This is a genomic window from Vogesella facilis (assembly GCF_042648525.1).
GTDB classification, from domain to species: domain Bacteria; phylum Pseudomonadota; class Gammaproteobacteria; order Burkholderiales; family Chromobacteriaceae; genus Vogesella; species Vogesella facilis.
In genome coordinates, this window is record NZ_JBHRXN010000010.1 from 76,253 (window position 1) to 129,664 (window position 53,412).

60 protein-coding genes and 1 riboswitch (1 of these 61 running past the window's edge) are annotated in these 53,412 nt (G+C 66.5%); of the genes, 40 read left to right on the top strand and 20 right to left on the bottom strand.

The features are described 5' to 3' along the window. From ACFOLG_RS04475 to thiC, 5 genes are all read right to left on the bottom strand, one after another. Window positions 1-902 (bottom strand): substrate-binding domain-containing protein (locus ACFOLG_RS04475; RefSeq protein WP_386088849.1); only part of this gene is annotated, 902 nt, incomplete at its 3' end. 396 nt (window positions 903-1,298) lie between these two features. Next, window positions 1,299-2,039: a sporulation protein gene (locus ACFOLG_RS04480; RefSeq protein ID WP_386088852.1), complete on the bottom strand. Its 741-nt coding sequence runs from the start codon at window positions 2,037-2,039 to the stop codon at window positions 1,299-1,301. A 108-nt stretch (window positions 2,040-2,147) separates the two neighbouring features. Further along, window positions 2,148-2,942, bottom strand: a complete 795-nt coding sequence (locus ACFOLG_RS04485; protein WP_386089318.1) for a tetratricopeptide repeat protein — start codon at window positions 2,940-2,942, stop codon at window positions 2,148-2,150. A gap of 267 nt (window positions 2,943-3,209) precedes the next feature. Then, window positions 3,210-4,241 (bottom strand): tetratricopeptide repeat protein, encoded by a 1,032-nt coding sequence (locus ACFOLG_RS04490; RefSeq protein WP_386088855.1) that lies wholly within the window; start codon window positions 4,239-4,241, stop codon window positions 3,210-3,212. Window positions 4,242-4,416: 175 nt separating this feature from the next. Beyond that, window positions 4,417-6,321, bottom strand: a complete 1,905-nt coding sequence (gene thiC, locus ACFOLG_RS04495) for a phosphomethylpyrimidine synthase ThiC (protein ID WP_386088858.1) — start codon at window positions 6,319-6,321, stop codon at window positions 4,417-4,419. Window positions 6,322-6,425: 104 nt separating this feature from the next. Then, a riboswitch (TPP riboswitch) is annotated at window positions 6,426-6,566 on the bottom strand. 146 nt (window positions 6,567-6,712) lie between these two features. Here thiC and ACFOLG_RS04500 point away from each other — a divergent pair. From ACFOLG_RS04500 to ACFOLG_RS04550, 11 genes are all read left to right on the top strand, one after another. Further along, window positions 6,713-7,372 carry a protein-L-isoaspartate O-methyltransferase family protein gene (locus tag ACFOLG_RS04500; protein WP_386088861.1) on the top strand — a complete coding sequence of 220 codons (660 nt, stop codon included), beginning with the start codon at window positions 6,713-6,715 and terminating at the stop codon, window positions 7,370-7,372. A gap of 2 nt (window positions 7,373-7,374) precedes the next feature. Next, on the top strand, window positions 7,375-7,701 hold the full coding sequence (locus ACFOLG_RS04505) for a rhodanese-like domain-containing protein (protein ID WP_386088864.1): 327 nt from the start codon (window positions 7,375-7,377) through the stop codon (window positions 7,699-7,701). 81 nt (window positions 7,702-7,782) lie between these two features. Next, complete coding sequence (gene ung / locus ACFOLG_RS04510; RefSeq protein ID WP_386088867.1) at window positions 7,783-8,496, top strand: uracil-DNA glycosylase; 714 nt, start codon at window positions 7,783-7,785, stop codon at window positions 8,494-8,496. A 249-nt stretch (window positions 8,497-8,745) separates the two neighbouring features. Next, window positions 8,746-9,492, top strand: coding sequence for a sulfite exporter TauE/SafE family protein (locus tag ACFOLG_RS04515; protein WP_386088870.1), 747 nt, complete (start codon window positions 8,746-8,748; stop codon window positions 9,490-9,492). A 90-nt stretch (window positions 9,493-9,582) separates the two neighbouring features. After that, entirely contained in the window at window positions 9,583-10,488 is a 906-nt protein-coding gene (locus ACFOLG_RS04520) for a LysR family transcriptional regulator (protein WP_386088873.1), read from the top strand. A 279-nt stretch (window positions 10,489-10,767) separates the two neighbouring features. Continuing rightward, the gene (locus ACFOLG_RS04525; protein WP_386088876.1) at window positions 10,768-11,925 is read left to right on the top strand and encodes an ABC transporter substrate-binding protein; all 1,158 of its coding nucleotides are present in this window, start codon (window positions 10,768-10,770) and stop codon (window positions 11,923-11,925) included. Window positions 11,926-12,116: 191 nt separating this feature from the next. After that, entirely contained in the window at window positions 12,117-13,133 is a 1,017-nt protein-coding gene (locus ACFOLG_RS04530; RefSeq protein ID WP_386088879.1) for an ABC transporter ATP-binding protein, read from the top strand. A gap of 10 nt (window positions 13,134-13,143) precedes the next feature. Beyond that, window positions 13,144-14,097 (top strand): ABC transporter permease, encoded by a 954-nt coding sequence (locus ACFOLG_RS04535; RefSeq protein WP_386088882.1) that lies wholly within the window; start codon window positions 13,144-13,146, stop codon window positions 14,095-14,097. After that, on the top strand, window positions 14,087-14,899 hold the full coding sequence (locus tag ACFOLG_RS04540; RefSeq protein WP_386088885.1) for an ABC transporter permease: 813 nt from the start codon (window positions 14,087-14,089) through the stop codon (window positions 14,897-14,899). The genes ACFOLG_RS04535 and ACFOLG_RS04540 overlap by 11 nt, the downstream gene beginning before the upstream one ends. After that, entirely contained in the window at window positions 14,896-16,347 is a 1,452-nt protein-coding gene (locus ACFOLG_RS04545) for a gamma-aminobutyraldehyde dehydrogenase (RefSeq protein ID WP_386088888.1), read from the top strand. Before ACFOLG_RS04540 ends, ACFOLG_RS04545 begins: the two co-directional genes overlap by 4 nt. Window positions 16,348-16,440: 93 nt before the next feature. Next, window positions 16,441-16,944, top strand: coding sequence for an ester cyclase (locus ACFOLG_RS04550; protein ID WP_386088890.1), 504 nt, complete (start codon window positions 16,441-16,443; stop codon window positions 16,942-16,944). Window positions 16,945-17,026: 82 nt separating this feature from the next. Here the strand turns inward: ACFOLG_RS04550 and ACFOLG_RS04555 are convergent, their stop codons facing one another. Continuing rightward, window positions 17,027-17,791: a response regulator gene (locus tag ACFOLG_RS04555; protein ID WP_386088893.1), complete on the bottom strand. Its 765-nt coding sequence runs from the start codon at window positions 17,789-17,791 to the stop codon at window positions 17,027-17,029. Between the two features lie 191 nt (window positions 17,792-17,982). On the opposite strand from ACFOLG_RS04555, the gene ACFOLG_RS04560 reads away from it, so the two are divergent. Continuing rightward, window positions 17,983-18,501, top strand: a complete 519-nt coding sequence (locus tag ACFOLG_RS04560) for a hypothetical protein (RefSeq protein WP_386088896.1) — start codon at window positions 17,983-17,985, stop codon at window positions 18,499-18,501. Window positions 18,502-18,511: 10 nt separating this feature from the next. On the opposite strand, the gene ACFOLG_RS04565 is transcribed toward ACFOLG_RS04560, so the two are convergent. Further along, window positions 18,512-19,180 (bottom strand): flagellar basal body L-ring protein FlgH, encoded by a 669-nt coding sequence (locus ACFOLG_RS04565; RefSeq protein WP_386088898.1) that lies wholly within the window; start codon window positions 19,178-19,180, stop codon window positions 18,512-18,514. Window positions 19,181-19,378: 198 nt separating this feature from the next. On the opposite strand from ACFOLG_RS04565, the gene ACFOLG_RS04570 reads away from it, so the two are divergent. Next, the gene (locus ACFOLG_RS04570) at window positions 19,379-20,149 is read left to right on the top strand and encodes an EAL domain-containing protein (protein WP_386088900.1); all 771 of its coding nucleotides are present in this window, start codon (window positions 19,379-19,381) and stop codon (window positions 20,147-20,149) included. Between the two features lie 174 nt (window positions 20,150-20,323). On the opposite strand, the gene ACFOLG_RS04575 is transcribed toward ACFOLG_RS04570, so the two are convergent. The 3 genes from ACFOLG_RS04575 to thiD all read right to left on the bottom strand — a co-directional run bounded on the left by ACFOLG_RS04575 (window position 20,324) and on the right by thiD (window position 22,671). Further along, window positions 20,324-21,115 carry a DinB family protein gene (locus ACFOLG_RS04575; RefSeq protein ID WP_386088902.1) on the bottom strand — a complete coding sequence of 264 codons (792 nt, stop codon included), beginning with the start codon at window positions 21,113-21,115 and terminating at the stop codon, window positions 20,324-20,326. A gap of 97 nt (window positions 21,116-21,212) precedes the next feature. After that, window positions 21,213-21,827: a thiamine phosphate synthase gene (gene thiE, locus ACFOLG_RS04580; RefSeq protein WP_386088904.1), complete on the bottom strand. Its 615-nt coding sequence runs from the start codon at window positions 21,825-21,827 to the stop codon at window positions 21,213-21,215. Beyond that, window positions 21,814-22,671: a bifunctional hydroxymethylpyrimidine kinase/phosphomethylpyrimidine kinase gene (gene thiD / locus ACFOLG_RS04585; protein ID WP_386088906.1), complete on the bottom strand. Its 858-nt coding sequence runs from the start codon at window positions 22,669-22,671 to the stop codon at window positions 21,814-21,816. Before thiD ends, thiE begins: the two co-directional genes overlap by 14 nt. Before the next feature lie 63 nt (window positions 22,672-22,734). Here thiD and ACFOLG_RS04590 point away from each other — a divergent pair, with 63 nt between their 5' ends. From ACFOLG_RS04590 to ACFOLG_RS04640, 11 genes are all read left to right on the top strand, one after another. Then, the gene (locus ACFOLG_RS04590; RefSeq protein WP_349584755.1) at window positions 22,735-22,899 is read left to right on the top strand and encodes a rubredoxin; all 165 of its coding nucleotides are present in this window, start codon (window positions 22,735-22,737) and stop codon (window positions 22,897-22,899) included. 26 nt (window positions 22,900-22,925) lie between these two features. Further along, entirely contained in the window at window positions 22,926-23,735 is an 810-nt protein-coding gene (locus ACFOLG_RS04595; RefSeq protein ID WP_386088911.1) for a M48 family metallopeptidase, read from the top strand. 10 nt (window positions 23,736-23,745) lie between these two features. After that, window positions 23,746-24,096, top strand: coding sequence for an MmcQ/YjbR family DNA-binding protein (locus ACFOLG_RS04600; RefSeq protein WP_386088913.1), 351 nt, complete (start codon window positions 23,746-23,748; stop codon window positions 24,094-24,096). A 1-nt stretch (window position 24,097) separates the two neighbouring features. After that, window positions 24,098-24,514, top strand: coding sequence for a CopD family protein (locus tag ACFOLG_RS04605; protein WP_386088914.1), 417 nt, complete (start codon window positions 24,098-24,100; stop codon window positions 24,512-24,514). Then, window positions 24,514-24,927 (top strand): DVU_2496 family lipoprotein, encoded by a 414-nt coding sequence (locus tag ACFOLG_RS04610; protein ID WP_386088916.1) that lies wholly within the window; start codon window positions 24,514-24,516, stop codon window positions 24,925-24,927. Before ACFOLG_RS04605 ends, ACFOLG_RS04610 begins: the two co-directional genes overlap by 1 nt. Continuing rightward, on the top strand, window positions 24,911-25,372 hold the full coding sequence (locus ACFOLG_RS04615; protein WP_386088918.1) for a CYTH domain-containing protein: 462 nt from the start codon (window positions 24,911-24,913) through the stop codon (window positions 25,370-25,372). The genes ACFOLG_RS04610 and ACFOLG_RS04615 overlap by 17 nt, the downstream gene beginning before the upstream one ends. A gap of 185 nt (window positions 25,373-25,557) precedes the next feature. Continuing rightward, window positions 25,558-25,974: a flagellar protein FlhE gene (locus ACFOLG_RS04620; RefSeq protein WP_386088920.1), complete on the top strand. Its 417-nt coding sequence runs from the start codon at window positions 25,558-25,560 to the stop codon at window positions 25,972-25,974. A gap of 51 nt (window positions 25,975-26,025) precedes the next feature. Further along, window positions 26,026-26,358, top strand: coding sequence for a thioredoxin family protein (locus tag ACFOLG_RS04625; protein WP_386088922.1), 333 nt, complete (start codon window positions 26,026-26,028; stop codon window positions 26,356-26,358). Window positions 26,359-26,745: 387 nt separating this feature from the next. Continuing rightward, window positions 26,746-28,023, top strand: a complete 1,278-nt coding sequence (gene hemL / locus ACFOLG_RS04630) for a glutamate-1-semialdehyde 2,1-aminomutase (protein WP_386088923.1) — start codon at window positions 26,746-26,748, stop codon at window positions 28,021-28,023. Between the two features lie 175 nt (window positions 28,024-28,198). After that, window positions 28,199-32,389, top strand: coding sequence for a DEAD/DEAH box helicase (locus tag ACFOLG_RS04635; protein WP_386088925.1), 4,191 nt, complete (start codon window positions 28,199-28,201; stop codon window positions 32,387-32,389). Between the two features lie 218 nt (window positions 32,390-32,607). Next, a complete protein-coding gene (locus ACFOLG_RS04640) occupies window positions 32,608-33,447 on the top strand; it encodes a GNAT family N-acetyltransferase (protein ID WP_386088927.1) in 840 nt (279 codons plus the stop codon). Between the two features lie 101 nt (window positions 33,448-33,548). Here ACFOLG_RS04640 and ACFOLG_RS04645 read toward each other — a convergent pair whose 3' ends face one another. From ACFOLG_RS04645 to ACFOLG_RS04660, 4 genes are all read right to left on the bottom strand, one after another. Then, the gene (locus tag ACFOLG_RS04645) at window positions 33,549-33,956 is read right to left on the bottom strand and encodes a VOC family protein (protein ID WP_386088929.1); all 408 of its coding nucleotides are present in this window, start codon (window positions 33,954-33,956) and stop codon (window positions 33,549-33,551) included. A 114-nt stretch (window positions 33,957-34,070) separates the two neighbouring features. Continuing rightward, on the bottom strand, window positions 34,071-34,784 hold the full coding sequence (locus ACFOLG_RS04650) for a helix-turn-helix transcriptional regulator (RefSeq protein ID WP_386088931.1): 714 nt from the start codon (window positions 34,782-34,784) through the stop codon (window positions 34,071-34,073). Between the two features lie 4 nt (window positions 34,785-34,788). After that, window positions 34,789-35,235 (bottom strand): EVE domain-containing protein, encoded by a 447-nt coding sequence (locus ACFOLG_RS04655; protein WP_386088932.1) that lies wholly within the window; start codon window positions 35,233-35,235, stop codon window positions 34,789-34,791. Continuing rightward, window positions 35,232-35,600 carry a VOC family protein gene (locus ACFOLG_RS04660; RefSeq protein ID WP_386088933.1) on the bottom strand — a complete coding sequence of 123 codons (369 nt, stop codon included), beginning with the start codon at window positions 35,598-35,600 and terminating at the stop codon, window positions 35,232-35,234. Before ACFOLG_RS04660 ends, ACFOLG_RS04655 begins: the two co-directional genes overlap by 4 nt. Before the next feature lie 375 nt (window positions 35,601-35,975). Between ACFOLG_RS04660 and ACFOLG_RS04665 the strand changes: the two genes are divergently transcribed. Then, the gene (locus ACFOLG_RS04665; protein WP_386088935.1) at window positions 35,976-37,691 is read left to right on the top strand and encodes a diguanylate cyclase; all 1,716 of its coding nucleotides are present in this window, start codon (window positions 35,976-35,978) and stop codon (window positions 37,689-37,691) included. A gap of 175 nt (window positions 37,692-37,866) precedes the next feature. Here ACFOLG_RS04665 and lptM read toward each other — a convergent pair whose 3' ends face one another. Continuing rightward, the gene (gene lptM / locus ACFOLG_RS04670) at window positions 37,867-37,983 is read right to left on the bottom strand and encodes an LPS translocon maturation chaperone LptM (RefSeq protein ID WP_386088937.1); all 117 of its coding nucleotides are present in this window, start codon (window positions 37,981-37,983) and stop codon (window positions 37,867-37,869) included. 97 nt (window positions 37,984-38,080) lie between these two features. Here lptM and cyaY point away from each other — a divergent pair, with 97 nt between their 5' ends. The 8 genes from cyaY (at window position 38,081) to ACFOLG_RS04710 (ending at window position 43,897) form a co-directional block, all read left to right on the top strand. Next, window positions 38,081-38,398 carry an iron donor protein CyaY gene (gene cyaY, locus ACFOLG_RS04675; RefSeq protein WP_386088939.1) on the top strand — a complete coding sequence of 106 codons (318 nt, stop codon included), beginning with the start codon at window positions 38,081-38,083 and terminating at the stop codon, window positions 38,396-38,398. A gap of 5 nt (window positions 38,399-38,403) precedes the next feature. Then, complete coding sequence (locus ACFOLG_RS04680) at window positions 38,404-38,820, top strand: YqaA family protein (RefSeq protein WP_386088941.1); 417 nt, start codon at window positions 38,404-38,406, stop codon at window positions 38,818-38,820. A 202-nt stretch (window positions 38,821-39,022) separates the two neighbouring features. Beyond that, window positions 39,023-39,796 carry a 16S rRNA (adenine(1518)-N(6)/adenine(1519)-N(6))-dimethyltransferase RsmA gene (gene rsmA / locus ACFOLG_RS04685; protein ID WP_386088942.1) on the top strand — a complete coding sequence of 258 codons (774 nt, stop codon included), beginning with the start codon at window positions 39,023-39,025 and terminating at the stop codon, window positions 39,794-39,796. 120 nt (window positions 39,797-39,916) lie between these two features. Next, complete coding sequence (locus tag ACFOLG_RS04690) at window positions 39,917-40,651, top strand: amino acid ABC transporter ATP-binding protein (protein WP_386088944.1); 735 nt, start codon at window positions 39,917-39,919, stop codon at window positions 40,649-40,651. An 82-nt stretch (window positions 40,652-40,733) separates the two neighbouring features. After that, complete coding sequence (locus tag ACFOLG_RS04695) at window positions 40,734-41,630, top strand: glutamate/aspartate ABC transporter substrate-binding protein (protein WP_386088946.1); 897 nt, start codon at window positions 40,734-40,736, stop codon at window positions 41,628-41,630. A gap of 121 nt (window positions 41,631-41,751) precedes the next feature. After that, window positions 41,752-42,495, top strand: coding sequence for an amino acid ABC transporter permease (locus ACFOLG_RS04700; protein ID WP_386088949.1), 744 nt, complete (start codon window positions 41,752-41,754; stop codon window positions 42,493-42,495). Next, entirely contained in the window at window positions 42,495-43,160 is a 666-nt protein-coding gene (locus tag ACFOLG_RS04705) for an ABC transporter permease subunit (RefSeq protein WP_386088951.1), read from the top strand. The genes ACFOLG_RS04700 and ACFOLG_RS04705 overlap by 1 nt, the downstream gene beginning before the upstream one ends. Window positions 43,161-43,162: 2 nt before the next feature. Beyond that, on the top strand, window positions 43,163-43,897 hold the full coding sequence (locus ACFOLG_RS04710; RefSeq protein ID WP_386089320.1) for an amino acid ABC transporter ATP-binding protein: 735 nt from the start codon (window positions 43,163-43,165) through the stop codon (window positions 43,895-43,897). A gap of 295 nt (window positions 43,898-44,192) precedes the next feature. Here the strand turns inward: ACFOLG_RS04710 and ACFOLG_RS04715 are convergent, their stop codons facing one another. The 3 genes from ACFOLG_RS04715 to ACFOLG_RS04725 form a co-directional block, all read right to left on the bottom strand. Next, a complete protein-coding gene (locus ACFOLG_RS04715; protein WP_386088953.1) occupies window positions 44,193-45,332 on the bottom strand; it encodes a PilT/PilU family type 4a pilus ATPase in 1,140 nt (379 codons plus the stop codon). A gap of 12 nt (window positions 45,333-45,344) precedes the next feature. Further along, window positions 45,345-46,382 (bottom strand): type IV pilus twitching motility protein PilT, encoded by a 1,038-nt coding sequence (locus tag ACFOLG_RS04720; protein WP_386088955.1) that lies wholly within the window; start codon window positions 46,380-46,382, stop codon window positions 45,345-45,347. Window positions 46,383-46,660: 278 nt separating this feature from the next. Continuing rightward, window positions 46,661-47,368: a hypothetical protein gene (locus ACFOLG_RS04725; RefSeq protein ID WP_386088957.1), complete on the bottom strand. Its 708-nt coding sequence runs from the start codon at window positions 47,366-47,368 to the stop codon at window positions 46,661-46,663. Between the two features lie 387 nt (window positions 47,369-47,755). On the opposite strand from ACFOLG_RS04725, the gene ACFOLG_RS04730 reads away from it, so the two are divergent. From ACFOLG_RS04730 to aroG, 6 genes are all read left to right on the top strand, one after another. Then, window positions 47,756-48,448 carry a YggS family pyridoxal phosphate-dependent enzyme gene (locus tag ACFOLG_RS04730; RefSeq protein WP_386088958.1) on the top strand — a complete coding sequence of 231 codons (693 nt, stop codon included), beginning with the start codon at window positions 47,756-47,758 and terminating at the stop codon, window positions 48,446-48,448. 50 nt (window positions 48,449-48,498) lie between these two features. Further along, window positions 48,499-49,302 carry a pyrroline-5-carboxylate reductase gene (gene proC, locus ACFOLG_RS04735; protein ID WP_386089322.1) on the top strand — a complete coding sequence of 268 codons (804 nt, stop codon included), beginning with the start codon at window positions 48,499-48,501 and terminating at the stop codon, window positions 49,300-49,302. A gap of 3 nt (window positions 49,303-49,305) precedes the next feature. Further along, a complete protein-coding gene (locus tag ACFOLG_RS04740; protein WP_386088961.1) occupies window positions 49,306-49,890 on the top strand; it encodes a YggT family protein in 585 nt (194 codons plus the stop codon). A 49-nt stretch (window positions 49,891-49,939) separates the two neighbouring features. Further along, complete coding sequence (locus tag ACFOLG_RS04745) at window positions 49,940-50,245, top strand: c-type cytochrome (RefSeq protein WP_386088963.1); 306 nt, start codon at window positions 49,940-49,942, stop codon at window positions 50,243-50,245. Window positions 50,246-50,453: 208 nt separating this feature from the next. Continuing rightward, window positions 50,454-50,864: an RNA polymerase-binding protein DksA gene (gene dksA / locus ACFOLG_RS04750; protein ID WP_174873000.1), complete on the top strand. Its 411-nt coding sequence runs from the start codon at window positions 50,454-50,456 to the stop codon at window positions 50,862-50,864. Between the two features lie 132 nt (window positions 50,865-50,996). After that, window positions 50,997-52,070 carry a 3-deoxy-7-phosphoheptulonate synthase AroG gene (gene aroG, locus ACFOLG_RS04755; protein ID WP_386088965.1) on the top strand — a complete coding sequence of 358 codons (1,074 nt, stop codon included), beginning with the start codon at window positions 50,997-50,999 and terminating at the stop codon, window positions 52,068-52,070. An 81-nt stretch (window positions 52,071-52,151) separates the two neighbouring features. Here the strand turns inward: aroG and ACFOLG_RS04760 are convergent, their stop codons facing one another. Further along, window positions 52,152-52,946 carry a TIGR00266 family protein gene (locus ACFOLG_RS04760; protein ID WP_386088967.1) on the bottom strand — a complete coding sequence of 265 codons (795 nt, stop codon included), beginning with the start codon at window positions 52,944-52,946 and terminating at the stop codon, window positions 52,152-52,154. Window positions 52,947-52,998: 52 nt separating this feature from the next. Further along, window positions 52,999-53,142 (bottom strand): hypothetical protein, encoded by a 144-nt coding sequence (locus tag ACFOLG_RS04765; RefSeq protein ID WP_386088970.1) that lies wholly within the window; start codon window positions 53,140-53,142, stop codon window positions 52,999-53,001. Window positions 53,143-53,213: 71 nt separating this feature from the next. Between ACFOLG_RS04765 and ACFOLG_RS04770 the strand changes: the two genes are divergently transcribed. Next, window positions 53,214-53,412, top strand: partial view of an HPP family protein gene (locus ACFOLG_RS04770; protein ID WP_386088972.1) — the start only. Its footprint extends 959 nt past the window's final position; 199 of the gene's 1,158 nt are visible here — the first part of the coding sequence; it begins with the start codon at window positions 53,214-53,216; the stop codon falls past the right edge of the window.

Consider the following 53,412-nt stretch of genomic DNA (forward strand, 5'->3'; position numbering starts at 1 on the left):
TTGGCCGGGGTGACCAGCTCGAACGGAATCCACAGCTGCGATGGCACTTTCTTGCCGCGCGCCATGTCCACCGCCGCCTGCACCCCGCCACCGCCCTGGCCCAGCGCGTCCTGGAATACCGTCACCTTCAAGTCGCCGGCCTTCATCGCCGCCAGCGCGTCATGGGTGGCGTCGATGCCGGCCACGATCATTTTGCTGTTCATCTTGCCGGCGGCTTTCAGCGACTGGATGGCGCCGATGGCCATCTCGTCGTTGTTGGCGATCACCGCGTCGAACTTCATGCCGGTGGTCAGCCAGTTGTTCATCAGGTCCGCCGCCTGGGTGCGGCTCCAGGTCGCCGCCTGCTGCGCCACGATGCGCATGCCGTTGCACGGCGGCTTGGCGATCACCTCTTTCACGTCGCGCGTGCGCTGCAATGCCGATTCATTCGCCAGATCGCCGACGATCAGCAGCACATCGCCCTTGCCCTGCATCAGCCGGCACACTTCGCGGGTCTGCATGGTGCCGGATTCTTTCTCGTTGGAGCCAACGAAGGTCACGCGCGGCGGCAACGCCTTGTCGCCGGGCGGGTGGTTCACGTAGATCAGCGGAATGCCGGCCTGGGTTACCAGCTTGGTGATCTTGGGGGTGGCCTGCGAATCGACCGCCACCACGATGATGGCGTCCACCTTCTGCGCGATGAAGTTCTGGATCTGGCTGAGCTGGCGGCCGATATCGTCCTGCGCATCCTCGAACTGCACTTTCACGCCGGGCATGCGCGCCGCCTGCTGCTGCATGCCGGCGCGCACGCGGGTGAGCCACGGGTTGGAATTGGCGATGGTGGCGCCGATTTTCTCGGCCTGCGCCAGCGGGCTGGCCAGGCTGGCGGCCAACAGCGCGGCCAGCGCGGATTGCTTCAACATGCTTTGTCTCCTGGTTATGGTTGCCGGTCGTACAATGACGGCAGCAAATTTATTTCCGCAAGGTAACAACTGCGGAAATAAATTTCCAGAAAACTTTTGGCCGCCGCCCCGATTGCCGTCGGTTATCGGCCTGAATTGGCCATCGGGTACTGCGGCTGGTGGCGTGGCATGGCCCGTCGGCGGCACCGCGCTGCCATGCCTCGATAGGTGGTGCTGCCCGGCCACCGGTCAGGACGTGCGGCGGCTGGCGGCAAGAGGCGCAAGCGGCGGCGGGTTGGCCGCTCGCCGCCGGCATGGTGGATGGCAGGGTGTAGTCCGGGGCCGCTCGCCATCGGCGGGTGGGCCGCGCTGCCGCGGCGCTCATCGGCTAGCCGCGCGCCGGCGCCGCGCTCAGGACTAGATCGGCAGCCGCTGGCGCAGCTCGGTCGCCCAGTCGCGGCGGGCAAAATCCGGCCCCATCACCAGCGCGATGTAGCTGTCGCCGCCGAAGCGCGCATCCACCTCGATCAGCACATGGGTGTCGCTGCCGCGCGGGATGAAGGTCAGCTCGATCTCCTGGATGCGGAAATTGCCGCCGCGCGGGCGCAGCTCGAACTCCTGGTAGCAGCCCAGCGTGCTGGCCACGTTGCCGACGCGGGCGGTGCCCACTTCCACGTCGGTGCTGGCCAGCGTCCAGCCCAGCTGCTCGAAGGCGTGCAGCAGCGCGGCCACCGGCGGCGGCGGCAGGATTTCCAGCAGATCGCGGTCGCTGGCATCGCGCGCCGCGTCGATGGCCAGATCGGTGTGAATCCACACCGGCAGCGGCCGGCCATAGTGCGCCAGCGCGTTGATCGGCGTCTCCGCCGGCAGGTTGATCTGGAACGGCAGCTCGCGGCTTTCGCCGGCGCGGATGGTAAAACGCTCCGCCACCCGCACCGCGCCCAGCGGCAACGCGCCGCGGGCCTCGTGGTCGCCGGATTCCTGCTCCGCTTCCACCATCAGCACCAGCTCGATTTTCTCAATGTCCTGGTCGGCGCTGCCGCCATGTACCAGCACGCGGCCGCGCAGCAGCTCACCCGGGTACAGTCGCGGGTTGTCCAGTTGGGTATCGACGCGGGCGCCACCGACGCCGATTGAGGCAAGCAGTTTCTTGAACATATTTTTGTATTCTGAGTTTGTGTTGAGGGGCGTTGGCAAGACCGGTCGGTAGGATACAAGTTCCGCCTGCGCAAGGGGGGGGGGCCGGTTTTAGCCTGCGCGGTCCCGTTATTTGATGGCGTCGAACAGCCGCTCGGACTCTGCAATCATGCTTGTGCCCTGCTCCGGCTTGCCGTTCTTCTTGTACAGCCAACCCAGGCCGTTCAGCGCTACCGCATAGGCGTAGTGCTGTTTGCCGACACTGGCAGCAAAGCTATCCAGCGCCTGCAGGTAATAACGCTCGGCTATGTTAACGTGGCGCAAGTAGTGATGGGCATCTGCCAGCTCGCGCAGCACGATGGCGGTGTGCACTTTGTCGCTGTTCGGATCGCTCTGCTCGCCAGCCAGTACCTCTTCCAGCAGCGGGATGGCGCGGGCGTACTGTTTGCTGTCGATGTAGCTGCCGGCGAGACGCGCTTTCGACACCCGGATCGATGGGGGGGTGGCTGGCATGATCTGTTGCTTGATGGCGAGAGCCTGCTGCAGATAGCGCTCGGCGGAGGCCCAATCGCGCTTGCTGTTATACAGGGTGCCCAGATTGTGCAGGCTCTCGGCTACCTCCTGGCTGTTTTCGCCGGCGAGGGACTTGCGTATGGCCAATGCTTGTTGGTGTAGCCGGATGGCCTCGCTGTAGTTGCCGGTGTACTGGCGCAGCAGGGCCAGATTGTTCATCGACTCGGCTACCAGCAGATGCTGTTCGCCCAATAGCCGTGTGTGCAGGGCGAGGGCTTGCAGGCCGATGGGCTCGGCCTCCTTGAAACGGCTACTCTCGCGCAGGAACTGGAACCATGCGTCCAGCAGGTCGGCATACAGCAGCGTGTCGGCGGGTACGGCTTGCGGACCGTACAGCAGGGATTGCAGCAGTGCGCCTGCTTCCTGGTAATGATCCTTGCGTAACCAGCTGCGGGCAAGGTCGCACTGTGCCTGCCAGCGAGCAGGCTGGTCGCTGGCGCTGGCAAACGCCGCTTCTGCCTGTTGGGTGGCCTGCTGGTAATTGCCCTAGCGCAGCAGACCATCGACACCATTGGCATGGCAGGCAATGGCGAACAGTAGGGGCAGGACGGGACGGAAAATGTGCATATGGGCAGCCCTGGGTGATGTGCTTGCTGGCGGAAGTTATCCACCGTGCGGTCAGTTCTGGTTTTCCGCGGCATCCATGATGCGCTGGCCTTCGGTGATCAGTTGCTGGCCTTCGCTGCTATGGAGGTTTGTTTTCAGCAGCCATCCCAGATTGTTCATGGTCTGGCCTACTGCGTAATGCTTTGCTCCCAGTGCCTGCGGCAGTACTACCAGGGCCTGGCGGTAGTACTGTTCCGCTTCCATGGCCTTACCCTGGTCCTGAAGGCAGTCGGCGATGGCGCGTAAGGTTCTGCCCGTCTGGTCAAGCGAGTCTTCGCCATTCCGTTGTGTCATGGCCAATGTTGCCTGTAATTGCGCCATGGCTTCGTCGAAGCGCTTTTGCTTGCGGTACAGCCAGCCCAGCATGCGCATGCTGCGAGTCATACTGGGGTGATCAGGGCGCAAGACATGCTGCTTGATGCGGATGGCTTCGATCATCATGGGTTCGGCCTGTTGGTACTGGCCGGGAGCCATGTGATTGAAGCTCAGGTTGTACAGGCTTTCTGCCACAGGGAAACTGTCATGCCCAGCCAGTTGCTCACGTATTTCCAGTGCTTGTTTCAGCAGCTTCTCGCTTTCAGACATCTGGTCTTGCATGCCCAGTGCAACCCCTAGGTCATTCAGTGTCTGGGCAACTTCCAGATGTTGTGCCCCCAGATGCTGCTGACGTATGGACAGTATGCGGCGGTAGAGCTTTGCGGCCGCTTTGGACTGCTGCCGGTCCAGATACACGCCAGCCAGACCTTCCTGCACTTCTGCCTCGATCAGGCTACTAGGGGGAACCTGGCGGCTGTCCTGCAACAAGGCCTTGAATATGAGCTCCGCCTGGTCTGCTTGATGGCGTTCCATCATGGCGTTTGCCAGGTCGATTTGTGCACGCAATCTGCCTGCCGAGTCATCCGCGGGTAGTTGCTGCAGTGCCTGCCGGGCCTGTTGCATTGCTTGCAGGTAATAACCGTCCTGCAGCAATTGCTTGGTTTCCGTCGCGAGTGCAGGGAGCGCCAGTGGCAGGTACAGCAGCAGTCCGAAGAGTGCTTTTTTCATGGCATGACCTTGTCTTGTAGGGAGGCCATGGTGCCGCAAATTATGCCAATAGGGAACAGCGGTGGCTGACGGATCGCGGAATGTCGCGGTGTGGAGGCGGCTGTGTCTGTTTTGAAAAAAGGTTGGCCGCATCGCTGCGGCCAACCTTTATCGTTTCACGTGAAGCAGCGGTGACTTACACCTTGTCGTACAGCTTGCCGCCGCCCTGCACGAACTCGATAGCCTTCACTTCCATGCCCTTGTGCAGCGCGTCCTGCTCGCTGATGCCCTGCTTGGCGGCGAATTCGCGCACGTCCTGGGTGATCTTCATCGAGCAGAAGTGCGGGCCGCACATGGAGCAGAAGTGCGCCACCTTGGCGCTGTCTTTCGGCAGCGTCTCGTCGTGGAAGTCGCGCGCCTTGTCCGGATCGAGGCCCAGGTTGAACTGGTCTTCCCAGCGGAACTCGAAGCGCGCCTTGGACAGCGCGTTGTCGCGGATCTGCGCGCCGGGGTGACCCTTGGCCAGATCGGCGGCGTGCGCGGCCAGCTTGTAGGTGATGATGCCTTCTTTCACATCGTTCTTGTTCGGCAGGCCCAGGTGTTCCTTCTGCGTCACGTAGCACAGCATGGCGGTGCCGTACCAGCCGATCTGCGCAGCGCCGATGGCGGAGGTGATGTGGTCGTAGCCCGGCGCGATGTCGGTGGTGAGCGGCCCCAGGGTGTAGAACGGCGCTTCGTGGCACCACTCCAGCTCCTTGTCCATGTTCTCCTTGATCAGCTGCATCGGCACGTGGCCGGGGCCTTCGATCATCACCTGTACGTCGTGCTGCCAGGCGATCTGCGTCAGCTCGCCCAGCGTCTTCAGTTCGCCCAGCTGCGCGGCGTCGTTGGCGTCCCAGGCACTGCCCGGGCGCAGGCCGTCACCCAGGCTGAAGGCCACGTCGTAGGCCTTCATGATTTCGCAGATGTCCGCGAAGTGGGTGTACAGGAAGTTTTCCTGGTGATGCGCCAGACACCACTTGGCCATGATGGAGCCGCCGCGTGACACGATGCCGGTCATGCGGCCGGCGGTCAGCGGCACGTAGCGCAGCAGTACGCCGGCGTGGATGGTGAAGTAGTCCACGCCCTGCTCGGCCTGTTCGATCAGGGTGTCCTTGAAGATCTCCCAGGTCAGGTCTTCGGCCTTGCCGTTGACCTTCTCCAGCGCTTGATAGATGGGCACGGTGCCGATCGGTACCGGGCTGTTACGCAGGATCCACTCGCGGGTTTCGTGGATGTTCTTGCCGGTAGACAGGTCCATGATGGTGTCGGCGCCCCAGCGGATGCCCCAGGTCATCTTGTCCACTTCTTCGCTGATCGACGAGGTTACCGCGCTGTTGCCGATGTTGCCGTTGATTTTCACCAGGAAGTTGCGACCGATGATCATCGGCTCGGATTCCGGGTGGTTGATGTTGTTGGGGATGATGGCGCGGCCGGCGGCGATTTCCTGGCGCACGAATTCGGCGGTGATCTCTTCCGGCAGGTTGGCGCCGAAGCTGTGGCCGGCGTGCTGGCGCGTCATCAGCTCCAGCAGGCGGCTGTTGCCGGTGGCGTGCAGCGATTCGATATACGCCTTGCGGTTGAGGTTTTCGCGGATGGCGACGAATTCCATTTCCGGGGTGATGATGCCGCGGCGCGCGTAGTGCATCTGGGTAACGTTGGCACCGGCCTTGGCGCGGCGCGGCTTGCGCTGCAGGTCGAAGCGCAGGTCGGCCAGTTTCGGGTCCGCTTCGCGGGCGCGACCGTAGTCGCTGCTCAGGCCGGCCAGCAGCTCGGTGTCGTCACGCTCGGCGATCCACGCGGCGCGCAGCGGGGCAAGGCCGGAGCGGATGTCGATCTGTGCCTGCGGGTCGCTGTACGGGCCGCTGCAGTCGTAGACGTAGATCGGCGGGTTCTGCTCGCCGCCGAACTGGGTGGGGGTGTCGGCCTGGCTGATCTCGCGCATCGGCACGCGGATGTCCGGGCGGCTGCCCTCGACATAGATTTTGCGGGAATTGGGTAGCGGCTGGATGGCGGCGGAATCCACCACCATGGCTTGATTCGGTTTGCTTGGCGCGTTCATCGGGGGGCGTCTCCAGTGTGCGATGAAGCGGCGCAAGGAGCGGTCCGGATGCCCGGCTGCGGTTGGCCGCATGGCGGCGGCGGGAACGCGCGGCGCGATGCGGTGTCTGGCAGATTACGCTTCCCTACGCCGGTATTATCCGGGTCAGGTTCGAAGGGTGACTCTCACCCGCCAACCTGCCAGTGTCGTCCGCGCACAACGCTGTGGCATCCTTCACGGCAGGGGCAGGACCCCTAGCGATGCTGTGAAGGTAAGTTAATTGTGGGATAATCGCAAGTTAGGTTGCGCCCAGCTGCGCTGCCGGCCGGCTGTGAAAACCGCATGCAGTCAAGGTTGCGTGCCGTTTTCAGAGTCGTCCTTTTATTCAGTCTTGAATCCCCCGGAGTTTCCGATGAATTTCGAACAAGCCCGTTTCAACATGGTTGAGCAGCAGATCCGTCCGTGGGATGTGCTCGACACCTCCATTCTCGATTTGCTGTTCCACGTGAAACGCGAAGATTTCGTGCCGGAAGACAAGCGCACCCTGGCCTTCACCGACGTGCAGCTGCCGCTGGAAAACGGCTGCACCATGCTGGAGCCGAAGGTGGAAGCCCGTCTGCTGCAGGACCTGCAGGTGAAAGCCAGCGACAAGGTGCTGGAAGTGGGTACCGGCAGTGGCTACCTGACCGCGCTGCTGGCCGCCGTGAGCCAGCACGTGTACAGCGTGGACCTGGACGCCGAGCAATCGCAGCGCGCCGCGGCCAACCTCAAGACCGCCGGCATCCGCAACGTGACCCTGAGCGTGGGCAACGGCATCGACGGCCTGGCCTCGCAGGCGCCGTTCGACGTGATCTGCCTCGGCGGCTCGGTGCCGGTGGTGCCGGACGCGCTGAAGGCGCAGCTGGCCATCGGCGGCCGCCTGGCGGTGATCGTGGGCGATGCCCCGGTGATGATCGCCAAGATCATCACCCGCGTGTCGGAAACCGCCTACCAGGAAAGCGTGAGCTTCGACACCAATATTGCCCGCCTGCAGCAGCTGGACGCCATCGAGCCGTCCCGCTTCAGCTTCTGAACATGGTCGGCGAAATCACTGCCCGCGATCTGGCGGCCTGGCTGGCGGACGACAGTCGTGCCAAGCCGCTGCTGCTGGATGTGCGCGAGGACTGGGAATACGCGCTGTGCCACATCGTCGGCTCGCAGCAGATGGTGATGAACCTGGTGCCGCTGCGGCACAACGAGCTGCCGGATGACGTGCCTATCGTCACCATCTGCCATCACGGCGTGCGCAGCTTCCAGGTGGGCCTCTACCTGCAGAACGCCGGCTTCGAGCAGGTGCTGAGCCTGCGTGGCGGCGTGGATGCCTGGGCCAATGAGGTAGACCCGGCGATGGCACGTTATTAAGCCATCCTGCCAAGTCGAAAGCCGTTCCTGCCGGAGCGGCTTTTTTTGTTGTTGCCACTGTGTGGCAGAAATCGAGTGAGCATGAGTTACCTATCCCCCGCTATCGCATCCCTGCCCGCCGCCTGGCGCGATGTGCTGGCCGCGCCGGCATTGGCCGCACAGCTGCAGGCCATCGACGCCCGCCTGGCCGCCCGCGCCGCCGAAGGCGTGGCGATCTACCCGCCGCGCGAGTTGATCTTCAACGCGCTGCGCCAGGTGGCGCCGCAGGAGGTGCGGGTGGTGATTCTCGGCCAGGACCCGTACCACGGCGCCGGCGAGGCCATGGGGCTGAGTTTCTCGGTGCCGGCCGGGGTGAAGATTCCGCCCAGCCTGCGCAATATGTACAAGGAACTGGCCAGCGATCTGGGGCTGGCGCCGGCCGTCAGCGGCGACCTGTCGCACTGGGCGCGCCAGGGCGTGCTACTGCTCAACACCTCGCTGACGGTGGAGGCCGACGCTGCCGGCAGCCACGGCAAGCTCGGCTGGCAGCTGATTACCGACGCGCTGATCGACGCGGTGAATGCGAAAAACCCCGGCTGCGTGTTCCTGCTGTGGGGTAACTGGGCACAGGGCAAGGCCGAGCGTATCGATGCCGGCCGCCACGCGGTGCTGAAGGCGGCGCACCCGTCACCGCTGTCCGCCAGCCGTGGCTTCTTCGGCTGCCGCCACTTCTCGCAGGCCAATCAATGGTTGGCCGCCCGCGGTCGCGGCGAGATCGCCTGGGGTATCGCCGCAGCGCAGGGTAGCCTGCTGTAGCGCAGCTCGAAAAACCCTCGCTTTCGTTGCGCTACTGCGTTACGCACGCTTGTCCCTCCTGGCATCGCCGCTATATGCGGCGCCGGGATTTTTCACTCGCGCCTAGCTCCGGTGCGGCTTAATCCCGATTGGAACGCGAGATTTTTCACGGTGCGCTGTAGTCGTTTCACTACGCTGCGGCAGCGAGGTATGGTGGTGCTATGCCGGCTCAGCTCGGTTTCCCCCACCCTTAAGTGCCATGGTCTGCCGATGACTTTCTCCTTTACCGCCTGGCTGGTCAGCGCCGTGGCCATCCTGCTCACCGGGGTCGCCAAGGGCGGCTTTGGCGGCGTGTTCGGCGGCATCGCCGTGCCGCTGATGTCGTTGGTGATGCCGCCGGAGGCTGCCGCCGCGCTCACCCTGCCACTGCTGTGCCTGATGGACCTGTCCAGCGTGAAACTGTACTGGCGGCGCTGGGATGGCCGTGAATTGAAACTGATGCTGTCCGGCGCACTGCTGGGCATCGGCCTCGGTGCACTGGCCTTCGGCCTGCTGCCGGCCTGGTCGGTGAAGCTGGCGATCGGCCTGTTGGCGCTGCTGTTCGCCGCACAGCGGCTGTGGCTGCGCTTCTTCCCGGCCACGCCGCGGCCGCTGGGGCCGTTGGCCGGGCGCCTCGCCGGGCTGTTTGGCGGCCTCACCAGCACGCTGGCGCACGCCGGCGGCCCGCCGGTGCTGGTGTACCTGTTCAGCCGGCCGCTGCCCAAGGAACGCTTCGTTGCCACGCTGGCGGTGTTCTTCACCGTGGTGAACCTGCTGAAGCTGCTGCCCTATCTGGCGCTGCAGCTGTTTACGCCGACGGTGCTGTGGCAGTGCCTGCTGCTGGCACCGCTGGTGCCGCTGGGCGTGTGGCTGGGCGTGCACCTGCAGCGCCGCCTGCCGGAGCAGGCGTTCTTCAGCAGCGCGGTGGCGCTGCTGGCACTGTCCGGCGCGCAGCTGGTGTATTCGGCGCTGGCTTGAGTTAACCCCCCGAACGGCATCGTGCCGCTGGCGCATGGTGTAAAGTGCTGCCCAAGGCGGGCGACACCGCCATTGTCTACAGGGGGAAACGTGGCCATCACGCTGAAGAACGTGCGCTATTTCGTGGCGGTAGCCGAGGCGGAGTCGATCTCCGGCGCGGTGCAGGATCTCAACGTGTCGCAGTCGGTGGTCACCGAGGCGATCCGTGCGCTGGAGGCCGACCTTGGCGCCACGCTGTTCCAGCGCCACGCGCGCGGCATGATCCTCACCCACGCCGGCTACCAGTTCCTGCGCCATGCACACCAGATCCTGGCCTCGGTGCGCAATGCGCGCGAGGCGATGCGCGCGCGGCCGGACAGCGTGACCGGCCAGCTGAATATCGGCGTCACCAGCCTGGTGTGCGGCTACTTCCTGCCTTATCTGCTGGACCGCTTCCGCAACACCTTTCCGCTGGTGAACATCCGCGTGGTGGAAGACCAGCGCGAGTACATCGAGCACTTGCTGGTGAACGGCGAGCTGGATGTGGGAGTGCTGATCGTCTCCAACCTGGAAAACCGCCAGGCGCTGGAGGCGGAAACGCTGCTGGAATCCGCCTACCGGCTGTGGCTGCCGGTGAACCACCCCTTGCTGGAGCTGGGCACGGTGGCGGTGGCGGAGATGGCGCAGCAGCCGCTGGTCACCCTGAAGCTGGACGAGCTGGAGGACGTGGCCACCGCCTTGTGGCGCAGCCAGGGCCTGCGGCCAACGATGGCGGTGCGCACCAGCTCGGTGGAGGGCCTGCGCAGCCTGGTGGCCACCGGCGCCGGCCTGGCGGTGATGCCGGACCTGCTGTACCGGCCATGGTCGCTGGATGGCGACCGGCTGGAAGTGCGCCAGCTGCTGGAGAAGACACCGTCGCTGCAGGTGGGGCTGGCCTGGCGCCGTGGCGCCAAAGTGGCGGAAACGGCACAGAACTTCCTCACCGTGGCGCGCGAATATACCCGCAGCCACGCCTGAACGCGGCATCGTTGTTTCTGTTTTCCCTATATCTCTCGATTGATTATCGAAATTACCGATTGCTGGCCGCGCCACCGCGCCGCTGGGCGCCGTGCCACGCAAGAATTGGCGCTGCGCTGCACAAAAGCAGCGGAAAATGCCAATGCTGGCGACGAGCATCCGGTTTTCCCGATAGGTCGTATTGGGCAAGTTGCCTTGGTAGTGCCAAAACCCGGTTCCTAGAATGCAGCACACCATTCGAGACGCAATCAATGCGCCGATCTGCAAAGGAGAACTGTGATGAAGCATCGCCTGCATGCCCTGGCCTGCGCCGCCGTTTGTAGCAGCATGGTCGCCGCCCCGCTGATGGCCGCGCCGCCGACCGCGCTGGGTAAGCCGGAAGGCAAACTCAACATCATCGCGTGGCCGGGTTATATCGAGCGCGGCGAAACCGACAAGAACTACGACTGGGTGACCCAGTTCGAGAAGAGCAGCGGCTGCCAGGTGAGCGTGAAGACCGCCGCCACCTCGGACGAGATGGTGTCGCTGATGAACTCGCCCAACTACGACCTGGTCACCGCCTCCGGCGACGCCTCGCTGCGGCTGATCTATGGCAAGAAGGTGCAGGAGATCAACCCGGCGCTGATTCCCAGCTGGAACACGCTGGACCCGCGGGTGAAAAACGGCAGCTGGTACACCGTGGGCGGCAAGGTGTACGGCACGCCGTACCAGTGGGGCGCCAACTTCCTGATGTACAACACCAAGGTGTTCCCGACCGCGCCCAGCAGCTGGTCGGCGGTGTTCGAGCCGGGCAAGCTGCCCAACGGCCAGCCCAACAAGGGCAAGGTGCAGGCCTACGACGGCGCCATCTACATGGCCGATGCCGCGCTGTACCTGATGAGCAAGAACCCCAAGCTGGGCATCAAGGACCCGTACGAGCTGAACGAGGCGCAGTACGCCGAGGTGCTGAAGCTGCTGCGCCAGCAGAAGCAGCTCACCCACCGCTACTGGCATGACGTCACCGTGCAGATGAACGACTTCAAGAAAGAAGGCGTCGCCGCCTCCAGCGCCTGGGGCTACACCATCAACAGCCTGCAGGCGGAGAACTTCCCGGTGGCCGGGGTGATTCCGAAGGAAGGCGCCACCGGCTGGGCCGACACCACCATGCTGCATGCGCAGGCACAGCACCCGGTGTGCGCCTACAAGTGGATGGAATGGTCGCTGAACAAGAACCTGCAGTCCGGCCTGGCCGAGTGGTTCGGTTCCAATCCGGTAGTGGCCGAGGCCTGCAAGACCAAGGCGCCGGGCGGCAGCGACTTCTGCCAGAGCAACGGCTTCGACCGCTTCGCGCAGATCCGCTTCTGGAAGACGCCGATCGCCAGCTGCAAGAGCCAGGGCCGCTGCGTACCGTACAGCCGCTGGACCGCCGACTACATCGCCATCATGGGTGGCCGTTAAGCCGGGCCGCCGCAAGGTTGGCCGCAGCGGCTGGACGGGCGGATGCCCGCCCGTCTGCCGCGCCGTGCTGGCCTGACGTTTCAACCGGGCGCCGTCATGTCCTGCCGGGCGTGACGCTTGCCCACCCCGCAGTATGGCCAGCTATTTGGCCAGGCCGCCTGGCGCGCTGTTGCCGCGCATCGGAGTACACCATGTCCATCGCCGTGCAGTTCCACAATGTCAGCCGCCACTACGACAGTGTGCGCGCCGTTGACGCCATCAGCCTCGACATTGCCGAGGGCGAATTCTTCTCCATGCTGGGGCCGTCCGGCTCCGGCAAGACCACCAGCCTGCGGCTGATCGCCGGCTTCGAGCAGCCCAGCCACGGCGCCATCCGCATCTTCGGCCAGGAGGCCGCCGGACTGCCGCCCAATCTGCGCGCGGTGAATACCGTGTTCCAGGACTACGCGCTGTTCCCGCACATGAACGTGCTGGACAACGTCGCCTACGGCCTGATGCTCAAGGGCGTAGGCAAGGACGAGCGCTACCGCCGCGCCGAGGAAATGCTGGAGATGGTCAAGCTTGGCCAGTACGGCACCCGCCGCCCGGCGGCGCTGTCCGGCGGCCAGCGCCAGCGGGTGGCACTGGCGCGGGCGCTGATCCTGCAGCCGCGGGTGCTGCTGCTGGACGAGCCGCTGGGCGCGCTGGATCTCAAGCTGCGCGAGGCGATGCAGACCGAGCTGAAGGCGCTGCAGCGCCGCCTCGGCATCACCTTCATCTACGTCACCCACGATCAGGGCGAGGCGATGTCGATGTCCGACCGGGTGGCGGTGTTCAACAAGGGCCGCATTGAGCAGGTGGCGGCGCCGCAGCAGCTGTACAACCAGCCGGCTACCGCCTTCGTCGCCGATTTCGTCGGTGCGGCCAACGTGTTCGACGGCGAACTGGCCGCCACCCTGGCCGGCCAGCGCCAGCCCTTCGCCGTGCGGCCGGAGCGCATCCGCCCGGCCGGCCAGCTGGCCGACGGCGACGTGGTGCGGGTGGCCGGCAAGCTGCTGGACATCCAGTACCTGGGCGCGGTCAGCCGCTACGAGGTGGAAGTGTTCGGGCAGAAGGTGGTGAGCATGGTGCTGCCCAACGAGCACGGCCAGTTCGAGGCGCAGGCCGCCATCGGCGGCGCCATCACCGTGGCCTGGCCGCGGCAGGCCATGCTGCCGCTGGCCGGTTGAGGGAGACAATATGATGACCGCCTCGCTGTCCACCGCCCCCGCCGCCGCGCCGCTTGGCCTGTGGCAGCGCCTGGGCGTGGCGCTGTACCGCCGCCCCGGCCTGCAGCTGGCGCTGCTGCTGGGCCTGCCGCTCATGTGGTTTCTGCTGGTGTATATCGGCTCGCTGGCCACGCTGCTGGTGCAGAGCTTCTTCACCTTCGACGACTTCACCATGGAGGTCAGCCGCGAGCTGACGCTGGCCAACTACCAGCAGCTGCTGCAGCCGGCCAATTTCGACGTGGTGCTGCGCACGCTGGCGATGGCCAGCGCGGTAACGTTGGCCGCAGCGGTGCTGGCCTTCCCGCTGGCCTACTACATGGTGCGCTACGCCCGCGGCTGGAAGAAGGGCTGCTTCTACGTGGCGGTGATGCTGCCGATGTGGGCCAGCTACATCGTCAAGGTGTACGCCTGGACCGTGCTGTTGGCCAAGGACGGCATCGTGTACTGGGGCTACCAGCACCTCGGCCTCGCCGGCGTGGTGGACTGGCTGATGACCATCCCGCTGCTGGGCGGCAATTCGCTGACCACCTCGCACCTGGGCCGTTTCGCGGTGTTCACCTACATCTGGCTGCCGTTCATGATACTGCCGGTGCAGGCGGCGCTGGAGCGGGTGCCGCTGGGGCTGATGCAGGCCAGCAGCGACCTGGGCGCCAGCGGCGCGCAGACCTTCCGCCATGTGGTGCTGCCGCTGGCCTTCCCTGGCGTGGTGGCCGGCTCCATCTTCACCTTCTCGCTGACGCTGGGTGATTACATCATCCCGCAGCTGATCGGCCCGTCCGGCCTGTTCATCGGCTCCATGGTCTACACCATGCAGGGTTCCATCGGCAACATGCCGCTGGCCGCCGCCTTCACCGTGGTGCCGGTGCTGATCATCGCGCTGTACCTGACCGGCGCGCGCAAACTGGGAGCGTTCGATGCACTCTGATCAAGACTGCGCGCCACTGTGGCTGCGCCTGCTGGCCTACGGCGGCATCGGCTTCCTGTTCCTGCCGATCGCCATCATCTTCCTGTACGCCTTCAATGCCGAAAGCGCCGGCTACAGCTTTCCGCCCAAGGGCTACACCCTGGCATGGTTCGGCGCCGCCTTCGCCCGCCACGACGTGCTGCAGGCCATCGGCCTGTCGCTGCGGCTGGCGGCGCTGGCCACCGTGCTGGCGCTGATCCTCGGCACGTTGGCCGCAGCCGCGCTGTACCGCCGCGACTTCTTCGGCAAGAACGCCATCACCATGATGCTGATCCTGCCGATCGCCCTGCCCGGCATCATCACCGGCATCGCGCTGCTGTCGGCGTACCGGCTGGCGGACATTCCGTCCGGCTTCTGGACCATCGCCATCGGCCACGCCACCTTCTGCGTGGTGGTGATCTACAACAACGTGATCGCCCGCTTCCGCCGCATGAGCTACAGCCTGGTGGAGGCGTCGCAGGATCTGGGCGCCAACGTGTGGCAGACCTTCCGCTACGTGGTGCTGCCGCAGATCGCCACCGCGCTGTTGGCCGGCGGCATGCTGGCGTTCGCGCTCAGCTTCGACGAGATCATCGTCACCACCTTCACCGCCGGCAACGAAGTCACGCTGCCGATCTGGATGCTGAACCAGCTCACCCGTCCGCGCGACGTGCCCATCACCAACGTGGTGGCCATGAGCGTGATGTTGATCACCATGCTGCCTATCCTGGCGGCCTACTACCTGACCCGCGGCACGGAAGACATCGCCGGCAGCGGTAAATGACCGAGGTGCATATGGAAAAGACACTGCAAACCCGCATGCTGATCGGCGGCGAATTCGTCGACGGCCACGGCGAGCGCGAGCGCATCGTCAACCCGGCCAGCGGCGAGCTGATCGTGGAGATCGCCGAGGCCAGCGGCGAACAGGTGCAGGCGGCGGTGGCCGCCGCGCAGGCCGCCTTTGCCGGCTGGGCGCGCACCACCCCGCGTGAGCGCAGCGAGAAGCTGCTGGCGCTGGCCGACGCCATCGAGGCGCGCGGCCCGGAATTCGCGCGGCTGGAATCGCTGAACTGCGGCAAGCCGCACCACTTGGCGCTGGCCGACGAGATCCCGGCGGTGGTGGACGTGTTCCGCTTCTTTGCCGGCGCGGTGCGCGCGCAGACCGGCGCGCTGGCCGGCGAATACCTGCCCGGCCATACCAGCCTGATCCGCCGCGACCCGCTGGGGGTAGTGGCCTCCATCGCGCCGTGGAACTACCCGCTGATGATGGCGGCGTGGAAGATGGCGCCGGCGCTGGCCGCCGGCAATACCGTGGTGCTCAAGCCGTCCGAGCAGACGCCGCTGTCCACGCTGAAGCTGGCCGAGCTGGCCGCCGGCATCCTGCCGCCGGGGGTGTTCAACCTGGTGCTGGGGCGCGGCGAAACGGTGGGCAGCCCGCTGATCTCGCAGCCGGAAGTGCGCATGATCTCCATCACCGGCGACGTGTCCACCGGCCAGCGGGTGCTGGAAACCGCGGCGCGCTCGCTCAAGCGCACCCACCTGGAGCTGGGCGGCAAGGCGCCGGTGATCGTGTTCGACGATGCCGACATCGCCGCCGCGGTGGAAGGCATCCGCACCTTCGGCTACTACAACGCCGGCCAGGACTGCACCGCCGCCTGCCGCATCTATGTGCAGAAAGGCGTCTACGAGCGCTTCGTCGCCGATCTGGCCGGCGCGGTGGCCAGCATCAAGGTCGGCCACCAGCACCTGGAAGGCGTGGAGATGGGGCCGCTGATCTCCGAGCGCCAGCGCAGCCGCGTCGCCAGCTTCGTGGAGCGCGCCGAGCAGCAGCCGCACATCGAGGTAGTGACCGGCGGCGCCGCCGGCAGCGGCCCCGGCTTCTTCTACCAGCCGACGGTGATCGCCGGCGCGCGCCAGGACGACGAGATCGTGCGCCGCGAGGTGTTCGGCCCGGTGGTGTCGGTGACGCCGTTCGACGACACCGCGCAGGCGCTGGCCTGGGCCAACGATTCCGACTACGGCCTGGCCAGCTCGGTGTGGACCCGCGACGTTGGCCGCGCGCTGCAGGTGTCGGCCGAGCTGCAGTACGGCTGCAGCTGGGTGAACACCCACTTCATGCTGGTGAGCGAGATGCCGCATGGTGGCATGAAGCGCTCCGGCTACGGCAAGGACATGTCGCTGTACGCGCTGGAAGACTACAGCTGCGTGCGGCACGTGATGATCAAGCAGTAAGCCGCTGCTCACGATCTGCAGGGCGCCGGGAAGACGGCGCCATCCGGTTGGCCGCAGGGCTGCGGCCAACCTCGTTCACCCTGGGAGACAGATATGCACACAGCAATCACCCGACGCCTGGCCGTGCTGACGGCAGCGGGCGGCCTGATGTTGTCCACCGCCAGCTGGGCGGCCACGCCGCTGCAGGTGGTGCAGCAGTACATGGCGGGCTGGAACGCCCACGACGCCAACCAGGCGGCGATGGCGATGGACCCGGAGGTGGAGTACTACGATGTGACGGTGGGCGAATCGCAGTACGGCGTGGTGGTGGCGCGCGACAACGTGATCCGCTTCTTCATGAACAGCTTCCCGGACCTGAAATGGCAGATGCTGGACAAGCCGGTGGTGACCCGGAACGAGGTGGTGTTCCGCTGGCGCTTCACCGGCACCAACACCGGGCCGAACATCGACGCCACGGTGAACGAGGGCAAGGCCACCGGCAAGCCGATCAGCTTCGAAGGGCTGAGCCTGATCCGGGTGAAGAACAACCGCATCGTCTATCAGGGTGATTTCTACGATGCGCTGTCGCTGAACAAGCAGCTGGGCAATATCAAGTAGGCAGGGGCAGCAGGGGCAATGGGCTTGGCCATCCGCGTGCGGATGGCCTTTTTTCATGGCGGCCAGCTTGGCCGCACGGCGGCTATAGCGGGCGGATCTGCGCGTCCAGCATATAGCCCTCGCCGCGCACGGTGCGGATCAGCCGCGGGCTGCGCGGGTCGTCGCGCAGCTTGCCGCGCAGCCGCGAGATCAGGATATCGATGCTGCGGTCGAACACCTCCACCGTGCTGCCGCGGGTGATGTCCAGCAGCTGGTCGCGGTCCAGCACCGTGCGCGGGCGCTGCAGCATCGCCGACAGCAGGCGGAATTCGGCATTGGACAGCGGCACCACGGTGCCGTCGCGGTCCTGCAGCTGGCGCAGCGTCAGGTGCAGCTGCCAGTCGCCAAAGCCCAGCCGCTGCGGTGCCGCGTCCGGTTGCGGGCCGCTGGCCGGCTGCTGGCGGGTACGGCGCAGCACCGAGTGGATGCGCGCCACCAGTTCGCGGATGTCGAACGGTTTGGTGAGGAAATCGTCGGCGCCCACTTCCAGGCTGATGATGCGCTCGGTGGGGTCGCCATGCGCGCTGATCATCAGGATCGGCACGCCGGAGTGGCTGCGCAGCCGCTTGCACAGCGACAGGCCGTTCTCGCCCGGCAGCATCAGGTCCAGCACGATGGCGTCGAAGCTGTGCTCGCCCAGCGCCTGCTGCATCGCCTCGCCATTGGCCACGCCCACCGAGCGGATGGCGTAGTTGCCCAGGTACTGGCAGATCAGCTGGCGGATTTCGTCGTCATCATCCACCACCAGCACGCGGATGGTGCCCGGGTCGCTGATGCTGGTTGGCGGGGGGTAGATGGCTTGCAGCATGGTGTGGGTGGCGTGTGGTGACCGAAGGTTGGCCGCAAAAAAATGTAGGGTAACGACGCCGTGCTGACCCCATATGTGCCGTTTGTAAGCGGATTTCTACAAAACGGCCAATCGCAGGCAACACTGCTGCGGCTAGGCTTGTCGCCGATGGCCGCGCCCGCGCGCGGCCGCTTAACCGGCTTGCCCCACTCATGACCCGTTTTCCTGTTGTTGCCCTTACCCTGCTGGCGCTGTCCGGTTGCATCACCGTACAGTCGCTGCCCAATCCGACCATGGATATCTTTACGTTTACCTTTTCCACTGCCAGTGAAATGCAGGCATTCGTGGAGAAGGAGCGGCAGCGTTTCGACCGCCGCCAGGCGCCCTATTCGCGTATCTGCATCCAGTGGAACGACAAAGTGACGGTGCCGGATTTCGTGCGCGTGGTGCAGGACAGCATGACCCGCCGCGGCGTGGAGACCCAGGTCTATCAGCCGGGCAGCGTGCCGGCGGATTGCGTGACCTTTCTCTATGCCGCCACCCGGGTATGGGAGAAGGACAATGCGTATCTGAACTACGCCACCATGGCGCTGCAGAAGGAAGGCCATGTGCTGGCCAGCGTGGCGTACGAGCCACGGGTGATGGATCGCTGGGCCAGCACCGAGGCCAAGCTGGTGTTCCTGGTCGATCAGCTGCTGTTCGCGCTGCGCTCGCCGGCGGTGGCGCCCTGAGCCGCGCGGCTCAGTACACCGTCAGCGCCACGCCGAACAGGAACTGCACCCAAGCCAGCACGCTGGCGTCGAGCGGCATGTCCTGGTTGACCTGATCCAGCCGCACGTTGACCACCTGCTTGGAGGAGATGGTGTTGCCGGCCTGCAGATTGGCCGGGTTGACCACCCCGGACAGGCGCAGCACGGTCTGCTTGTTGTTGATCAGCAGCATCTTGTCGCCGCCCACCACCAGGTAGCCATTGGGCAGCACATCGATCACCGACACCATCATGTTGCCGCTGACCTTGCTGTTGTTCTTGCGCGAGTGATCCAGCTTGTCCTGCAGGCTGTAGTCCGAATCCACATCCACATTGAACAGCTGCTTCACCATGCCGGGCACGGTATTCAGCGCCGCCGGGCCGTTGACCTTGTTGTTGCCGCTGGACTTGTCGTTCAGTGCCTGCGACGTGCTGCTGCTGAGGTCTTCCTCGATGGTGATGGTGATGGCGTCGCCGATCTGCCGCGCCAGCTGGGTCTCGAAGAACAGCTTGGCGGTGGACGGGTTGAAGATCGAGCCATCGGCCTGGCTGGTCAGCACCGGGCGCAGCTGCGGGTAGGCGCTGGTGGGCAGTTGCACCACCGACTGCGTGGTGCAGCCGGCCAGCAGCAGCAGGGGAAAAATCAGACGCAGGGGGGCCATGGCGGAAGCTCGCTGTGCAGAATGCATGCGTGCGATTCAAGCACGCGCATGTAGCCGCAGCACTGCCGCTTGGTAAGCGGATTGTGTCCGCCTGTTGCGATGCGGAAACGAAACGGCAACACGCGCGCCGCCGCCGCCATGTCGCCGCCGCACGGCAGCGGCTATGCTGCAACCATTATCTGCCACTGGATCGCCGCGATGACCCGATTGCCCAGTCTCACGGCGCTGCTGCCGGCGCTGCAACGCGATGACAGCGGCCGCTACCGGGCGCAGTTTGCCGGCCATGCGCTGCACAGCGTGTTCCAGCCGCTGTTCTACCGCAGCGGCGGCCTGTTTGGCCACGAGGCGCTGCTGCGGGTGCACGACGCCGCCGGCGAGGCGCTGCGCCCGGACCGGCTGTTCGCCACGCTGGACGACGCCGCCGCGCGGCAGCTGGACGTGCTGGCGCTGGTGCTGCATTTGCACAACTTTGCCCAGGCGCGCAGCGACGGCTGCCTGGCGCTGAACGTGCAGGCCGCCTCGCTGCAGGTGGACGGCCTGCTGCCGCTGCTGCAGCAACTGGCGGCGGCGCTGGCACTGGCACCGGCGGCGCTGGTGCTGGAAGTGCTGGAATACGAACTGGAGCACAGCCCGCTGCAGCTGGCCGACAGCCTGCGCCGCGTCGCGCAGGCCGGCTTCGGCGTCGCCATCGACGACTTCGGCGCCACCGCCTCCAGCCACAGCCGCACGCGCGCGCTGGGGCCGGACATCATCAAGTTCGACCGCAGCATGCTGCTGGACCAGCAGCAGGGCGACGGTGGCCGCTTCGACCGCGAACTGCAGCTGGCGTGGCAGATCGGCTGCCGCAGCGTGGTGTGCGGCGTGGAAAGCGCCGTGCAACACGCGGCGATGCAGGCGCTGGGGCTGGAGCTGTACCAGGGCTTCCACCTGGGGCGGCCGGCGCTGCTGCCGGTGCGCGAGCTGCTGTGATGCGGCCAACGTTGGCCGCAAGCCGCTCCGCCGCACAGGCCATCGCGCCCGCCAGCAGGTAGCTTCGGCTGCGCGCAGCGACGCCCAATGTTTACCGCGTCACCTTGGCCGCCTGCTGGCTTGCTGCGGAATCGTAGGCTGGGCAACGGCCCTTGGCCGTGTCCAGTGGGCGGCTCAGACCGCCTCGCCGGCCAGCGCCGCCAGCAGCTCGTCGATCTCCTGCAAATGGGTGGCGTCGTGTGCGGCCATATCGGCCACCAGCTCCGCCAGCGTCAGCCGGCGCACCCCTTCCCATACCGCGATGCGCGCCTGCGCCGCCGCGTCGCAGTCTTGCAGCGCCGCCAGCAGCGCCTGGCGCGCGGCGGCGAAACCATCCACTGCCTGCTGCCAGTCCTGCGCCTGGTAATCGCGCTCCACTGCCCACACGCTGCCGTTGACGCCGTGCAGTGCGGCCTGCTGCTGCTGCCGCATCGCCTGCACCCGCGGCAGGAAGGCGTCGCGGTCCAGGTCGCGCAGGTGGCACAGGTGCTCCAGCGCCGAGAACGCGGTGCCGGCCGGGCGCTGGCGGCGCTGTGCCGCCGGCACTGCGGCCAGGCTGTGCTGCACCAGCGCCGGCATCGCCGCCAACTGCTGCAGCAGCTCGGCGAAGCTGCGCTGCTGCGGCAGCGGCGACCACACCGCGCCATAGCTGAAATAGCTGCCGGGCACACGGCCGCGCGGGCGCAGCAGCGCGTGGCCGTGGCGGCGCATCACGTCGCCGACCATGGCGCCGCAGAACTGGCGCGCGGTCTGGTCGGCGGCCAGCTCCGGAAAGCGGCTTTGCAGATCGTGCACGATGGCGCTGACCGCCGGAATCTCGGCGCGCGACAGTGCCGCGTATTCGGTGTAGCGCTGCGGGCTGTCGATCAGCGCTTCCAGCTGCTGGCCCAGTGCGGTGAGGCGGAACTGGTCGAAACGGTTGTGCATGGGAGGTGGCCCCTAGTAACGTAGCATTTTGATACGTTACTAGGGGCGTCGGGGGATGTACAGCGTTATCTGCGCTGCGGCAAGGTTGGCCGCAGGCTCAGTCGAACAGTGCGGCCAACGTTGCGGCGCGTTCGGCCACGTCGTCGCCGTCGAACAGGCCGCCGATCACCGCGATGGCGTCGGCGCCGGCGGCCACCACCTGGCCGGCGTTGGCGACGGTGATGCCGCCGATGGCGACGCGCGGCACGCCCAGATCGATGCTGTGCGCGAACAGCGCCAGCGGCGCGGCCACCGCGCCCGGCTTGGTGCCGGAGCTGAACACCGCGCCGAACGCCACGTAGCTGGCGCCGGCGGCCACCGCGGCGCGGGCCAGCGCGAGGTCGTTGTAGCAGCTGGCGCCGATGACGGCGGCCGGGCCCAGCGCGGCGCGCGCGCTGGCGACGGCGGCGTCGTCGCGGCCAACGTGCACGCCGTCGGCCTGCACCGCGCGCGCCAGTTCCACGTCGTCGTTGACGATGAACAGCGCGCCGCGGCTGCGCGCCAGGCTGGCCAGGATGCTGGCCTGCCACAGCCGGCGCACCGGGTCGCAGCCCTTGTTGCGGTACTGCAGCACGCGGGCGCCGCCGTCCAGCGCGGCGCTGACCTGCTCGATCAGCCGTTCGCTGTCGTCGGTGTCGGGGGTGATGGCGTACAGGCCGCTAACCTTGGGCATCTTGATCCTTGTCCTCGTCGTCGCTGGCATCGTCGTTGGCCCAGAACAGCCGGTCCGGGATGTATTGCCCCATGCCGGGGCGGAAGCCGTAGCGCAGCGCCTGCCAGGTGTAGTCCTGCGCCTCCTTCACCGCTTCCGGCACCGCCAGGCCACGGGCGATCAGCCCGGCCACTGCCGAGGCCAGCGTGCAGCCGGAGCCGTGGAAGCTGCCGTTCAGCCGCGGCCAGGTGTCCAGCCGCACTTCGCCGCTGCGGTCGTACAGGCGGTTTTCCACGTCGCGGGTGGTTTCGTGGGTGCCGGTGATGAACACGTAGTCGCAGCCCAGCCGGGTCAGGCGCTTGGCGCAGTCGGCCAGCGTGATGCTGTCCTCGTCGTCCTCGTCGTTGGCCGCCAGGCGGCGCGCCTCGATGCTGTTGGGCGTCAGCACCGTTACCTGCGGCAACAGCATGTCGCGCAGCACGTGCACCAGCTCGTCGCGCGCCAGTTCGTCGCCGCGGCCGCTGGCCAGCACCGGGTCGTAGATCAGCGGGATGTCCGGGTAGTCGGCGGCCAGTTCGGCGATCGCCACCACGTTTTCGATGCTGCCGACCATGCCGACTTTGAACGCCGCCACCGGCATGTCCTCTAATACCGCACGCGCCTGGTCCAGCACCCACTCGTCGTCGATGACCAGGAAATCCTGCACGCCACGGGTGTCCTGCACCGTGACGGCGGTGATCACCGACAGCGGGTGGCAGCCCATGCTGGCCAGGGTCAGGATGTCGGCCTGGATGCCGGCGCCGCCGGTGGGGTCGGAGCCGGCCAGCGTCAGCACGATGGGCGGCAGCGGGTTGTCTTGGCTCAAGGTTTATCCTCTTTGTGCAGGAGCATTTACAATGTGCATTTTAACCGTTTGGAAACCAAAACCATGCAAACCTGGATGTGCCTGATCTGCGGCTTTATCTATGACGAGGCCGCCGGGCGCCCGGAGGACGGTATTGCCCCCGGCACCAAGTGGGCAGATGTACCGATGAACTGGACTTGCCCGGACTGCGGTGCGCGCAAGGACGACTTTGAAATGATGGCATTCTGAGCCATCACTTGATGGATGCATAGACTATGAACACCACTCTGCGACGTTGCAGCGCTGCGCTGCTGCTCTCGGCCGCGCTGGCCGGCTGTGTCAACACCACCGCCGGCGGCGAGGTGGGGGTGAAGCGCAAACAGTTCATCCTGCTGTCCGAGCAGGAGGTTTCCACCATGTCGGCGCAGGCCTACTCGCAGGAGCTGCAGAAGGCCAAGACCGCCGGCGCGCTGAACAGCAACGCCGCGATCACCCGCCGCGTGCGCGCCATCTCCGAGCGGCTGATCCGCCAGGCGCCGGTGTTCCGCCAGGATGCGCGCAACTGGCAGTGGGAAGTCAACGTCGCCACCTCGCCGGAGCTTAACGCCTACTGCATGGCCGGCGGCAAGATCATGGTCTACAGCGGGCTGGTGGAAAAACTGGCGCTGAGCGATGACGAGCTGGCCACCGTGATCGGCCACGAAATGGCGCACGCGCTGCGCGAGCACAGCCGCGAAAGCATGAGCCAGGCCTACGCGCAGCAGGCCGGTCTCAGCATCGTCGGCCAGCTGGCCGGGCTGTCGCAAGGCTCGATGGAGCTGGCGGCGCTGGCCACCGACGTGGCGCTGACCAAGCCGCACAGCCGCGGCATGGAAACCGAAGCCGACACCATCGGCCTGGAGCTGATGGCGCGCGCCGGCTACAACCCGCAAGCGTCCATCAGCCTGTGGCAGAAGATGCTGAAGGCCGGCGGCGGCAGCGGGCCGGGCTTCCTGTCCACCCACCCGTCCGGGCAGGACCGCATCGCCGAGCTGCAGCGGCTGATTCCCAAGGTGATGCCGCTGTACCAGGCGGCAAAGAAATAAGCGGTTCCACGTGAAACTGACTCCGGCCCAGCTCGACACGCTGCTGCAGCACGCGCAGGCCCTGCCCGGCGCGCAGCTGGAGCTGCTGTGGGGCGGGGTGCAGGTGCTGAAGGTGGCGGGCAAGATGTTCGCCACCTTCCACGGCGACACCCTGGCCTACAAGGTGGCGGACGAGGATTTCCTCGCCCTGTCCGGCCTGCCCGGCGTGCGCCCGGCGCCCTACCTAGCGCGGGCGCGCTGGATCAGTGTCGACAGCAGCGCCGCGCTGGATCTGGCGCAGCTGCAGGCCGGCTTGGCCGCCTCCTGGCGGCTGGTGTTGCTGAAACTTCCCAAGAAAGTACGCGCCGCGTACGGACTCTGACATGGCCTATCTCTATCTCAAGGCATTTCACATCTTCTTCGTGGTGGCGTGGTTCGCCGGCCTGTTCTACCTGCCGCGCATCTACGTCAACCTGGCCATGGCGCAGCCCGGCGCCGAGTACGACCGCCTGCTGTTAATGGCGCACAAGCTGCTGCGCTTCATGACGCCGCTGGGCGTGCTGGCGCTGCTGTGCGGCCTGTGGCTGATGTTCGGCTACGGCATCGGCGGCGGCTGGCTGCATGCCAAGCTGGCGCTGGTGGCGCTGCTGGCCGGCTACCACGGCTACTGTTTCAAGCTGCTGGCCGATTTTCGCGCCCGGCATAACCGCCGGAGCCATGTCTGGTTCCGCGTCTTCAACGAACTGCCGGTGCTGCTGCTGCTGGTGGTGGTGATTCTGGTGGTGGTCAAACCGTTCTGATGAAACTCGCTCTCCCCCTGATCCTGCTGGCCGCGCTGCTGGCCGGCTGCAAACGCCAGGACTGTACCGACGGCGTATTCGTGCTCACCGGCCAGGACTACGGCGATGCCCCTGCGGCCAACGTGGCGCCGCTGCCGGGCCGCCTGCCTGCCGGCCAGGTGCCGGCCGGGCTGCAACTGGCATCCGATGGCCACTACCCCGGCACCAAGGCCTACTGCAGCGTGCTGGCGGCGCACAGCGACTACAGCGATGCGCTGAAAGGCAACCGCCTGCAGCGCGGCCAGCCGTGGTTCGTCTACCGGCTGGACGCACGTTGGCCGCAGGACGTCTATCCCTATCACGAGGCCGACTGGCGCCTGAAAGCGCCGGCCCGCCTCCTCAAGAAAGAAGAATCGCATGGCAGTGGAAATTGAACGCCGCTTCAAGGTGAACGGTGACGCCTGGCGCGGCCTGGCCGAAGGCGTGCGCTACCGCCAGGGCTATCTGTCGGTGGAAAAGGAACGCACCGTGCGCGTGCGCGTGGTCGGCGAGCAGGCCTGGCTCACCCTCAAGGGCCAGATCAGCGACATCAGCCGCCACGAGTTCGAATACGCCATCCCGCAGGCCGAGGCGCAGACCATCATGGACGCGATGTGCCCGATGGTGGTGGACAAGCTGCGCTACCGCATCGAGTTCGGCGGCTTCATCTGGGAAGTGGACGAGTTCTTCGGCGACAACGGCGGCCTGGTGCTGGCCGAGATCGAGCTGCCGTCGGAAGACACCGCCTTCGACACGCCGGCCTGGCTGGGCGAGGAAGTCACCTTCGACGGCCGCTACACCAACGCCTACCTGTCGAAAAACCCGTATACCCGCTGGTAAGGTCGCGGCCGCGCACGGCCAGCGGCACCGCAGGCTGCCGGCGCGCCAAAACGTTGGCCGCATTGCCGCGCAGGCATGCGGCCAACCTGGTTTGCGGCCGCCGCCGCCGCACGGGCATCGAGCTTGCTTGTCTGCCCCGTTGCCGCCCTGTTGCCGCCCGGCCACGCCGGGGAAAGGAGAGCCGGATGCCTAACGCCGCCAGTTTGTCCCGCGCCGTCGCCGCCTTGCTGCTGGCCGCCAGCCCGCTGGCGCAGGCCACCGCCGCCTCCTATGCCAGCGAGGTGGTGGCGCCCACCGTCGCCGTCCGCAACACGCCGTACCGCGCCGCCTTTCCGCTGCTGGGCGCGCCGCCGGCGGACGGCCGCATCACCACGGTGTACTACGCCTGGCAGTTTTCCTACCGCCCGCCCGGGCTGACGGTGAAGCTGTGCCAGGGCAGCCGCTGCCTGGATGTCAGCAAGGACGCCAGCGGCACTAGTGCGGCGTTTCGCGGTCTCAGTCCGAGCCAGCCATTCCAGCTGCACTACGCGGTCGGCGGCAGCGGTGCCATCATGCCGCTGCTCAGCGGCAAGCAGCAGCTGGCGGTAAGCTATACCTTCTGAGCCGGCGGCAGTATTTGCCGCCGCCACCGCCTCGTCGCCATGGACTACGTCATGCCCTATGTTGCCGCTTACTCCGCCAGCGCTCCCGAGCGCGCCACGCTGGATGCCAGTGCCGAACCGCTGCTGCTGGAATTCGGGGTCGACTGGTGCCCGCACTGCCAGGGCGCGCAGCCGGCCATCGCCCAGGCGCTGGCCGCGCAGCCGGCGCTGGCCCACATCAAGGTGGAAGACGGCGCCGGGCGACGGCTGGGGCGCAGCTTCCGCGTCAAGCTGTGGCCGACGCTGATCCTGCTGCAGCACGGCGTGGAGCTGGGCCGCGTGGTGCGGCCGCTGGCGGCGGCCGAGGTGGCAGACTTGCTGGCGCTGCTGCCGCCCGCGCCCTGAGCACCGGTGCACGGTCTGCTGCGCGTGGCGCTACGGCGTGCATTCGACCCCGGGCGGCGCATTTACTACCGGTAAACTCCGCCTCCGCGACCGTTTTCGCCTTGTCTCGCGCTGGCTCGCGAGCGCGGGCACACGCGCCAGCTTGGCCGCCGGCGGAACACAGCTTTCTTGCGGCCAACTAGCCCGCGGCGGCGATTTGCCGGAAAATCGCGCTCTTGATTTCCCCATGGCGCCCGTAGAAGGCGCCGCAGCTGGACACAGGTCAACGCCGCGCCGGCAACCAGGCGCTATCGTTGCCGACAGGAATTCCCGCCCGGCGGCCGCCCGCTGCCGGTGCCGCACCCAATGTGAAGCGCAGCCGCGCATGGCTGCCAGAAAGGAAAAGCAATGTCCCGCAATCTCGAACTGTTCGAACGTGGCAAGCAAGTCATCCCCGGTGGCGTCAACTCGCCGGTGCGTGCCTTTGGCCAGGTAGGCGGCACCCCGCGCTTCGTCAAGCGCGCCGAGGGCGCCTACTTCTGGGATGCCGACGACAAGCAGTACCTGGACTATGTCGGCTCCTGGGGCCCGGCCATTCTCGGCCACGCTCACCCCGAGGTGATTAAAGCAGTGCAGGACGCCGCCGTGGGCGGCCTGTCGTTCGGTGCGCCCACCGAGGGCGAGGTCGAGATCGCCGAGGAAATCTGCAAGCTGCTGCCGTCGGTGCAGCAACTGCGGCTGGTGAGCTCCGGCACCGAGGCCACCATGTCCGCCATCCGCCTGGCGCGCGGCTTTACCGGCCGCGACCTGATCGTGAAATTCGAAGGCTGCTACCACGGCCACTCCGACAGCCTGCTGGTGAAAGCCGGCTCCGGCCTGCTCACCTTCGGCAACCCATCTTCCGGCGGCGTGCCGGCGGACACCACCAAACACACCCTGGTGCTGCAGTACAACGACGTGCAGCAGCTGGCCGACACCTTCAAGGAACTGGGCGACAAGATTGCCTGCGTGATCCTGGAGCCGATCGCCGGCAACATGAACCTGATCAAGCCGTCCGCCGAGTTCGTGCGCAGCCTGCGCGCGCTCACCGAGCAGTACGGCGCGGTGCTGATCTACGACGAAGTGATGACCGGTTTCCGCGTGGCGCTGAACTGCGCCCAGGGCCTGCACGGCATCACCCCGGACCTCACCACGCTGGGCAAGGTGGTGGGTGGCGGCATGCCGCTGGCAGCCTTCGGCGGCCGTGCCGACATCATGGCCAAGATCGCACCGCTGGGTAACGTCTACCAGGCCGGTACCCTGTCCGGCAACCCGCTGGCGGTGGCTGCTGGCCTCACCACGCTGCGCCTGATCCAGCAGCCGGGCTTCCACGACAATCTCGGCCGCCTCAGCGCCCGCCTGGCCGCCGGCCTGGCCGACGCCGCGCGCGATGCCGGCGTGCCGATGGTCACCGACAGCGTCGGCGGCATGTTCGGCTTCTACTTCAGCGACAAGGTGCCGGCCAGCTACGCCGAGGCCACCCAGTGCGACATCGCCCGCTTCAAGGCCTTCTTCCACGCCATGCTGGACGAGGGCGTGTACCTGGCGCCGTCGGCCTACGAAGCCGGCTTCACCTCCAGCGCCCACAGCGAGGCGCTGATCGACGACACCATCGCCGCGGCCCGCCGCGCGCTGGCGCGCATCTGAGTTTGCGGCCAGGGTTGGCCGCCTGAAACCACCCCCTGCCGCGGCAACACGGCAGGGGGTTTTGTTTGCGGGCGTGCGGCCAACGTTTGCCGCCGCCCGCCGTCCCGGCGGCCACGAAAACCCTGCGCCGTACAGGGGCGTTTTTCTCGCGCCGTCGATGGCCGCCGGCGCCGCCTTGCCGTACACTTTCGGGTTCGATTTCCCCCGCCGCGGCGCGCACCTTGCCGCGGCCCACCCGATCCGTGCCGACATGACCCCGTCCGAACTCCTGCTTCCGCTGGACCAGCTGCCCGCCTCCCACCTGGCGGTGCTGCGCGCGCTGGCGCTGCTGCCCAACGGCGAGAACAAGCCCAATCTGCTGATGCTGCTGAGCCTGAACCTGATCCGCGATGCGCAGGGCAAGGCGCTGAACAACGACACGCTGGGCAGCGTGCTGGGCGACCTGGAACACCGCGATGCCATCGTGCGCACCAGCGGCCTGCCGTACCGCATCGCGCCGCAGGCGCGCAACGCGGTGCTGCTGCAACTGTTGGACGAGCAGGCCGAGCTGGCCGCCTGGGGCGAGCTGCTGAGCGACCACCTGCCGCTGCCGCGTACCGCGCCCAGCGCGCCGGCGCTGCAGCTGCGGCTGTGGCTGGCGATCCTGCAGGGCCGCGCCGAACCCACCGCCGCGTGGCTGGCGCAGTACCAGCAGCTGGTGCAGCACGGCGCCGGCGTACAGCCGCAGCCGCCGTTCAAGCGCCTGTTCCACACCGCCGCCGGCCGCGCGTTGTTCGACCGCCTGGACGACGACATCCAGGTGCAGCTGCTGATGGACTACCTGCCGGACGCCAACTGGCGGCTGGACCACTTCGCCGACGGCTACCGCTACGCGCTGGCGCGGCTGGAGGACGGCTACCGCGACTGGGACGAACTCACCGCCCAGCTGCTGCAGCAGGCGCTGTGGCGCGCCGATTTCGAGCAGGTGACCCGGCCGGGTGCCGAGGGCGACGGCCTGCCGGTGGCGCGCCGGCTGCTGCTGCCGGTGATGCAGGGCCGCTACGCCGAGGCGCTGGAGGTGATGGCCGACTGGCTGGCCGACATCCGCCGCGAGACCAAGAAACGCACGCTGGAACTGCCGGCGGTGTTCAACGCCTTCTATTGCCTGGCGCTGATCGGCAGCCGCGACGACAAGCGCCAGGCCGAGCTGAAGCAGGCCATCGCCGCCGGCGTGCGCCAGCGCCACGGCCACAGCTACTACGTGCTGCAGCACCTGCTCACGGTGCAGGAAAGCGCGGCGGTGGCCGCCGGCCTGCAGCTGCCGGACGTGTCGGCGCTGAGCGGGCTGGACGGCCTGCTGCTGGCGGTGGCCGCCTGGTGGCTGGACGTGAAGCAGGCGCGCACCCCGGCGTGGCAGGCGGCGCTGGCGCAGTTCGGCCAGCAGCTGCAGGACGAAGGCTACGCCTGGGCGGCGCAGGAAATCGCCGCGCTGCTGTGGCGCCAGTTCGGCGTGGCGCGGCAGCAGCCGCAGTGGCACGCGCAGCGCCAGCTCACCCCGCTGGTGGACATCTACCGCCGCCAGGAAGCCTGGCAGCACGCACTCAACGCGCTCAAGCTGCTGGGCGCCGGCAAGGAGACCCCGCTTACCGTGGACAGCAAGGATACCCGCCTGGCCTGGCTCATCACCGTGGCGCCGCATGGCGTGCTGATGGAACCGCGCGAACAGAAACTGGGCGCCCGCGGGCAGTGGAGCCGCGGCCGCGCCGTGGCGCTGCGCCGGCTGCTGGAAACGCCGGACGAATTCGACTACCTGGCCGAGCCGGACCGCCGCATCCTGCGCCACATCAAATCGGCGCACGACAGCTACTACGGCGGTGGCAGCGCCTACGAGCTGGACGCCGAAAAGTCGCTGCCGGCGCTGGTGGGTCACGGCGCGGTGTACTGGGCCGACGCGCCGGACGTGCGCGTGGACGTGGTGGCCGGCCAGGTGTCGCTGCAGCTCACCGAGGACGCGCGCGAGATCCGCGTGCGCCTCAACCCCGGCAAGATCGCCGCCGACAGCGAGGTGGTGTGGGAGAAGGACACCCCCACCCGGCTGGCGGTGTACCAGGTTGGCCGCGAGGTGCGGCAGATCGCCGGCATCATCGGCCGCGAACTCACCGTGCCGCTGGCCGCCAAGGCGCAGCTGATCGACGCGGTGACCAGCGTGGCGCCGCTGGTGCCGATTCATTCCGACCTGCCGGAGCTGGCCGGCCACCTGGACAGCATTCCGGCCGACGGCCGCCTGTACGCCCACCTGCTGCCGCTGGCGCAGGGCCTGCGCCTGCAGCTCTTGATGCGGCCACTGGCGGCGGCCAACTGGTGCAAGCCGGGCAGCGGCATGGAAAGCATCGTCGGCGAGGTGGATGGCCGCACCGTGCAGACCCGCCGCAACCTGGCAGCCGAGCGCGCCGCGCTGCAACAGGTGCTGGCCGCCTGCCCGGCGCTGGCCGGCGCCGACAACGACGGCCAGGAATGGCAGCTGCCGTCGCCGCAGCAGGCGCTGGAAGTGCTGTCCGAACTGCAGCAGCTGGATGCCGCGCTGCTGGCCTGCGTGTGGCCGGAGGGCGAGCGGCTGCGCATCAAGTCGCGCCGCGGCCTGCCGCAGCTGCAGTTGTCGGTGAAACGCCACGGCGAATGGTTCGTGCTCGGCGGCCAGCTGCGGCTGGACGACGGCCGCGTGTTGCAGCTCAAGGAGCTGCTGGAACTGGCGGCGCAGCAGCAGGGCCGCTTCATCGCGCTGGGCGACGACGACTGGCTGGCGCTGACCGACAGCATGAAGCAGCGGCTGGAGGAGCTGGCGCTGCTGGCCGACCACGTTGGCCGCGACGGCATCCATTACGCCCAGTTGGCGGCACCGGTGCTGGCCGAGCTGGCCGGCGAGGTGGGCGAATTCGATGCCGATGCCGCCTGGCAGCAGCAGCTGGCCACGCTGGACACCCTGCGCGACTACCAGCCGCAGCTGCCGTCCACGCTGCAGGCCGAGCTGCGCGACTACCAGCGCGAAGGCTACGACTGGATGGCGCGCCTGGCGCACTGGGGCGTGGGCGCCTGCCTGGCCGACGATATGGGCCTGGGCAAGACGGTGCAGACGCTGGCGCTGCTGCTGGAGCGCGCGCCCGGCGGCCCGCAGCTGGTGGTGGCGCCCACCTCGGTGGCGTTGAACTGGCTGTCCGAAGCCGCCCGCTTCGCCCCCACCCTGCGCGTGCGGCCGTATCACCAGTTCCGCTCGCTGGTGGACCTGGGGCCGTTCGACCTGGTGGTGGTGAGCTACGGCCTGCTGCAGCTGGATGCCGACGCCTTTGCCGCGGTGGACTGGCGCTCGGTGGTGCTGGACGAGGCGCAGGCGATCAAGAACGCCGGCACCAAACGCTCGCAGGCGGTGATGGCGCTGAACGCCGGCTTCCGCCTCGCAGCCTCCGGCACCCCGGTGGAAAACCACCTCGGCGAGCTGTGGAACCTGTTCCGCTTCCTCAACCCCGGCCTGCTGGGCAGCCAGGAGCGCTTCCAGCAGCGTTTTTCCACGCCGATCGAGCGCGGCGACAAGAACGCCCGCGCGGCGCTGAAGGCGTTGATCCAGCCCTTCATCCTGCGTCGTACCAAGAGCCAGGTGCTGCACGAGCTGCCGCCGCGTACCGAGATCACCCGCAAGGTGCCGCTGTCTCCGGACGAGCTGCATCTGTACGAAGCCATGCGCCAGCAGGCGGTGGACAAGCTCGACCAGCTGCAGGGCACCGATGGCAAGCAGATGCAGGTGCTGGCCGAAATCACCAAGCTGCGCCGCTTCTGCTGCCACCCGCGACTGGTGCTGCCGGACAGCGCCATTGCCGGCAGCAAGTTGGCCGCATTCACCGAAATCGCCGAGGAGCTGCTGGAAAACGGCCACAAGGCGTTGGTGTTCAGCCAGTTCGTCGACCATCTCAAGCTGGTGCGGCAGTGGCTGGACGATCAGGGCATCGCCTACCAGTATCTGGACGGCAGCACCCCGGCGCGGGAGCGCAAGGCACGGGTGGATGCCTTCCAGCGCGGCGAGGGCGATGTGTTCCTGATCAGCCTGAAAGCCGGCGGCACCGGCCTCAACCTCACCGCCGCCGACTTCGTCATCCACCTCGACCCGTGGTGGAACCCGGCGGTGGAAGACCAGGCCTCCGACCGCGCCTACCGCATGGGCCAGCAACGGCCGGTGACCATCTACCGGCTGGTGGCCGAGCACACCATCGAGGAGCAGATCGTGGCGCTGCACGGTGTGAAGCGCGACCTGGCCGACAGCCTGCTGGAAGGCGGCGACGCCAGCGCCAAGCTGGATACCGCGGCGCTGCTGGCGCTGCTCAAGGGCGAGGCGCTGTAAGCGCCTGGCCACGGCCCGGCTGCGCAGCGGCTAGGGCGCATTGCCCGCGGCGGCGGAATGCGCGTTTACGCCAGGTAAACGCCGCGTTCGCCGCCGTGTTGCCTGGTCGTGCGCGCAGGCGCCAAGCCGCGACGGCTGGCGGCCAGCTGTCCTTCCGGCGGGCTGTGCGCCCGGCAGCGGCTTTCTAGAATGACGCGGTCCCGTCCTGGCGCCGCGCCATGTCCGCCTTTCGCCTCGTTCCCGCCAATGTCGTGCCGCCGGCGCAGCTGCATGCCGCCTTCAGCGCGGCGTTCGCCGACTACCTGCTCGGCCCGTTTGCGCTGAGCCTGGCGCAGTGGCCGGGATTCCTCGCCCGCCAGGCGGCCTCGCTGTCGCGCAGCCGGCTGGCGCTGCGCGGCGACGATATCCTGGCCTTCGCGCTGGTGGCGCCGCGCGGCCAACGTTGGCGGCTGGCCACCATGGGGGCCGTGCCGCTGGCGCGCGGCAGCGGTGCGGCGCCGGCGCTGCTGGACGAGCTGATCGCCCGTGCCACCCTGCATGGCCTGGCGGCGCTGGAGCTGGAGGTATTCGCGCAGAACGAGCGCGCACTGCGGCTGTACCGCAGCCGCGGCTTTGTCGAGCAGGCGCCGCTGCATGGCTACAGCCTGGCGGCGGAGGTGGCGCTGCCGATGGCCAAGCTGCAGCCGGCGGACGTTGGCCGCCAGGCGGCGCTGGCCTGGCTGGATGCGGCGGAGGCCGCCGGCACCCTGCTGCCCTTGCAGGTGAGCGCGCCGGTGCTGGCGGTGTCGCCGCTAGCGTGGCTGGCCTGGCAGCACGACAGCGCGCAGCTGGTGTTCGCGGCGGGGGAGGATGAAGTGCAGATTCTCAGCCTGGTGGATCGCCAGCCGGCGCAGCAGGCGGCACGGCAGCTGCTGCTGGCACTGCGCGCGGCCTACCCGGCGCTGCCGTGGCGCGTCAGCCAGCTGCAGCGGCCGGAGCTGGGCGGCGATGCCTTGCTGGCGCTGGGCTGTAACCGGGCGCCGCTGCACCAGTATTTGATGCAGCGCCCGCTGCCCTGAGCCGCGGCCGGCGGCGCGCTGCTGTCAGCGACGCTTGCGGCGTATGGCGCGCCGCAGGCGCTACCACTTGCGTGGCGCGCGGCAAGGTTGGCCGCAAGCGTTCAGGTATGCGGGAATTGCGGGTTCCACGCCACTTCCCACAGAAAGCCGTCCGGGTCGCGGAAGTAGCCGCTGCGCCCGCCCCAGAACGCATCCTCCGCCGGCTTGACGATGTCGCCGCCACGGCTGGCCACCTCGTCCAGCAGCGCGTCCACCTGCAGCCGCTCGCGCACATTGTGCGCTAGCGAAAAGCCGGGAAACGCCGCCGGCGGGCTGTCCGCCACGCCGGCATCCTTGGCCAGCTCGGCGCGCGGGAACAGCGATAGCCAGGTCTTGCCCATTTCGAAAAACGCCACGCCGGCGCCGTCCGGCATCGCGATCTGCGGCAACGTCAGCACGTCGCGGTAGAAGGCGGTGGCGCGCGCCAGGTCGGCGACGCCCAGGGTGATGAAACTCAGCCGTGCTTCCATGTCTTGCTCCTCGAGTGGTGTTTCCGCGCTTGTGCACGCGCTCGCCCGCTCGCGCGGGACAAGGCGTAGCCACCGCGTACCGTTGCGCAGCGCGCAGCCGATCGCGGCGGCTTGTCATTCCCGGTGCCACGGCTGGCGGGTCTGCTGCTGCAGCCGCTGGCGCGCGGCCTCGCCGGCTCCGGCCTGTTGCAGGAAGCCGTCCAGCGACACGCCGTCCGGCCAGTCATGGTTGGCCGCAAGCAGTTCGATGATGCGCTCGGTGCGAAAGTGGCGGTAGTCCTGGCGCAGCCGGCACCAGGCGGCCAGTGTCCAGTGCTCACCCCAGAAGAATAGCCCCAGCGGCGCCACTTCCCGCTCGCTGTCGCGGCCGGCCGCGTCGCGGTAGCGCAGTTGCAGCCATTGCCGCTGCTCGCAGGCGCGGCGCAGCAGCGCCAGGGTCTGCGGCGCCGGCGCGCGCAGTGGCGGCACGAACAGCGGCGACGGGGTCAGCCCGGCGCTGCCCAGTACGGCGTGGATCTTGGCCAGCGCGGCATGGGCGGCGGCGGCGGTGTCGCTGTCGGCGCAGCCGGCCAGCATGCGCGCGCCGGCTTCCAGCGCTGCCAGTTCGTCGGCGGCGAAGCTCAACGGCGGCGGCGCAAAGCCGCGCTCCAGCCAGTAGCCCTCGCCGGCCTCGCCATTGACCGGCGCGCCGCTGGCCTGCAGGTCGGCCATGTCGCGGTACACGGTGCGCGGCGACACCTCCAGCCATTGCGCCAGCTGCGCGGCGGTGGTGCGGCGCCGGCCGCGCAGCAGCAACAGGATCTGCAGCAGGCGATCGGCTCGGCGCATCGCATTACTCCGTCAGCATGGAAGCGGGCAGTGTCGCGCCCATCGCCTGCGCGATCAAGCGGAAGTCGGCGGCGCCGATCGGCAGCAGGCCGAAGCGGAACACCTGCCCCCAGTGCCGCGGGTCGGGGATGCAGGCCAGCTGCGCCAGCAGCGGGCGGATAGCTGCCGGCGTGGCGGCGACGAAGGCGATGTCGCGCCGCCACGGCGTGAACTCCGCCGCCATCTGCACCTGGTACGGCACGCCCGGCTGCACCACGCCGATGGCGGTGAAGCACTGGCACGGCGTTGTGCCGCTGAACTGCTCGCGTGGCGAGTAGTACACCAGGCCGTCGCCCGGCTGCAGGCGCGCCAGCGGCGCCGCTTTGCCGTGGCACAGCTGGGCGAAGCCGCCGGCCACGCTGCGGCCAACGTGGTCGCGGCTGGCGACGCCTATCCAGTAGCGCCGGCTCATGGCTCGGTATGCAGGCCGATGAGGTTGCCGTCCGGGTCGGCGAACTGGCCGATGTCGCCGTTGCCGTCCGGCAGCGCCGTTTGCTCCAGCAGCACCCGGCCGCCGGCGGCGCGCACGCGCGCCAGCACGGTGGCGACATCGGGACTGCCGTCCAGGTAGAGGCGGCAGCCGTGCGGCGACGGCTGCAAGTGCGGGCTGGCCATCAGGCAGCCGTGGCTGCTGCCGTCCGGGCGGCTGAAGATGGCCATGCGCTCGCCCATGGCCTCCTCCTGGCGCAGTTCCAGCTGGAACACCTGCTGGTAGAAGGCGACGGCGTGGGCGAAGTCGGTAACGGGGATTTCGAACCAGTGAACAAACGGCGACATGATGCGCTCCTCGAATGGGCAGGACCTCCTGCATGGCGCCAGTATCGAGCGGGGCTACTGACAGCCTGCTGTCAGCAGGTGGCTGAGCCGCCGGGCGCCGGTGGCAGCGGCGCAACAGTGCACGGTTGACAACTGATAGTTCTGCGCGCGGAAGTTCTCACTATTTGATGCGCGCGCTTGAAGAATCCGCCGCGTGTTGTATGCCGGGGCAGCGGGGAACAAAAAAACCGGCTATGACTTGTTTAGCCCCTGTTCCGCCGCCGAATTAGGCGATATAAAGCAATGCGTTATTGAAATGTAACCATTTATTAGCGATTTGCTTACAGCTGTTTGCCAACAAAAAACATAATGCCAACACGAGTCACGGCTAACGCCATGAAAGCGCCCTCCCCGTCGGCCCCGGCTCCCACTACCAGCCGCACGATTTCCCTGCATCTGCGCCAGGCCCGGCGGGCGCGGCTCAGCGGCGAGCATCACCTTGGCTGCCAGGCCGCCGCCGAGGCGCTGGCGCTGTGCGACAGCCTGCCGCGCTTTCGCCGCCAGCGCGACGAGGCGTTGGCGCTGCTGTCGCTGCATTCGCTGCGGCTGGGGCGGCTGAGCGCGGCGGTGCAATACGGGCTGGAGGCGGCGTCGGGGCTGGATTTCGTCAGCCAGGCGGCGGCGCGCGCCGACGTGCTGTGCAGCGTGGCCATGGCCTGCAACGAGATGGGCCTGGGCCAGGACGCGCTGAAGTACGCGCTGGAGGCGCTGGGGGCGGCGCGCATCAGCAACGATCCGGAGCTGCTGTCGTGGGCGCTGAACCGCGCCGGCATCGCCACTTTTTCCGCGCTGGGCGACCTGGAGCAATGCGTGAGCCTGCTGCAGCAGGCGGAAATCCAGGCCAGGTTGGCCGCAGACGAGGTCGCCTGTTTCAGCGCGCTGACCAATCTGGGGGTGACCTACCGTGCCGCCGGCCTGCAGCAGGAGGTGCTGGGTCATGGCGACGAGGCGCGGCGGCTGTTCCTGCTGGCGCGCACGCAGTTCGTGCAGGCCGAGCAGCTGGCGGTCAGCGGCAGCAACCTGCACTCGCTGGCCACCGCCTACATCAACCTGGCGGAAATCCACACCAATCTCGGCGATTTCGCTGCCGGCCGCGCGGCGCTGACGCAGGCGCGCAGCCTGGCGCAGCAAGGCCATTTCACCCACATCCAGCGCAATGTCGACCTGGCCGAGGCCACCTTGCTGCATCACTCCGGCCAGCATCAGGCTGCGGCCACTGCGCTGCGCGCGCTGCTGGCGCAGGATGAGCTGCTGGAGTTCGACATGAAGATGCTGGCGCACGAGGGCCTGTACCGGCTGTACAAGGACAGCGGCGAGTTCCAGCTGGCGCTGGGCGAGCTGGAGGCGCTGCGCCGCATCGAGCAGGAGTTGGCCAACCAGCGCAGCAGCACCCAGGGCTGGGCGATCCGCAAGGAGCTGGAAATCACCAGCGCGCAGCTGGCCGCCGAGCGCGAGCGGCTGCAGGCGGAGCGCGAACGCCTGCGTGCCGCCCGGCTGGAGGCGGAAAAGGCCGTCGCCGACGCGCGCATGAACGAGCTGGAGCAGGCGGCACTGGTCGATGCACTGACCGGGGTGGGCAACCGCCGGCTGCTGGACCTGGAAGGGCCGGCACGGCTGGCGCGGCTGGGCAGCGACGGCGGCGGGCTGGCGGTGGTGGTGCTGGACCTGGATCACTTCAAGAACATCAACGACCGCTTCGGCCATGCCGTCGGCGACGAGACGCTGAAGAAAGTCGCGCAGCTGATTACCCTGCGCACGCGCAGCAGCGATCTGGTGACGCGTTACGGTGGCGAGGAGTTCGTGCTGCTGCTGACCGACACGGTGCTGGAAAGCGTGCTGGTGTGCTGTGAGCGCCTGCGGCTGGCGATCATGGAATACAGCTGGCAGGAGGTGCACCCGCTGCTGCACGTCACCGCCAGCTTCGGCCTGCACTGGTGCGACAGCCCGCAATCGTGGGACGAGGCGCTGCGCGCCGCCGACATCGCGCTGTACCGCGCCAAGCGCAACGGCCGCAACCGGCTGCAGCTGTCCAGCGACCGCGATCTGGACTGAGCCGCCGGCCCGGCGCGGCCACACCGCGCGTCACCGTGCTCTTGATTCGCTAGCGATACGCCGGAGCGGGCATGCCGCAGCTGGCGCCGGTTTGATCACCGCTGCCGACCGGCAGCGACATTCCGTTGCAGGTGCCGCCGGGCGGCAAGGTTGGCCGCAGGCGCGGCCGGGTGGCTTATTGCGCGGCGCTGGCGGTGGCGCCGGCCGGTGCTTTGGGCAGATACAGCGGGCCTTTGTAGCCGCAGGCGGCCACGGTGGTAGACAGCAGGACGAGCAGCAGCGCAGTACGCATACGGATTCCAGTGGGGAGCTATGGCAAAATGGCAGTCTAACAGGCCGTGGCAGACTCTCCCAAGCTGCGCGGCCAACCTTTTGGACAGGACGAAGCAATGAGCGAAACCGAATTCCTGCGCCTGAGCGAGGAGATGTTCCGCCGCATCGAGAATGCGCTGGACGACGCCGGGCTGGATGTGGACTGCGTGATCAGCGGCAATGTGCTGGAGATCGAGTTCGACGACGGCGGCAAGGTGGTGGTGAACCGCCACGTGCCCAATCAGGAGCTGTGGATCGCCGCCAAGAGCGGCGGTTTCCATTTTGCCTGCCGTGACGGCCAGTGGATCGCCAGCCGCGATGGTGCCGAGTTTGGCGCCACGCTGTCGCAGGTGGTCAGCGCCGCCGCCGGCGCCGCCTTCCACTTCAGCGTCTAGGCGGCATGGACAGCGCGCTGTTGCTGGCGGGGCTGGCCGCCTCGGCCTTCCTGTCGGCCACGCTGCTGCCCGGCAGCTCCGAGCTGGCGCTGGGCGCGCTGCTGCTGGACCGGCCCGGCCTGTGGCTGCTGGCGCTGCTGGTGGCGACCGTCGCCAACACCGCCGGCAGTCTCAGCAACGTGTGGCTGGGGCGGCGGGTGCCGCCCAGGCCGCTGCCGCCGCGCGCGGCGGCCTGGTTCGCGCGCTTCGGCCCGGCGGCGCTGTTGCTGAGTTGGGTGCCGTTGCTGGGCGATGCGCTACCGCTGGCGGCCGGCTGGCTGCGCCTGCCGTGGTGGCCGTGCCTGCTGTGGATCGGCATCGGCAAGTTTGCGCGCTATGCCGTGCTGGTGGCCGGCGTGCAGCAGCTGGCGGCGGGGCATTAGACCGCGCATCCGGTCTGGCGTATGGTGGCGGGCACGCTTGTTCGGTTTTCCGTACGCATAGGTTTTTCTGGGCGCCGTTGGACTTTGTCATGGCAAAACCGCCACGACGACATAAGGTGAACACGGCGGTCCCGTTTTTATTTGCCCATCGCCCGCGCCGCCCGGTGCGGGCGCTGGGCATGGTTAGCACTCCGGACATTTCATGAGCAAACACATTCCGCGCAAGCGATTCGGCCAGAACTTTTTGCAGGACCAGAAGGTGATCGAGGACATCGTCGATGCCGTGGGCGCGCGGCGCGACGACGTGGTGATCGAGATCGGCCCCGGCCTGGGGGCGCTGACAAAGCCGCTGCTGCAGCGTTTAGACCATTTGCATGTTGCGGAGATTGACCGCGACATCATTTCCCGGCTGAAGCGCGAATATCCGCCCGAGCGGCTGACCATCCATGAAGGCGATGCGCTGGCCTTCGATTTCGGCAGCGTCACCGCCGGCAAGTTCAAGCTGGTGGGCAACCTGCCGTACAACATTTCCACCCCGCTGCTGTTCCACCTGGCCTGCTACGGCGAGCGCGTCACCGACATGCATTTCATGCTGCAAAAAGAGGTGGTGGACCGCATGGTGGCGGTGCCGGGCACCCCGGATTACGGCCGTTTGACGGTGATGTTGCAGTACCGTTTCGACATGGAACAGATCTTGCTGGTACCGCCCGGTTCGTTCTACCCGCCGCCGAAGGTGGACTCGGCGGTGGTACGGATGATTCCCGTACCGGGACGTTGCGGCATTGCCCGCGACGAGGAGCTGTTGGAGCAGGTGGTGGCGCAGGCATTTGCCCAGCGCCGCAAGACGCTGCGCAACAACCTCAAGGGCATGATCGGCGAGGAAAGGTTGGCTGCACTGGGCATCGATGCCGGGCTGCGCGCCGAGAACCTCAGCGTCGCGCAATACGTGGCCATTGCCAACGCACTGGCCGGCTGATAGCCGCAGGCTGGCTGCCGGCTGGCCGGCGGACAGCGTTGCTGCCAGCTACGTTCCGTCACACAAGACCGCGCCAGCGGCGACGGGAATCTTCTACATACGGTGGGAAAAGGGAAGTTCATGATCCGATTCAACAATGTGCACAAGTGGTTCAAGGATCTGCATGTGCTCAAGGGCATCAACCTGGAAGTGACCCAGGGCGAGGTGGTGGTGGTGTGCGGGCCGTCCGGCTCCGGCAAGTCCACGCTGATCCGCACGGTGAACCAGCTGGAAACCATCAACGAAGGCGAGATCTGGGTCGATGGCGTCAACGTGACCGATCCGAAGACCAATCTGAACGCGCTGCGCGCCGAAGTCGGCTTCGTTTTCCAGCACTTCAACCTGTATCCCCACCTTTCGGTACTGGAAAACATCACGCTTTCGCCTATCAAGGTAAAAGGCATGGACAAGGCCGCGGCGGAAAAGCAGGCCGTCAGCCTGCTGGAGAAAGTCGGCCTGGCGCACAAGAAGGACGCCTTCCCGTCGCAGCTGTCCGGCGGCCAGCAGCAGCGCGTGGCGATTGCCCGCGGCCTGGCGATGGAACCGCGCGTGATGCTGTTCGACGAGCCGACCTCGGCGCTGGACCCGGAAATGATCGGCGAAGTGCTGAAGGTGATGAAGGATCTGGCCGAATCCGGCATGACCATGATGGTGGTGACCCACGAAATGGGCTTTGCCCGCGAAGTGGCCGACCGCGTGGTGTTTGTCGACCACGGCGAGATCATCGAACAGGCGCACCCGGAAAGCTTCTTTACCAACCCGCAGCACGACCGTGCCAAGCAATTCCTGCGTCAGTTGCTGACGCCGATGAACTAAAACAACAGATTCAATTCGGGCTGCCGCGTACCGCGGGGCAGCCGGGACAAGCAGCAAAAACCCGAGAAAAATGGAGAAACTCATGCGTTTTACTAAACGACTGCTGACTACTGCCGTAATCGCCTCCGCCGTTGCCGCCCCGGCCATGGCCGAAGGCACCCTGGACAAGATCAAGCAATCCGGCACCATCGTGCTGGGCCATCGCGATGCGTCGATTCCGTTCTCCTACCTGGCCGAAGGCCAGACCCCGGTAGGCTACTCGCACGACCTGCAGCTGAAAGTGGTCGAGGCGGTAAAAAAACAGCTGAAGATGCCTAACCTGCAAGTGCGCTACAACCTGGTGACTTCGCAGACCCGCATTCCGCTGGTACAGAACGGTACCGTGGACCTGGAATGTGGCTCCACCACCAACAACCTGGAGCGCCAGAAACAGGTGGCGTTCTCGGTGGGCATCTTCGAAATCGGCACCCGCCTGCTGACCGCCAAGACCTCCGGCGTGAAAGACTTCCCGGACCTGAAGGGCAAGAACGTGGTGACCACCGCCGGTACCACTTCCGAGCGTCTGATCAAGGCGATGAACGCCGAGAAGCAGATGGGCATGAACATCATCTCCGCCAAGGATCACGGCGAATCGTTCCTGATGCTGGAATCCGGCCGCGCCGTGGCCTTCATGATGGACGACGCGCTGCTGTACGGCGAACTGGCCAAGGCCAAGAGCCCGGCCAACTGGGTAGTGACCGGCAAGCCGCAGTCGTTCGAGATCTACGGTTGCATGCTGCGCAAGGATGACCCGGCGTTCAAGAAGGTAGTGGACGATGCCATCAAGGCCACCTACAAGTCTGGCGAAATCAACAAGATCTACAACAAGTGGTTCACCAACCCGGTACCGCCGAAGGGCCTGAACCTGAACTTCCCGATGTCCGACGAACTGAAAGAGCTGATCGCCAAGCCGACCGACAAGTCTGCGGAGCAGATGTAAGCCGGCATGACGGTGCAAGCGGGTAAGTTCGGCTTGCGGCCAACGTAACCGGGCCGGGGGAAGCTCCCCCACCCGCTTGCGAAGGGGCGCGGCTTGCGCCCCTTTTTCTTTGGAGACATCAATGAATTACAACTGGGACTGGAACGTTTTCTTCAAGTCCACCGGTATCGGCAGCGAGATCTACCTTGACTGGTTCGTCTCCGGCCTGGGCTGGACCATCGCCGTGGCGCTGGTGGCCTGGACGGTGGCGCTGCTCATCGGTTCCATTCTGGGGGTGATGCGCACCCTGCCGAACAAGACGGCAGCCGGCATCGCCACCGCCTACGTCGAGCTGTTCCGCAACGTGCCGCTGCTGGTGCAGCTGTTCGTGTGGTATTTCCTGGTGCCGGACCTGCTGCCGGAAAGCACGCAGATCTGGTTCAAGCAGGAGCTGCCGCCCACCACCTCGGCCTATATTTCGGTAGTGATCTGCCTGGCGCTGTTCACCGCCTCCCGCGTCTGCGAACAGGTGCGCACCGGCATCCAGGCGCTGCCCAAGGGGCAGAGTGCCGCCGCGCTGGCAGTGGGCTTCAACCAGGCGCAGATGTACCGCCACGTGCTGCTGCCGCAGGCGTTCCGCATCATCATCCCGCCGCTCACCAGCGAGTTTCTCAACATCTTCAAGAACTCGTCGGTGGCATCGCTGATCGGCCTGATGGAACTGCTGGCGCAGACCAAGCAGACCGCGGAGTTCACCGCCAATATGTTTGAGGCGTTTACCCTCGCCACCGTCATCTACTTCGTGCTCAACATGAGCCTGATGGGGCTGATGGGCTGGGTGGAGCGCAAGGTGCGCGTACCCGGCATGATGGGAGGAGGTAAATAATGGATTTCACGCAAATCGTTCCGGCGCTGCCCAATCTGTGGGACGGCATGCTGCTCACGCTCAAGCTGCTGCTGCTGGCGGTTGGCGGCGGCGTGGCGCTGGGTACCATCCTGGCGCTGATGCGCCTGTCCAGCAGTGCGCTGCTGTCCGGCCTGGCCAAGGCCTATGTCAATTACTTCCGTTCCATTCCGCTGCTGCTGGTGATTACCTGGTTCTACCTGGCGGTGCCGATGCTGCTGAACTGGATCACCGGCGAGTTTGTCGCCGTGGGCGCCTTCACCTCCTGCCTGGTGGCGTTCATGATGTTCGAGGCCGCCTACTATTGCGAGATCGTGCGCGCCGGCATCCAGTCCATCTCCAGCGGCCAGCTCAACGCCGCCTACGCGCTGGGCATGGGCTACGGTCAGGCCATGCGCCTGATCATCCTGCCGCAGGCGTTCCGCAAGATGATGCCGCTGCTGCTACAGCAGTCCATCATCCTGTTCCAAGACACCTCGCTGGTGTACGCGGTGGGCCTGATGGACTTCCTCAACATGGCTCGCTCCAAGGGCGATATCGTCGGTCTGCCGCATGAGTTCCTGATTTTTGCCGGTGCGGTGTACTTTGTGATCAGTTTCGGCGCCTCCACTCTGGTGAAGCGCCTGCAAAAGAGGTTTGCGGTATGAGCATGATTTCCATCAAGAACGTCAGCAAATGGTATGGCGAGTTCCAGGTGCTTACCGACTGCTCGACCGAGGTGAGCAAGGGCGAAGTGGTGGTGGTGTGCGGCCCGTCCGGCTCCGGCAAGTCCACGCTGATCAAGACCGTCAACGCGCTGGAGCCGTTCCAGAAGGGCGACATCATCGTCGACGGCACCTCGGTGGGCGATGCCAAGACCGATCTGCCCAAGCTGCGCGCCCGCATCGGCATGGTGTTCCAGAACTTCGAGCTGTTTCCGCACCTGTCGATCACCGAGAATCTGACCATCGCGCAGCAGCGCGTGCTGGGCCGTAGCCAGGACGAGGCGATGCAGAAGGGCATGCACTACCTGGACCGCGTCGGCCTGAAGGCGCATGCGAACAAGTTCCCCGGTCAGCTGTCCGGCGGCCAGCAGCAGCGCGTGGCCATCGCCCGCGCGCTGGCGATGGACCCGATCGCCATGCTGTTCGACGAGCCGACCTCGGCGCTGGACCCGGAAATGGTGAACGAGGTGCTGGACGTGATGGTGGAGCTGGCGCACGAAGGCATGACCATGATGTGCGTGACCCACGAGATGGGCTTCGCCCGCAAGGTGGCCAACCGCGTGATCTTCATGGACCGCGGTCACATCGTGGAGGACTGCGCCAAGGAGGAATTCTTCGGCAACCCGGACGCCCGTTCCGAGCGCGCCAAGCAGTTCCTGTCCAAGATCCTGCAGCATTGAGGCGGTACGCCGCTTTCTGAACGCCGCCGTGTGCGGCGTTTTTTTATGCACGGGCGCGGGCGCTGGGGGTGCGGCCAACCTTGTGGTGTCGCCCGGCCGGCGGCATTGAGGCAGGTGTGGCGGGCAGTGTGCGCCACTGGCGTGGCGCCAGCTGGCAAACGGCAGCAGCGGCCGCCGATGCCGGCGGGCGCCGGTCACGGCCAATCGCGGCGAAGCGCTGAGCCGGCCAAGGTTGGCCGCATGCGACAAGGCCGCTCGCGTGCGAGCGGCCTTGTCGATGGGTCCGCGATGCGGGCTAGACGATGTCCAGGTGATCCAGCCCGCCCTGCTCCACGCCCTGGTGCTTGGCGGTTTCGCTGTGCAGCTTGATCTGCAGCCGCAGGTCGTTCACCGAGTCGGCATTGCGCAGCGCGTCCTCGTAGCTGATCTTGCCGACCTCGAACAGGTCGAACAGCGCCTGGTCGAAGGTCTGCATGCCGGATTCGCGCGAGCGCCCCATCACCTCCTTGATGCTGGACACCTCGCCCTTGAAGATCAGGTCGGAGATCAGCGGGCTGTTGATCAGCACCTCGATCGCCGCGGTGCGGCCCTTGCCGCCCTTCAACGGCACCAGGCGCTGCGAGATGATGGACTTCATGTTCAGCGACAGGTCCATCAGCACCTGCTGGTGCCGCTCTTCCGGGAAGAAGTTCAGGATGCGGTCCAGCGCCTGGTTGGCGTTGTTGGCGTGCAGCGTGGCCAGGCACAGGTGGCCGGTCTCGGCGAACTGCAGGCCGTACATCATGGTTTCGCGGTCGCGGATCTCGCCCATCAGGATCACGTCCGGCGCCTGGCGCAGGGTGTTCTTCAGCGCGATCTCCCAGCTGTCGGTGTCCACGCCGATCTCGCGCTGGGTGACGATGCTTTTCTTGTGCGCGTGCACGTATTCCACCGGGTCTTCGATGGTGATGATGTGGTCGGCGGCATGGCTGTTGCGCCAGTCCACCAGCGCCGCCAGCGAGGTGGATTTACCGGAGCCGGTACCGCCGACGAAAATCACCAGCCCGCGCTTGATCATGGCGATGTCGCGCAGCACTTCCGGCAGCTGCAGCTGGTCGAAGGTGGGGATCTCGGTGTTGATCTTGCGCAGCACCATGCCGGCCTTGCCCTGCTGCACGTAGGCGCTGACGCGGAAGCGGCCAACCCCCGGCGGGCTGATGGCGAAGTTGGCCTCCTTGTTGGCCTCGAATTCCTCGGTCTGGCGGTCGTTCATCACCGAACGCACCAGCTCCTTGGTGTGCTGCCCGGACAGGATCTGCGGCGATACCGGGGTGATCTTGCCGTCGATCTTCATCGCCGGCGGAAACTCGGCGGCGATGAAGATATCCGAAGCGTTCTTGCTGACCGCGTGGGCCAGCAGATCGTTGATGAATTTTGATGCCTGTTCCTTTTCCATCACCGGCTCCGCTTAGAAGTAGTCCTTGTTGGTGGCTTTGCTGCGCGCTTCTTCCTCGGACACGATATTGCGGCGCACCAGGTCCTGCAGGCACTGGTCCAGCGTCTGCATGCCGTATTGCTGGCCGGTCTGGATCATCGAGTTGATCTGCGCCAGCTTGTTCTCGCGGATCAGGTTGCGGATCGCCGGGGTGCCGACCATGATCTCGTGCGCCGCCACCCGGCCGCTGCCGTCCTTGGTCTTCAGCAGCGCCTGCGATACCACCGCGCGCAGGCTTTCCGACAGCATGGCGCGCACCATTTCCTTCTCGCCGGCCGGGAACACGTCGACGATACGGTCCACGGTCTTGGCGGCGCTGCTGGTGTGCAGGGTGCCGAACACCAGGTGGCCGGTCTCGGCTGCGGTCAGCGCCAGGCGAATGGTGTCCAGATCGCGCATCTCGCCCACCAGGATCACGTCCGGGTCCTCGCGCAGCGCGCTTTTCAGCGCATTGGCAAAGCTGCGGGTCTGGGTGCCCAGTTCGCGCTGGTTGATCAGCGATTTCTTGCTCTCATGCACGAATTCGATCGGATCCTCGGCGGTGAGGATGTGCGCGTACTCGTTGTTGTTGATGTAGTCGATCATCGCCGCCAGGGTGGTGGATTTGCCGGAGCCGGTCGGCCCGGTGACCAGCACGATGCCGCGCGGGTATTCGGAAATTTCGCGGAAAATCTTCGGCGCGTTGAGGTCTTCCAGCGACAGCACCTTGGACGGAATCACGCGGAACACCGCGCCCATGCCGCGGTTCTGCATGAAGGTGTTGACACGGAAGCGCGCCAGATTGGGCACCTCGAACGAGAAGTCGCACTCGAAGCTGTCTTCGAAGATCTTGCGCTGATAGTCGTTCATGATGTCGTACACCATGTCGTGCACGTCATGGTGATCCATCGGCGGCAGGTTGATGCGGCGGATGTCGCCGTGCACGCGGATCATCGGCGGCAGCCCGGCGGACAGGTGCAGGTCCGAGGCCTTGTTCTTGACCGTGAAGGCCAGCAGGTCCGAAATTTCCATCTTGTTTTCCCCCGATGCTCGGCGTGGCGTGTCTGCTGGTGAGCCACAAAATACGACGCGCGGTAATACGGCATTTGGATGCCGGATTGGCGCCGTGTGTGACTAAATCATACACGGCGCTTTCCTGCGGCTCCATGCCGGTAGCGATACGGCCAGGTCATGATTAGCTGGAGAGTGGCACAGGGGCGAGCAGTGCGGAAAGGCGACGGCCGTGGTGTGGCGTGCTTGCCGCCTGCCGGGGCAACTAGCTGCCGAACCGCATTCGAGGGTGCGCCGCATCACACTTCATACAGGTCGCGCTCACCGCTGTGTTCTTCCGACTCGGAAAACCACTCCGGCGCACGGCGGCAGGCCAGCAGCAGGTTGGAAAGGCTGTCCACGTCCCATTGCACGGCAGTTGTCTGGCGCATGATTCTTTTATGGCTGTTGTCGACCAGCCACTTGCCCAGGAAAAAGCCCCCGACCACGCCCGCCAGCGCGCCGTACAGTCCGGCTAGGCTGCCTCCGAGCAACACCGCCACCACGCTTGCCGTCGCGCCGATCAGCCAGGGCTTGGCATGGGCGGTGTGCTTCACCGTCTGCAAGGTGTGGCGGGCAACATTCAGCTCGTTCTGCAGCGCCTCGCAAACCAGGCGCCTAGGCATCCGTCGGGCCATGATCAATTTTTTGCGCTGCTCGACATCTGAAATCGAAAAGTACTGCTGTCGCAGCGCTTTTCTGACCTTGCCAATACGCGTCGTGATGTAGTCGTAGCTTTTATGCTGTTTGGCCCGCAAATCTTCCGCTTTGCGCTTCCCGGCAAATAATTCGCGCAGCGCGGCCACTTCAATTGCTATCCCGTTGTAATTGTCGCCTTCCAGGGCGGCAATAGCGGCGGCAATACCGAGCTCGTTTTCCAGATGGCGGTATGTTTCCTGGTACTGGGCACTTTTTTTTTCGATTTTATACAAGCGGGTTGACCGTGCCTCCTCATCATGGCCCTGCATCTGATCCTCCTGCCGCAAGTCTCTATCAGCTATTGCTTTATAGCCTAGTCGGCATGACACCCGCGCCGAATGGCCACGGGTTGATCGATGGCCCGGGTTGCCGTGGTGACGGCAAAACCCCGTGTGCGGCGATCTGGCTGCTGGGCTTTGCTCGCGCGGCGGCGGCGCTGGATATTGGCTTATGGCTCTTGCTGCAGCACATCCATATAATTCCTCAGGGTGCCAAGGCAGCGACCGGTGGCGGGCAGGCTTGGCGCCGTCCTCCTGGCAAAGTGTAAACCGCGAACATGGCAGCCTTGTTTGGTCGCCGCGCTCGATACGCATGGTTGCCATGGCGTAGCAAACGCAGCTGTATGTTGGCCGCATCGAAAGAATCCACATAGTCACATGACGCAACTCGCACAGGCATGGCAGCAGGTACGCAGCAAACTGGACGCCGCGGCGCAGGCCGCCGGCCGGCCGGCGCAGGAGGTCCAGTTGCTGGCGGTCAGCAAGACCTTCCCGGCCGCGGCCATCCGTGAGGTATACGCCGCCGGGCAGCGGGCATTCGGCGAGAACTACGTGCAGGAGCTGCAGCACAAGTGCCAGGAGCTGGCCGACCTGGCCATCGAATGGCATTTCATCGGACCGTTGCAGTCCAACAAGAGCCGCATCGTGGCCGAGCTGGCGCACTGGGTGCATTCCGTCGACCGGCTGAAGATCGCCGAGCGGCTGTCGGCGCAGCGGCCGGCAGGGCTGCCGGCGCTGAATGTCTGCGTCCAGGTGAATGTGTCCGGCGAGGACAGCAAGAGCGGCTGCGCACCGCAGGACGCGCCGGCGCTGCTGCGCGCGGTGGCGGCGCTGCCCGGGCTGCGCCTGCGCGGACTGATGTGCATCCCAGAGCCGACGCCGGATGCGGCGCTGTTGGCCGCCCGCTTCGCCGTGCTGCGCCAGTTGCAGCAGCAGATGGCGGCCGAGGGGCTGCTGCTGGATACGCTGTCGATGGGCATGTCGGCCGATATGGCGCAGGCGGTGGCCGCCGGCAGCAGCATGGTGCGGGTGGGCACCGCCATTTTTGGCGCCCGCCACTATCCGCAGTGAACTATCATGAGTTGCTCTTACAACCGTATACAATCTACAAAGGCGAAATGATGCAGATTACCTTCATTGGTGGCGGCAATATGGCCACCGCCATCATCGGCGGGCTGGTCGCCGGCGGCGAGCACCACATCCGCGTGGTGGAGTTGCACGAGGAAAAGCGCGCCCAGCTGCAGCAGCAGTTCGGCGTGGAGGCGCTGGCCACGTTGCCGGCACAGTTTGCCGCCGACGGCGTGGTGGTGCTGGCGGTGAAGCCGCAGGCGCTGCGCGAGGTGTGCCTGGCGCTGGCGCCGGTGCTGGGCAATGCGCTGGTGGTGTCGATCGCCGCCGGCATCCGGTGCGAAGCGCTGGCGCGCTGGCTGGGCAGCGAGCGCATCGTGCGCGTGATGCCCAATACCCCGGCCATGGTGGGCAAGGGCGTGTCCGGCCTGTACGCTGCGGCCAACGTTGGCGACGCCGAACGCGCGGCGGCGACCAGCATCATGCAGGCGGTGGGTACCACCACCTGGCTGGCGGCGGAAAGCGGCATCGACGACATCACCAGCGTATCCGGCAGCGGCCCGGCCTACGTGTTCTATTTCATCGAAAGCATGATCGAGGGCGCGGTACAGGCCGGCTTTGCCGAAGATGAGGCGCGCCGCCTGGTGCTGGCCACCTTCGACGGCGCGGTGGAGCTGGCGCGGCAGAGCCCGCTGCCGGTGGCCACCCTGCGCCAGAACGTGATGTCCAAGGGCGGCACCACCGAGCGCGCCATCTTCCGCTTCGAGGCGGAAGGCGTGAAGCAGGCCATCATCGCCGGCGCCATGGATTGCCGCGCCCGCTCGGTGGAAATGGGCATCGAACTGTCCAAGGACTGATCCATGCTGATTCTGGAAACCCTGCGCTTTCTGCTGACCACCGTGGGCGGGCTGTTCGTGCTGGTGCTGCTGCTGCGCTTCTACCTGCAGCTGGCGCGCGCGCCGCACAAGCACCCGTTCACCCAGTTCGTCATGGCGGTGACCAACTTTGCCGTGCTGCCGCTGCGCCGCCGCGTGCCGGCCTGGCATGGCTACGACAGTGCCTCGTTGCTGCTGGCCTTGCTGGTGCAGCTGGTGGTGGTGGCGGCGGTGCTGGCACTCAACGCCATGCCTTACGACTTTGCCAGCCCGCAGACCTGGTTCGGCCTGCTGCTGCTGGCGTTGCTGGAGTTGTTCCGCCAGTCGCTGAACCTGCTGGCCGGCGCAGTGATCGTGCAGGCGATCCTCAGCTGGGTGAGTCCGTACAATGCGCTGTCGCCGGTGCTGGAGGCGCTCACCCGCCCCTACCTCAAGCCGTTCCGTGCGGCCAACGTGGGCGGGGTGGATCTGTCGCCGCTGCTGCTGCTGCTGATCATCCAGGTGCTGCAGATGCTGCCCTTGCGCATGCTGGAAGGGTTGTTCCTGACCCAGCTGCAACTGGCGGTGTAATGGACCAGGCAGCCGCCGTGCCGGCGGCTGCGTTCGAGGAGGAAATGTCATGAAAAAGATGCTGTTTGCCGCGCTGGCTGGCGGCCTGTTGGCCGCACCGGCGTTTGCCAATCTGCAGCTGGCGCAAAAGTACAGCTGTACCGCCTGTCACGCGGTGGAGAAGAAAGTGGTCGGCCCGGCCTACCGGGACGTGGCCAAGAAATACGCCGGCGACAAGGGCGCCGAGGCGCGGCTGATCGCCAAGGTGAAAGCCGGCGGTTCCGGCGTGTGGGGCAGCGTGCCGATGCCGCCCAATCCGCAGGTCAGCGACGCCGATCTCAAGACCCTGGTGAAGTGGGTGCTGTCGCAGAAATGATGTTGCCATGAGCGGCAACGACGGCCCGCCGGCCGCCGTTGCCGCGGCTTCCGGCGCCATCTGCGATCCGGCTTGAGCTTTGGCGCGGCGGACGCTATATAAATAGATAATTCCGTGAATGTTCCATTACCGTGTTGCACTTTCCGTATGCCGTCGGTAATCTTCCACGCCTGTTTGCCAAAACTCTTAATAGCTGGAAGCTCAAATCATGGCCAAGCTGACTGAACAAGACATCCTCAACTGGTCCGGCGACGACTACATGAACGCCGACCACCTTGAGTTCTTCAAGGAGCGCCTGCTGCAGATGCAGCAAGAGCTGTTGGGCAACGCCAATGCCACGGCCAGCCATCTGCAAGAGCAGGAGGCCACGCCGGATCCGGCCGACCGCGCCACGCTGGAAGAGGAGTACGCACTGGAGCTGCGCACCCGCGACCGCGAGCGCAAGCTGCTGCAAAAAATCCAGTCCACCCTGCGCCTGATCGACGACGGTTCCTACGGTTTCTGTGAAGACACCGGCGAGCCGATCGGCCTGAAGCGCCTGCTGGCCCGCCCGACTGCCACCTTGTCGGTGGAAGCGCAGGAGCGCCGCGAGCGCATGAAACGCCAGTACGCAGACTGATCGCTGTTGGCCGCAGCACAAGGGCACCCCGCGGGGTGCCCTTTTGTTTTGCCGCGGCAGGCTTGGCACGGCGGGTGCAAGCAGGTAATGTTGCTATGCAAAGAGATAGCCAGACAGGCAAGGAAAACAATCATGCACCGCCAGACCGATGACGTAAGAATCCGTGACATCAAGGAACTGCTGCCCCCGATCGCGCACCTGTACGAGCTGCCGATCAACGAGCCGGCCGCCGAGCTGATCTACCATACCCGCCGCGACATCGCCCGCCTGCTGCGCGGCGAGGATGACCGCATGCTGGTGGTGATCGGCCCCTGTTCCATCCACGACCCGGCCGCGGCCGAAGAATATGCCCGCCGCCTGCTGCCGCTGCGCGAAAAATACGCCGGCGAGCTGGTGGTGGTAATGCGCGTGTATTTTGAAAAGCCGCGCACCACCGTGGGCTGGAAGGGCCTGATCAACGATCCGCACCTGGACGAGTCCTACGATATCAACGCCGGTCTGCGCATCGGCCGTCGCCTGCTGCTCAACCTCAACAGCATGGGCATGCCGGCCGCCACCGAATTCCTCGACATGATCACCCCGCAATACCTGGCCGACCTGATCAGCTGGGGCGCCATCGGCGCGCGCACCACCGAATCGCAGGTGCACCGTGAGCTGGCGTCCGGGCTATCCTGCCCGGTGGGCTTCAAGAACGGCACCGACGGCAACCTGAAGATCGCCGTCGACGCCATCCGCTCCGCCAGCGTGTCGCACCACTTCCTGTCGGTGACCAAGACCGGCCACTCCGCCATCGTGGAAACCGGCGGCAACCCGGACTGCCACGTGATCCTGCGTGGCGGCAAGGAGCCGAACTACGAGGAACGTTTCGTCAAGGCCGCCGCCGCCGAGCTGGCCGCCGTCGGCCTGCCGCAGAAGCTGATGGTGGATTTCAGCCATGCCAACAGCCGCAAGGACTACAAGCGCCAGATGGAAGTGTGCCAGGACGTGGCCGGCCAGCTGGCCGCCGGCGACAACCACATCTTCGGCGTGATGGTGGAAAGCCACCTGGTGGAAGGCCGCCAGGACCTGAAGCCGGGCTGCACCCTGACCTACGGCCAGAGCATCACCGACGCCTGCATCGGCTGGGACGATACCGAGAGCACGCTGCAGACGCTGGCCGACGCGGTGAAGGCCCGTCGCAGCAAGCTGGGTGTCGGCGGCAAGTAAGCTGCCAGCCGGCGCGCAATAGCAAACCGCCCGTGGCAGCACGGGCGGTTTTGTTTTATGCGGCCAACGTTGGCCGCAGCGTCAGTCGTCGCCGTCGATCAGGTCGCCCAACCCGCCCAGCAGCGAACCCTGTTCGCTGCTGCGGCCGCCAGCACGCGGGCTGGCGGCCAGGATGCGATCGGCCAGCCGCGACAGCGGCAGCGACTGCAGCCACACCTTGCCCGGGCCGGTGAGGCGGGCGAAGAACACGCCCTCGCCGCCGAACAGCGCGCTCTTGAGCTTGCCAACGTACTCGATGTCGAAATCCACCGTCGGCTGGTAGGCCACCACGCAGCCGGTATCCACCCGCAGCGTCTCGCCCGGGTGCAGCTGGCGGCAGGTCAGTGTGCCGCCGGCGTGCAGGAACACGTAACCATCGCCTTCCAGCTTCTGCATGATGAAGCCCTCGCCACCGAACAGGCCGGTGCCGATCTTCTTCTGGAACGCCAACCCCAGACTCACGCCCTTGGCGCCGGCCAGGAAACTGTCCTTCTGCGCATACAGCGTGCCGCCCAGCTCCAGCAGGTGCACCGGCACGATCTTGCCCGGGTAGCTGGCGGCAAACGCCACCTTGCGCTTGTGGCCGGCCTGGTTCTGGTACACGGTGGTGAACAGCGATTCGCCGGTGATCAGCCGCTTGCCGGCGCCCAGCAGCTTGCCGAACAGCCCGCTCTGGCTGGCCGAGCCGTCGCCGAAGATGGTGTCCATGCTGACGCCGTCTTCCATGTAGTACAGCGCGCCGGCCTCGCCGACAGCGGCCTCGCCCGGGTCCAGCTCCACTTCGACGTACTGCATGTCATCGCCGAAGATTTCGTAGTCGATCACGTCCATGCTCATGCCGGGCTCCTTTGTCGCAACGGGGGCGTGCCGCCAGCGGCGGCACGGCAAGTCAGCGGGTCTTGTCCTGCTCGTCCGGCGGCGCCTGCGGCGGCCGCAGCAGCATGATCCACAGGTGCAGCACGATGCCGGCCAGCGGCACCAGCGCCAGGATGATGACGAAGACCCATTCCAGGGGGGAGAAAAGTTCGCTCATGACGTCAGTGTACGCAAGGCTCCGGCGGCGTTGAAGTGGCAAATGAAATACATGTTCCCTACAATGCGTCGATGCAAAACCCTCTGACTTTCCTGCCGGCCGGCCTGCGCGGCCAACTGCAACGCTGGTGGCCGGAGCCGCTGCAGATCGGCCGCCGCGAACGGCTGGCGGTCACCGCCGCCACCCTGCTGGCCATCGCCGCCACCGGCCTGCTCACCCACTGGCTGCTGGGGCCGGCGCCGATGCTGGTGGCGTCGATGGGCGCCGCAG

Bases quoted from the DNA above. Each gene is read 5' to 3' on its own strand.
- ACFOLG_RS04695 (WP_386088946.1), top strand. From the start codon at position 40,734: ATGCGTTTTACTAAACGACTGCTGACTACTGCCGTAATCGCCTCCGCC.
- ACFOLG_RS04540 (WP_386088885.1), top strand. From the start codon at position 14,087: ATGCACTCTGATCAAGACTGCGCGCCACTGTGGCTGCGCCTGCTGGCC.
- ACFOLG_RS04765 (WP_386088970.1), bottom strand. From the start codon at position 53,142: ATGAGCGAACTTTTCTCCCCCCTGGAATGGGTCTTCGTCATCATCCTG.
- ACFOLG_RS04700 (WP_386088949.1), top strand. From the start codon at position 41,752: ATGAATTACAACTGGGACTGGAACGTTTTCTTCAAGTCCACCGGTATC.
- ACFOLG_RS04565 (WP_386088898.1), bottom strand. From the start codon at position 19,180: ATGGCCCCCCTGCGTCTGATTTTTCCCCTGCTGCTGCTGGCCGGCTGC.
- ACFOLG_RS04560 (WP_386088896.1), top strand. From the start codon at position 17,983: ATGACCCGTTTTCCTGTTGTTGCCCTTACCCTGCTGGCGCTGTCCGGT.
- proC (WP_386089322.1), top strand. From the start codon at position 48,499: ATGCAGATTACCTTCATTGGTGGCGGCAATATGGCCACCGCCATCATC.
- ACFOLG_RS04660 (WP_386088933.1), bottom strand. From the start codon at position 35,600: ATGTCGCCGTTTGTTCACTGGTTCGAAATCCCCGTTACCGACTTCGCC.
- cyaY (WP_386088939.1), top strand. From the start codon at position 38,081: ATGAGCGAAACCGAATTCCTGCGCCTGAGCGAGGAGATGTTCCGCCGC.
- ACFOLG_RS04665 (WP_386088935.1), top strand. From the start codon at position 35,976: ATGAAAGCGCCCTCCCCGTCGGCCCCGGCTCCCACTACCAGCCGCACG.
- ACFOLG_RS04625 (WP_386088922.1), top strand. From the start codon at position 26,026: ATGCCCTATGTTGCCGCTTACTCCGCCAGCGCTCCCGAGCGCGCCACG.
- ACFOLG_RS04480 (WP_386088852.1), bottom strand. From the start codon at position 2,039: ATGTTCAAGAAACTGCTTGCCTCAATCGGCGTCGGTGGCGCCCGCGTC.
- thiC (WP_386088858.1), bottom strand. From the start codon at position 6,321: ATGAACGCGCCAAGCAAACCGAATCAAGCCATGGTGGTGGATTCCGCC.
- ACFOLG_RS04710 (WP_386089320.1), top strand. From the start codon at position 43,163: ATGATTTCCATCAAGAACGTCAGCAAATGGTATGGCGAGTTCCAGGTG.
- ACFOLG_RS04655 (WP_386088932.1), bottom strand. From the start codon at position 35,235: ATGAGCCGGCGCTACTGGATAGGCGTCGCCAGCCGCGACCACGTTGGC.
- hemL (WP_386088923.1), top strand. From the start codon at position 26,746: ATGTCCCGCAATCTCGAACTGTTCGAACGTGGCAAGCAAGTCATCCCC.
- ACFOLG_RS04575 (WP_386088902.1), bottom strand. From the start codon at position 21,115: ATGCACAACCGTTTCGACCAGTTCCGCCTCACCGCACTGGGCCAGCAG.
- ACFOLG_RS04505 (WP_386088864.1), top strand. From the start codon at position 7,375: ATGGTCGGCGAAATCACTGCCCGCGATCTGGCGGCCTGGCTGGCGGAC.
- ACFOLG_RS04555 (WP_386088893.1), bottom strand. From the start codon at position 17,791: ATGCTGCAAGCCATCTACCCCCCGCCAACCAGCATCAGCGACCCGGGC.
- rsmA (WP_386088942.1), top strand. From the start codon at position 39,023: ATGAGCAAACACATTCCGCGCAAGCGATTCGGCCAGAACTTTTTGCAG.
- ACFOLG_RS04545 (WP_386088888.1), top strand. From the start codon at position 14,896: ATGACCGAGGTGCATATGGAAAAGACACTGCAAACCCGCATGCTGATC.
- ACFOLG_RS04680 (WP_386088941.1), top strand. From the start codon at position 38,404: ATGGACAGCGCGCTGTTGCTGGCGGGGCTGGCCGCCTCGGCCTTCCTG.
- ACFOLG_RS04525 (WP_386088876.1), top strand. From the start codon at position 10,768: ATGAAGCATCGCCTGCATGCCCTGGCCTGCGCCGCCGTTTGTAGCAGC.
- dksA (WP_174873000.1), top strand. From the start codon at position 50,454: ATGGCCAAGCTGACTGAACAAGACATCCTCAACTGGTCCGGCGACGAC.
- ACFOLG_RS04590 (WP_349584755.1), top strand. From the start codon at position 22,735: ATGCAAACCTGGATGTGCCTGATCTGCGGCTTTATCTATGACGAGGCC.
- ACFOLG_RS04515 (WP_386088870.1), top strand. From the start codon at position 8,746: ATGACTTTCTCCTTTACCGCCTGGCTGGTCAGCGCCGTGGCCATCCTG.
- ung (WP_386088867.1), top strand. From the start codon at position 7,783: ATGAGTTACCTATCCCCCGCTATCGCATCCCTGCCCGCCGCCTGGCGC.
- ACFOLG_RS04550 (WP_386088890.1), top strand. From the start codon at position 16,441: ATGCACACAGCAATCACCCGACGCCTGGCCGTGCTGACGGCAGCGGGC.
- ACFOLG_RS04605 (WP_386088914.1), top strand. From the start codon at position 24,098: ATGGCCTATCTCTATCTCAAGGCATTTCACATCTTCTTCGTGGTGGCG.
- aroG (WP_386088965.1), top strand. From the start codon at position 50,997: ATGCACCGCCAGACCGATGACGTAAGAATCCGTGACATCAAGGAACTG.
- ACFOLG_RS04530 (WP_386088879.1), top strand. From the start codon at position 12,117: ATGTCCATCGCCGTGCAGTTCCACAATGTCAGCCGCCACTACGACAGT.
- ACFOLG_RS04620 (WP_386088920.1), top strand. From the start codon at position 25,558: ATGCCTAACGCCGCCAGTTTGTCCCGCGCCGTCGCCGCCTTGCTGCTG.
- ACFOLG_RS04610 (WP_386088916.1), top strand. From the start codon at position 24,514: ATGAAACTCGCTCTCCCCCTGATCCTGCTGGCCGCGCTGCTGGCCGGC.
- ACFOLG_RS04500 (WP_386088861.1), top strand. From the start codon at position 6,713: ATGAATTTCGAACAAGCCCGTTTCAACATGGTTGAGCAGCAGATCCGT.
- ACFOLG_RS04650 (WP_386088931.1), bottom strand. From the start codon at position 34,784: ATGCGCCGAGCCGATCGCCTGCTGCAGATCCTGTTGCTGCTGCGCGGC.
- ACFOLG_RS04715 (WP_386088953.1), bottom strand. From the start codon at position 45,332: ATGGAAAAGGAACAGGCATCAAAATTCATCAACGATCTGCTGGCCCAC.
- ACFOLG_RS04645 (WP_386088929.1), bottom strand. From the start codon at position 33,956: ATGGAAGCACGGCTGAGTTTCATCACCCTGGGCGTCGCCGACCTGGCG.
- ACFOLG_RS04720 (WP_386088955.1), bottom strand. From the start codon at position 46,382: ATGGAAATTTCGGACCTGCTGGCCTTCACGGTCAAGAACAAGGCCTCG.
- ACFOLG_RS04570 (WP_386088900.1), top strand. From the start codon at position 19,379: ATGACCCGATTGCCCAGTCTCACGGCGCTGCTGCCGGCGCTGCAACGC.
- ACFOLG_RS04535 (WP_386088882.1), top strand. From the start codon at position 13,144: ATGATGACCGCCTCGCTGTCCACCGCCCCCGCCGCCGCGCCGCTTGGC.
- thiE (WP_386088904.1), bottom strand. From the start codon at position 21,827: ATGCCCAAGGTTAGCGGCCTGTACGCCATCACCCCCGACACCGACGAC.
- ACFOLG_RS04730 (WP_386088958.1), top strand. From the start codon at position 47,756: ATGACGCAACTCGCACAGGCATGGCAGCAGGTACGCAGCAAACTGGAC.
- lptM (WP_386088937.1), bottom strand. From the start codon at position 37,983: ATGCGTACTGCGCTGCTGCTCGTCCTGCTGTCTACCACCGTGGCCGCC.
- ACFOLG_RS04760 (WP_386088967.1), bottom strand. From the start codon at position 52,946: ATGAGCATGGACGTGATCGACTACGAAATCTTCGGCGATGACATGCAG.
- ACFOLG_RS04740 (WP_386088961.1), top strand. From the start codon at position 49,306: ATGCTGATTCTGGAAACCCTGCGCTTTCTGCTGACCACCGTGGGCGGG.
- ACFOLG_RS04640 (WP_386088927.1), top strand. From the start codon at position 32,608: ATGTCCGCCTTTCGCCTCGTTCCCGCCAATGTCGTGCCGCCGGCGCAG.
- ACFOLG_RS04725 (WP_386088957.1), bottom strand. From the start codon at position 47,368: ATGCAGGGCCATGATGAGGAGGCACGGTCAACCCGCTTGTATAAAATC.
- ACFOLG_RS04615 (WP_386088918.1), top strand. From the start codon at position 24,911: ATGGCAGTGGAAATTGAACGCCGCTTCAAGGTGAACGGTGACGCCTGG.
- ACFOLG_RS04690 (WP_386088944.1), top strand. From the start codon at position 39,917: ATGATCCGATTCAACAATGTGCACAAGTGGTTCAAGGATCTGCATGTG.
- ACFOLG_RS04490 (WP_386088855.1), bottom strand. From the start codon at position 4,241: ATGAAAAAAGCACTCTTCGGACTGCTGCTGTACCTGCCACTGGCGCTC.
- ACFOLG_RS04745 (WP_386088963.1), top strand. From the start codon at position 49,940: ATGAAAAAGATGCTGTTTGCCGCGCTGGCTGGCGGCCTGTTGGCCGCA.
- ACFOLG_RS04705 (WP_386088951.1), top strand. From the start codon at position 42,495: ATGGATTTCACGCAAATCGTTCCGGCGCTGCCCAATCTGTGGGACGGC.
- ACFOLG_RS04595 (WP_386088911.1), top strand. From the start codon at position 22,926: ATGAACACCACTCTGCGACGTTGCAGCGCTGCGCTGCTGCTCTCGGCC.